Annotated in this window: 53 protein-coding genes and 3 tRNA genes (1 of these 56 running past the window's edge); 44 read left to right on the top strand and 12 right to left on the bottom strand. The window is 70.1% G+C overall.

Annotated elements, in window-relative coordinates:
* The 17 genes from mreC to ACFYY8_RS40840 form a co-directional block, all read left to right on the top strand.
* On the top strand, window positions 1–719 hold the 3' portion of the coding sequence (gene mreC / locus ACFYY8_RS40920) for a rod shape-determining protein MreC (RefSeq protein WP_390050480.1). Its footprint begins 205 nt before the window's first position; only the last 719 of its 924 coding nucleotides appear in the window; its start codon lies off the left edge, out of view; it ends in the stop codon at window positions 717–719.
* Entirely contained in the window at window positions 709–1,236 is a 528-nt protein-coding gene (mreD, locus tag ACFYY8_RS40915) for a rod shape-determining protein MreD (protein WP_390050479.1), read from the top strand. Before mreC ends, mreD begins: the two co-directional genes overlap by 11 nt.
* A 52-nt stretch (window positions 1,237–1,288) precedes the next feature.
* Entirely contained in the window at window positions 1,289–3,367 is a 2,079-nt protein-coding gene (mrdA, locus tag ACFYY8_RS40910) for a penicillin-binding protein 2 (protein ID WP_390050478.1), read from the top strand.
* Complete coding sequence (gene rodA, locus ACFYY8_RS40905) at window positions 3,364–4,527, top strand: rod shape-determining protein RodA (protein WP_390050477.1); 1,164 nt, start codon at window positions 3,364–3,366, stop codon at window positions 4,525–4,527. Before mrdA ends, rodA begins: the two co-directional genes overlap by 4 nt.
* 114 nt (window positions 4,528–4,641) lie before the next feature.
* Window positions 4,642–4,866: a hypothetical protein gene (locus ACFYY8_RS40900; protein ID WP_184715420.1), complete on the top strand. Its 225-nt coding sequence runs from the start codon at window positions 4,642–4,644 to the stop codon at window positions 4,864–4,866.
* A 103-nt stretch (window positions 4,867–4,969) separates the two neighbouring features.
* A complete protein-coding gene (locus ACFYY8_RS40895; protein WP_390050476.1) occupies window positions 4,970–6,397 on the top strand; it encodes a hypothetical protein in 1,428 nt (475 codons plus the stop codon).
* On the top strand, window positions 6,394–7,290 hold the full coding sequence (locus tag ACFYY8_RS40890; RefSeq protein ID WP_390050475.1) for a phosphotransferase family protein: 897 nt from the start codon (window positions 6,394–6,396) through the stop codon (window positions 7,288–7,290). The genes ACFYY8_RS40895 and ACFYY8_RS40890 overlap by 4 nt, the downstream gene beginning before the upstream one ends.
* 17 nt (window positions 7,291–7,307) lie before the next feature.
* Window positions 7,308–9,218: a TIGR03960 family B12-binding radical SAM protein gene (locus ACFYY8_RS40885; protein WP_390050474.1), complete on the top strand. Its 1,911-nt coding sequence runs from the start codon at window positions 7,308–7,310 to the stop codon at window positions 9,216–9,218.
* 69 nt (window positions 9,219–9,287) lie between these two features.
* A complete protein-coding gene (locus tag ACFYY8_RS40880) occupies window positions 9,288–10,112 on the top strand; it encodes a TIGR03936 family radical SAM-associated protein (protein ID WP_390050483.1) in 825 nt (274 codons plus the stop codon).
* Between the two features lie 97 nt (window positions 10,113–10,209).
* The gene (locus ACFYY8_RS40875) at window positions 10,210–12,933 is read left to right on the top strand and encodes an Rne/Rng family ribonuclease (protein WP_390050473.1); all 2,724 of its coding nucleotides are present in this window, start codon (window positions 10,210–10,212) and stop codon (window positions 12,931–12,933) included.
* Between the two features lie 221 nt (window positions 12,934–13,154).
* Window positions 13,155–13,457, top strand: a complete 303-nt coding sequence (rplU, locus tag ACFYY8_RS40870; protein ID WP_352016351.1) for a 50S ribosomal protein L21 — start codon at window positions 13,155–13,157, stop codon at window positions 13,455–13,457.
* Between the two features lie 19 nt (window positions 13,458–13,476).
* A complete protein-coding gene (gene rpmA / locus ACFYY8_RS40865; protein ID WP_390050472.1) occupies window positions 13,477–13,734 on the top strand; it encodes a 50S ribosomal protein L27 in 258 nt (85 codons plus the stop codon).
* Between the two features lie 104 nt (window positions 13,735–13,838).
* Complete coding sequence (gene obgE / locus ACFYY8_RS40860) at window positions 13,839–15,191, top strand: GTPase ObgE (RefSeq protein ID WP_390050471.1); 1,353 nt, start codon at window positions 13,839–13,841, stop codon at window positions 15,189–15,191.
* 58 nt (window positions 15,192–15,249) lie between these two features.
* The gene (gene proB / locus ACFYY8_RS40855) at window positions 15,250–16,374 is read left to right on the top strand and encodes a glutamate 5-kinase (RefSeq protein ID WP_390050470.1); all 1,125 of its coding nucleotides are present in this window, start codon (window positions 15,250–15,252) and stop codon (window positions 16,372–16,374) included.
* A 17-nt stretch (window positions 16,375–16,391) separates the two neighbouring features.
* The gene (locus tag ACFYY8_RS40850; protein WP_390050469.1) at window positions 16,392–17,684 is read left to right on the top strand and encodes a glutamate-5-semialdehyde dehydrogenase; all 1,293 of its coding nucleotides are present in this window, start codon (window positions 16,392–16,394) and stop codon (window positions 17,682–17,684) included.
* A gap of 49 nt (window positions 17,685–17,733) precedes the next feature.
* The gene (locus ACFYY8_RS40845; RefSeq protein ID WP_390050468.1) at window positions 17,734–17,907 is read left to right on the top strand and encodes a hypothetical protein; all 174 of its coding nucleotides are present in this window, start codon (window positions 17,734–17,736) and stop codon (window positions 17,905–17,907) included.
* Between the two features lie 166 nt (window positions 17,908–18,073).
* A complete protein-coding gene (locus tag ACFYY8_RS40840; RefSeq protein ID WP_390050467.1) occupies window positions 18,074–19,654 on the top strand; it encodes a serine/threonine-protein kinase in 1,581 nt (526 codons plus the stop codon).
* A gap of 92 nt (window positions 19,655–19,746) precedes the next feature.
* Here the strand turns inward: ACFYY8_RS40840 and ACFYY8_RS40835 are convergent, their stop codons facing one another.
* Window positions 19,747–20,772, bottom strand: coding sequence for a M48 family metallopeptidase (locus ACFYY8_RS40835; protein ID WP_184715434.1), 1,026 nt, complete (start codon window positions 20,770–20,772; stop codon window positions 19,747–19,749).
* A gap of 74 nt (window positions 20,773–20,846) precedes the next feature.
* Here ACFYY8_RS40835 and nadD point away from each other — a divergent pair, with 74 nt between their 5' ends.
* From nadD to ACFYY8_RS40810, 5 genes are all read left to right on the top strand, one after another.
* Window positions 20,847–21,515 (top strand): nicotinate-nucleotide adenylyltransferase, encoded by a 669-nt coding sequence (gene nadD, locus ACFYY8_RS40830; protein WP_352016344.1) that lies wholly within the window; start codon window positions 20,847–20,849, stop codon window positions 21,513–21,515.
* A gap of 90 nt (window positions 21,516–21,605) precedes the next feature.
* Window positions 21,606–22,013, top strand: coding sequence for a ribosome silencing factor (gene rsfS, locus ACFYY8_RS40825; RefSeq protein WP_390050466.1), 408 nt, complete (start codon window positions 21,606–21,608; stop codon window positions 22,011–22,013).
* Complete coding sequence (locus ACFYY8_RS40820) at window positions 22,010–22,642, top strand: histidine phosphatase family protein (protein WP_390050465.1); 633 nt, start codon at window positions 22,010–22,012, stop codon at window positions 22,640–22,642. Before rsfS ends, ACFYY8_RS40820 begins: the two co-directional genes overlap by 4 nt.
* Before the next feature lie 121 nt (window positions 22,643–22,763).
* Window positions 22,764–22,836 (top strand) — tRNA-Ala (locus tag ACFYY8_RS40815).
* Window positions 22,837–22,968: 132 nt separating this feature from the next.
* A complete protein-coding gene (locus tag ACFYY8_RS40810; RefSeq protein ID WP_390050464.1) occupies window positions 22,969–26,151 on the top strand; it encodes a BTAD domain-containing putative transcriptional regulator in 3,183 nt (1,060 codons plus the stop codon).
* Between the two features lie 9 nt (window positions 26,152–26,160).
* Here ACFYY8_RS40810 and ACFYY8_RS40805 read toward each other — a convergent pair whose 3' ends face one another.
* Together ACFYY8_RS40805 and ACFYY8_RS40800 are read right to left on the bottom strand one after the other, a co-directional pair.
* Window positions 26,161–27,519, bottom strand: a complete 1,359-nt coding sequence (locus ACFYY8_RS40805; RefSeq protein ID WP_390050463.1) for a sensor histidine kinase — start codon at window positions 27,517–27,519, stop codon at window positions 26,161–26,163.
* Window positions 27,516–28,193: a response regulator transcription factor gene (locus ACFYY8_RS40800; RefSeq protein ID WP_352016339.1), complete on the bottom strand. Its 678-nt coding sequence runs from the start codon at window positions 28,191–28,193 to the stop codon at window positions 27,516–27,518. The genes ACFYY8_RS40805 and ACFYY8_RS40800 overlap by 4 nt, the downstream gene beginning before the upstream one ends.
* A gap of 50 nt (window positions 28,194–28,243) precedes the next feature.
* Between ACFYY8_RS40800 and ACFYY8_RS40795 the strand changes: the two genes are divergently transcribed.
* Complete coding sequence (locus ACFYY8_RS40795) at window positions 28,244–28,963, top strand: hypothetical protein (RefSeq protein ID WP_390050462.1); 720 nt, start codon at window positions 28,244–28,246, stop codon at window positions 28,961–28,963.
* Between the two features lie 7 nt (window positions 28,964–28,970).
* Here ACFYY8_RS40795 and ACFYY8_RS40790 read toward each other — a convergent pair whose 3' ends face one another.
* Window positions 28,971–29,468, bottom strand: a complete 498-nt coding sequence (locus ACFYY8_RS40790) for a DUF523 domain-containing protein (protein WP_390050461.1) — start codon at window positions 29,466–29,468, stop codon at window positions 28,971–28,973.
* Window positions 29,469–29,555: 87 nt separating this feature from the next.
* Here ACFYY8_RS40790 and ACFYY8_RS40785 point away from each other — a divergent pair, with 87 nt between their 5' ends.
* The 7 genes from ACFYY8_RS40785 to ACFYY8_RS40755 all read left to right on the top strand — a co-directional run bounded on the left by ACFYY8_RS40785 (window position 29,556) and on the right by ACFYY8_RS40755 (window position 35,088).
* Window positions 29,556–29,918, top strand: coding sequence for a hypothetical protein (locus tag ACFYY8_RS40785; protein WP_390050460.1), 363 nt, complete (start codon window positions 29,556–29,558; stop codon window positions 29,916–29,918).
* Window positions 29,915–30,295 carry a hypothetical protein gene (locus ACFYY8_RS40780; protein ID WP_390050459.1) on the top strand — a complete coding sequence of 127 codons (381 nt, stop codon included), beginning with the start codon at window positions 29,915–29,917 and terminating at the stop codon, window positions 30,293–30,295. The genes ACFYY8_RS40785 and ACFYY8_RS40780 overlap by 4 nt, the downstream gene beginning before the upstream one ends.
* Window positions 30,296–30,355: 60 nt before the next feature.
* Complete coding sequence (locus ACFYY8_RS40775; RefSeq protein WP_390050458.1) at window positions 30,356–31,039, top strand: SRPBCC family protein; 684 nt, start codon at window positions 30,356–30,358, stop codon at window positions 31,037–31,039.
* A gap of 201 nt (window positions 31,040–31,240) precedes the next feature.
* The gene (locus ACFYY8_RS40770) at window positions 31,241–32,473 is read left to right on the top strand and encodes a CynX/NimT family MFS transporter (RefSeq protein ID WP_390050457.1); all 1,233 of its coding nucleotides are present in this window, start codon (window positions 31,241–31,243) and stop codon (window positions 32,471–32,473) included.
* 107 nt (window positions 32,474–32,580) lie between these two features.
* A complete protein-coding gene (locus ACFYY8_RS40765; RefSeq protein ID WP_390050456.1) occupies window positions 32,581–33,420 on the top strand; it encodes a metal-dependent hydrolase in 840 nt (279 codons plus the stop codon).
* Between the two features lie 143 nt (window positions 33,421–33,563).
* On the top strand, window positions 33,564–34,994 hold the full coding sequence (locus ACFYY8_RS40760; protein WP_390050455.1) for an MFS transporter: 1,431 nt from the start codon (window positions 33,564–33,566) through the stop codon (window positions 34,992–34,994).
* Window positions 34,995–35,015: 21 nt separating this feature from the next.
* A tRNA-Ala gene (locus tag ACFYY8_RS40755) sits at window positions 35,016–35,088 on the top strand.
* Window positions 35,089–35,452: 364 nt separating this feature from the next.
* On the opposite strand, the gene ACFYY8_RS40750 is transcribed toward ACFYY8_RS40755, so the two are convergent.
* Window positions 35,453–35,995: a hypothetical protein gene (locus ACFYY8_RS40750; RefSeq protein WP_390050454.1), complete on the bottom strand. Its 543-nt coding sequence runs from the start codon at window positions 35,993–35,995 to the stop codon at window positions 35,453–35,455.
* Window positions 35,996–36,058: 63 nt separating this feature from the next.
* Between ACFYY8_RS40750 and ACFYY8_RS40745 the strand changes: the two genes are divergently transcribed.
* From ACFYY8_RS40745 to ACFYY8_RS40725, 5 genes are all read left to right on the top strand, one after another.
* Entirely contained in the window at window positions 36,059–36,949 is an 891-nt protein-coding gene (locus ACFYY8_RS40745) for a hypothetical protein (protein ID WP_390050453.1), read from the top strand.
* Between the two features lie 66 nt (window positions 36,950–37,015).
* Entirely contained in the window at window positions 37,016–37,285 is a 270-nt protein-coding gene (locus tag ACFYY8_RS40740; protein ID WP_352016322.1) for a metal-sensitive transcriptional regulator, read from the top strand.
* Window positions 37,286–37,411: 126 nt separating this feature from the next.
* Complete coding sequence (locus ACFYY8_RS40735; protein ID WP_390050452.1) at window positions 37,412–38,749, top strand: rhodanese-like domain-containing protein; 1,338 nt, start codon at window positions 37,412–37,414, stop codon at window positions 38,747–38,749.
* On the top strand, window positions 38,746–39,315 hold the full coding sequence (locus ACFYY8_RS40730; protein WP_390050451.1) for a rhodanese-like domain-containing protein: 570 nt from the start codon (window positions 38,746–38,748) through the stop codon (window positions 39,313–39,315). The genes ACFYY8_RS40735 and ACFYY8_RS40730 overlap by 4 nt, the downstream gene beginning before the upstream one ends.
* Entirely contained in the window at window positions 39,312–40,082 is a 771-nt protein-coding gene (locus tag ACFYY8_RS40725) for a sulfite exporter TauE/SafE family protein (RefSeq protein ID WP_390050450.1), read from the top strand. The genes ACFYY8_RS40730 and ACFYY8_RS40725 overlap by 4 nt, the downstream gene beginning before the upstream one ends.
* An 84-nt stretch (window positions 40,083–40,166) precedes the next feature.
* On the opposite strand, the gene ACFYY8_RS40720 is transcribed toward ACFYY8_RS40725, so the two are convergent.
* The 4 genes from ACFYY8_RS40720 to ACFYY8_RS40705 all read right to left on the bottom strand — a co-directional run bounded on the left by ACFYY8_RS40720 (window position 40,167) and on the right by ACFYY8_RS40705 (window position 44,960).
* Window positions 40,167–40,985, bottom strand: a complete 819-nt coding sequence (locus tag ACFYY8_RS40720) for a MerR family transcriptional regulator (RefSeq protein WP_390050449.1) — start codon at window positions 40,983–40,985, stop codon at window positions 40,167–40,169.
* 46 nt (window positions 40,986–41,031) lie between these two features.
* Window positions 41,032–41,631 carry a hypothetical protein gene (locus ACFYY8_RS40715; RefSeq protein ID WP_352016317.1) on the bottom strand — a complete coding sequence of 200 codons (600 nt, stop codon included), beginning with the start codon at window positions 41,629–41,631 and terminating at the stop codon, window positions 41,032–41,034.
* An 87-nt stretch (window positions 41,632–41,718) separates the two neighbouring features.
* Window positions 41,719–43,107 carry a selenium-binding protein SBP56-related protein gene (locus tag ACFYY8_RS40710; protein WP_362918435.1) on the bottom strand — a complete coding sequence of 463 codons (1,389 nt, stop codon included), beginning with the start codon at window positions 43,105–43,107 and terminating at the stop codon, window positions 41,719–41,721.
* A gap of 83 nt (window positions 43,108–43,190) precedes the next feature.
* Entirely contained in the window at window positions 43,191–44,960 is a 1,770-nt protein-coding gene (locus ACFYY8_RS40705) for an asparagine synthase-related protein (protein WP_390050448.1), read from the bottom strand.
* A gap of 257 nt (window positions 44,961–45,217) precedes the next feature.
* On the opposite strand from ACFYY8_RS40705, the gene ACFYY8_RS40700 reads away from it, so the two are divergent.
* From ACFYY8_RS40700 to ACFYY8_RS40670, 7 genes are all read left to right on the top strand, one after another.
* The gene (locus ACFYY8_RS40700) at window positions 45,218–46,690 is read left to right on the top strand and encodes a von Willebrand factor type A domain-containing protein (RefSeq protein ID WP_390050447.1); all 1,473 of its coding nucleotides are present in this window, start codon (window positions 45,218–45,220) and stop codon (window positions 46,688–46,690) included.
* 118 nt (window positions 46,691–46,808) lie between these two features.
* Window positions 46,809–46,881: transfer RNA gene (locus ACFYY8_RS40695), tRNA-Ala, on the top strand.
* A 357-nt stretch (window positions 46,882–47,238) separates the two neighbouring features.
* A complete protein-coding gene (locus tag ACFYY8_RS40690; RefSeq protein ID WP_390050446.1) occupies window positions 47,239–47,571 on the top strand; it encodes an SCP2 sterol-binding domain-containing protein in 333 nt (110 codons plus the stop codon).
* Window positions 47,572–47,575: 4 nt separating this feature from the next.
* Window positions 47,576–48,781, top strand: coding sequence for an acyl-CoA dehydrogenase family protein (locus ACFYY8_RS40685; RefSeq protein WP_390050445.1), 1,206 nt, complete (start codon window positions 47,576–47,578; stop codon window positions 48,779–48,781).
* A gap of 25 nt (window positions 48,782–48,806) precedes the next feature.
* A complete protein-coding gene (locus ACFYY8_RS40680; RefSeq protein ID WP_390050444.1) occupies window positions 48,807–49,622 on the top strand; it encodes a hypothetical protein in 816 nt (271 codons plus the stop codon).
* Window positions 49,615–50,577, top strand: coding sequence for a HesA/MoeB/ThiF family protein (locus ACFYY8_RS40675; RefSeq protein WP_390050443.1), 963 nt, complete (start codon window positions 49,615–49,617; stop codon window positions 50,575–50,577). Before ACFYY8_RS40680 ends, ACFYY8_RS40675 begins: the two co-directional genes overlap by 8 nt.
* Before the next feature lie 2 nt (window positions 50,578–50,579).
* Window positions 50,580–51,620: a hypothetical protein gene (locus ACFYY8_RS40670; RefSeq protein ID WP_390050442.1), complete on the top strand. Its 1,041-nt coding sequence runs from the start codon at window positions 50,580–50,582 to the stop codon at window positions 51,618–51,620.
* A 214-nt stretch (window positions 51,621–51,834) separates the two neighbouring features.
* Here ACFYY8_RS40670 and ACFYY8_RS40665 read toward each other — a convergent pair whose 3' ends face one another.
* Window positions 51,835–52,311, bottom strand: coding sequence for a MarR family winged helix-turn-helix transcriptional regulator (locus ACFYY8_RS40665; RefSeq protein ID WP_390050441.1), 477 nt, complete (start codon window positions 52,309–52,311; stop codon window positions 51,835–51,837).
* A 155-nt stretch (window positions 52,312–52,466) separates the two neighbouring features.
* Between ACFYY8_RS40665 and ACFYY8_RS40660 the strand changes: the two genes are divergently transcribed.
* Window positions 52,467–53,942 (top strand): MFS transporter, encoded by a 1,476-nt coding sequence (locus ACFYY8_RS40660; protein ID WP_390050440.1) that lies wholly within the window; start codon window positions 52,467–52,469, stop codon window positions 53,940–53,942.
* 4 nt (window positions 53,943–53,946) lie between these two features.
* The gene (locus ACFYY8_RS40655; protein WP_390050439.1) at window positions 53,947–54,366 is read left to right on the top strand and encodes a TIGR03667 family PPOX class F420-dependent oxidoreductase; all 420 of its coding nucleotides are present in this window, start codon (window positions 53,947–53,949) and stop codon (window positions 54,364–54,366) included.
* Between the two features lie 129 nt (window positions 54,367–54,495).
* Here ACFYY8_RS40655 and ACFYY8_RS40650 read toward each other — a convergent pair whose 3' ends face one another.
* Complete coding sequence (locus ACFYY8_RS40650) at window positions 54,496–54,816, bottom strand: winged helix-turn-helix transcriptional regulator (protein WP_390050438.1); 321 nt, start codon at window positions 54,814–54,816, stop codon at window positions 54,496–54,498.
* Window positions 54,817–56,145: 1,329 nt separating this feature from the next.
* Window positions 56,146–56,628: a hypothetical protein gene (locus ACFYY8_RS40645; RefSeq protein WP_390050437.1), complete on the bottom strand. Its 483-nt coding sequence runs from the start codon at window positions 56,626–56,628 to the stop codon at window positions 56,146–56,148.
* Between the last annotated feature and the right edge of the window lie 227 nt (window positions 56,629–56,855).

Here is a 56,855-nt window from a genome sequence, read left to right as displayed (position 1 = left end):
CGCCGGACGCGCAGCACCGCATCGACGTGCTACGCGCGGAGAACCAGCGGCTCAGACGGGATCTGACGGCCCAGGCGCTGGATCGTGGGCACTCACAGGAGCTGAGCCGTCTGCTCGGTGTCGCGGGGGCCGCCGGATACCGGCTGGTGCCCGCCCAGGTGATCGCGCGGCGTGGCACGCCCGGTTTCGAGGAGGCCGTACAGCTCGACGTGGGCAGTGCCGACGGGGTGCGCTCCGAGATGACCGTGCTCAACGGCGACGGCCTGGTCGGCAGGGTGGTGCAGGTGGGCACCTCGACCTCGACGGTGGTGCTGCTCAGTGACCCGGCCTCCGCGGCGGGGGCGCGCCTTGAAGGGAGCAACGAGATCGGGCTGGTGCACGGGATCGGGCAGAACGGTCGTCTGCTCCGTTTCCGTCTGCTCGACTCCTCGGCGCAGATCGTGCCGGGACGCCGCATCGTGAGTTTCGGCTCCCAGCGGGGCGCGCCGTACGTGGCGGGGGTGCCGATCGGGGTGGTCGAGCGTGTGGAGGCGACTCCGGGGGAGCTGACCAGGGTGGCCTACGCGCGGCCGTACGCCGATCTGACGGCGCTGGACGTGGTCGGGGTGGTGGTGCAGGCGCCCCAGCGTGCCCCGCGGGACACCGTGCTGCCGGCTGTGCCACGGGGAAAGGCGCCGCGTGGGGGCGAGTCGCGGGAGGAGGCGGAGGGTGAGCCGTGACCTGGGGGCCGTCGCGGTGCTCCTGCTGGCCCTTGTCGTCCAGGTGACGTTCGTGAACCGGATTCCGCTGCCCGGCGGGGCCACGCCCGACCTGGTGCTGCTCACCGTCGTGGGGTACGCCCTGGTCCGTGGCGCGACCGCGGGGGCGGTGATGGGGTTCGGCGCAGGGTTCGCCGGTGACGTGCTGCCGCCCGCCGCCCATGTGCTCGGGCAGTACGCGCTTGTGCTGTGCCTGATCGGGTTCGCCGCGGGCAGGGCGGGGGAGAGCCGTCCCGACGCGAGGCTGCCGGTCGCGCTGGCCTGCGCCGCGGCGGGGCCGCCCGCCGTCGCGGTGGTCAGCGTGCTGCTCGGGGCGCCCGGCGCGGGCAGGGACGTGCTGGCCTCTCCGCTGCCCTGGGCGATCGGCTACAACCTGCTGGCGGCGCCTCCGACGGTGTGGTTGGTGATGAGGATGGTCAAGGGGCCGCGCGAGCGGGAGTTGCGGCCGGTCACGCATCTGGTTCGGGGACGTAGATGAGCGGACGGCGAGGCTGGGGCGGGGCGCCGGTCCCGGTCCGCGGGAGGCGGGCATGATCAGGACACGGACCAGGCTGGTCGTGATCCAGATCCTGGTGGCCTCGATGCTGGCGTTGCTCGCCGTACGGCTGTGGCAGGTGCAGGTGGTGCGCGGGGCCGAGTTCGTCGAGGCGGCGACCGAGACACGGACCCGTGACGTGGTCGTGCCCGCGGTGCGTGGGCAGATCCTCGACTCGGCGGGGCGTCCGCTGGTACGCAACCGGACCAGGCTCGTGGTCTCCGTCGACCGTACGAGCCTCAACCGGATGGAGGGCAACGGCAGGGAGGTGCTGCAGCGTCTGGCGGCGGTGCTCGACCGTAAGCCGTCGGAGCTGCGCATGCGGATCAGGGCGTGCGGGCCGGGGGTCACCAGGCCGTGCTGGCCGGGCTCGCCGTACCAGCCGATTCCGATCGACGACGATGTCACGACGCGTGAGGCGCTGCAGATCCTGGAGCGGCAGGAGGAGTTCCCCGGGGTGACCGCCGAGGTGCAGGCGGTCAGGGAGTATCCCGGGAACTCGGCGGGGGCGCAGGTGCTCGGTTACCTGCAGCCGATCACACAGGAGGAGCTGGAGAGGCGCGATGGGTTCAAGGCGGTCTTCTCCGGGGTCGACCTGATGGGCCGTGACGGTCTTGAGGCCGTCTACGACAAGGAGCTTCGAGGGGTTCCCGGGTTGAGACGGGTGCAGGTCGACCGGCTCGGCAAGGTGATCGGGGTGGAGCGGCAGGTGCAGCCGACCCCGGGTGACACGCTCATCACCAGCATCGACGCCAGGGTGCAGGCGGTGACGGAGAAGGCGCTGGCGGGGGCGATGAAGTCGGCGCCGTCCGCGGACGGAGCGGCGGGGGTCGTGCTCGACGTGCGGACCGGCAGGGTGGTCGCGCTGGCCAGTGCGCCGACCTACAACCCGGCGGTGTGGACGGGGGGCATCTCGGAGCCCGAGTACCAGCGCCTGCTCTCCGGCAAGGCGGGCAGGCCACTGGTGTCCAGGGCGATCAAGGGGGAGTTCGCGCCGGGCTCGACGTTCAAGATCTCCTCGGTCTCCGCGATGCTCAGGGACGGTTATCCGCTGCACGGGCACTATGACTGCCCGGGGTCCTTCATGGTCGGCAGCAGGCCGTTCAACAACTTCCACGGCATCGGGATGGGCACCCTGACCCTGCACACGGCGCTGGTGAAGTCCTGCGACACGATCTTCTACCGGGCGGCGTACGAGCAGTGGCTGCGTGACGGGGGGCTGCGGCCCAGGGGCAAGACGAAGGAACCGATGGCGGTGATGGCGCGGGCCTTCGGATTCGGCAGGCCGACGGGGATCGACCTGCCGGGGGAGTCGGCGGGGCGCATCCCCGACCGCGAGTGGAAGAAGCAACTGTGGGACGCGACCAAGACGGAGAACTGCAGGCGGGCCAAGAGCGGATATCCGGAGGTCGCCAGGTCCAGTCCGTCGCGGGCGGCCTTCCTCAAACAGCTGGCGTACGAGAACTGCCTGGAGGGCTACCAGTGGCGGCCCGGAGACGCGGCCAACTTCTCCATCGGGCAGGGTGACGTGCTGGTGACTCCGTTGCAGCTCGCCGCGGCCTACGCGGCGCTCGTCGGTGACGGCAAGCTGCGCAGTCCCCGTATCGGCTGGGCGCTGGTACGCCCGGACGGCACCATGGTCAAGGAGATCAAGGTCCCGGTCGTCGGCAAACTGCCGCTCTCCCAGACCGAGCGGTCCTACATCAGGGGGGCGCTCAGCGAGGTCGCCTCGGACGGTACGGCCGCCGGCGCCTTCGGCGGGTTCCCCATGGACAAGGTCAGGGTCGGCGGCAAGACAGGAACCGCCGAGGTGTACGGCAAGAACGACACCTCCTGGTTCGCCTCGTTCGCCCCGGCGCAGAAACCGCGTTTCGTGATCGTCGTGATGGTCTCCCAGGGAGGGATGGGCGGTCAGACCGCGGCTCCGGCCGCGCGGAAGATCTACGAGGGCATCTACGGCATCGCGCCGCAGGACGGTCAGGACAAGGGGAAGCCGGTGCGCGCGGCGCTGCCCGACCACCGGCCCGCGACCAGGTTGCCGATGATCGAGCGGGACGGGACCGTGGCCCGATGAACCGCACGATGGCCGTGCCGGCCGGTGGTTCCCTCACACGCAGGGCGGTCGCGGCCTCTTCCGCGGTGCGCAGGATGGACGGGGTGCTGCTGGTCGCGGTCGCCGCGCTGACGGTGATCGGGACGTTGCTGGTCTGGTCGTCGACCAGGACCTGGGCGCCCGGCTCGACCGGCCTCGTCAAGAAGCACATTCTCAACGTGGCCATCGGGATCGCGCTGACCAGCGTGGCGGTGATGGTCAACCACAGGTCGCTGCGGGTCTACGCGCCGCTGGTCTACGTCATGAGCCTGGTCGGCCTGGTGCTGGTGATCACGCCGCTCGGCTCGACGGTGAACGGCGCCCACTCGTGGATCATGCTGGGGGGCGGGTTCGCCTTCCAGCCCTCGGAGTTCGCCAAGCTCGGGCTGGTGCTGATGCTCGCCATGCTGCTGGCCAGGCCGGTCAGGGGCACCGACAGGCCCCGCACGCTGGACATCGGGCTCTCGCTCGGGGTCGCGGGGTTCACCATGGGGCTGGTGATGCTCCAGCCCGATCTGGGCACCACCATGGTCCTCGGCGTGATCACGGCCGGGGCGCTGGTGGTCGGGGGCGTCAGGAAGCGGTGGATTCTCGGGCTGGCGTTGCTCGTGGTCTGCGGGGTGGCGGCCGTCTGGTTGTTCGACGTGCTCGAGCCGTACCAGATCGCACGGTTCACCGCTTTTCTGAACCCCGCGAGTGATCCGCGGGGGGTCGGCTACAACAGCACCCAGTCGCTCATCGCGATCGGGTCGGGGGGGCTCTTCGGCAAGGGGCTGTTCGAGGGGGGTCAGACGACGGGGCGGTTCGTGCCGGAACAGCACACCGACTTCATCTTCACCGTCGCCGGGGAGGAGTTCGGCTTCCTCGGGTCGGTCGCCGTGGTGGCGTTGATCGGGGTGATCCTGCTGCGCGGCATGAGGATCGCGCGGTTGTGCGACGACCGGTTCGGGACGCTGGTGGCGGGGGTGATCGTCTGCTGGCTCGCCTTCCAGGCCTTCGTCAACATCGGAATGACGATTGGAATCATGCCGATTACAGGTCTTCCGCTGCCGTTTGTCTCGTATGGTGGTACTGCGACCTTCGCCAATATGATCGCCATAGGCCTGCTCCAGGCCATCCACATTCGCGAGCAACCATTCTGAATCGGCGAACATGAGAGCCGTCCGCATGTTCGCGCCCCTGGATTCTCACTGGATTTCCGTGCGTCAAGCGAACATTCTGGGAACGATGACGGAACTCGCGATGACGGAGGGGCCGTGACATCGGAGCTCGCCGAGCGGCAACGGGCACTGGAACTGCTACGTACCGCGTTCCCCGATTATCGGATCGTGTTCAGCAAGGGTCGCTGGGCCGCTGTTTCGGCCGGGAACCCACCTGCGGTATGGTTCGCCGAAACTCCGAGCAGCCTGTGCGGGCAGCTGTTCCAGGCTCAGCTGCGCAACGGTGGGACGGTGGTTCCCTTCGGCGGTAACGGTTCATGAGGGAGAAACTCCCCTTAACCGGCGAAATGCTCTCAGGTCCACCCGATGTCGATCAGACCACTAGCGTGGGGGCGACCCCATCGGGAAAGGGCCGAAAAAGCCTATGACCCAGAGTTCGAGGGGCGGAGACCGTGCCGCCCTCGCCTGCGCCACTATCATCCGCAACCGTACGCTCGCCGCTCTGCCGGGACCGCCGTCCGCGGCCGTCATCCAGCAGATGGTCGAGGAGATCCACAGTTGCTGCCCGCAGCAGAGCCTGTTCAAATGCCGCAGGCTCGCCCACGGGTGGACCGTCGAGGAGGCCATAGAGCACTTCCACGCCCTGTGCGACAGGGAGGGCATCAAGCGACGAGGCCTGACCGAGCGTTCGTGGCGGGAGTGGGAGGCGGGCGCGCGGCCCGACCGGGACTACACCGATCTGCTGTGCAGGCTCTTCGAGACCGGCCCCGTCCAGCTCGGCTTCGCCAACGACTACACACCTGAGGGGCTTCGGGCCGTGCCGTCGGCGCCGCCCGCCTTCGACATGATCACGGTCGCGGCCGACGAGGCCGGTGCGCACGCGGAGGAGGCGGAGGCGAGCGAGTTGGGCGCGGGTGCGCTGGAACGGCTGCGGACACAGGTCATCTGGGTCGGCAAGCGCTACGTCGCCGAGGCGCCGCTGCCGCTGTTCGTCGAGATGCGTGAGTTGCAGGAGCGCACCAGGAAGGCGCTGGACAAGCGCATCCACCCCGGGCAGGCCAGGGAGCTGTACTTCCTCACCGGCGCGCTGTGCGGGCTGATGGCCAACGTCAGCATGGACATGGACCGCCGTATCCCCGCCGACACCCTCGCCCGGGCCGCGTGGACCTACGGCAAGGTGGCCGGGCACATCGCGCTCATGGGCTGGGCGCGGGGCATGCAGTCCTCCGTCGCGCTGTGGGACAGACGCTACGGCGACGCCGCCAGATACGCCGAGGAGGGCCTGAGCTACCTGCGCGCGGGGTCGGGCGCGGCCCGTCTGCACATGCTGTGCGCCCGCTCCTACGCCATGCTCGGCCGCAGGAGGGAGGCCGCCGACCAGCTGCGCCAGGCCGAGGACGCCAGGGCGGCGGGCTCCGACGAGCTGCACGACGAGATCGGCGGGGAGTTCGCCTTCCGCCCGGCCAAGGAGCGCTACTACGCGGCGGTCACCCACCTGCACCTCGACGAGCCCGCCTCGGCCATCGAGGCGGCCCGCGAGTCGCTGGCGCTGTACGCCGCGGGGGAGCCGGAGAACCGCTCCTACGGGTGTGAGTCCATGGCCAGCGCGCACCTGACGGTCGCCCACATCATGGAGGGCGACGCCGCAGGGGCCGAACAGGCGATGGAGCCGATTCTCGCGCTCGCGCCGGACAGACGCATCGGCAGCCTGGGCGCGACCCTCAGCACGGGTCGTGAGCTGCTGGCATCCCGGCCCGGCGGACAGCAGTTGGCCAGGCAGATCGAGAGTTTCTGCGCGGTGGGTCTGCCCCAGCGGGCCCGCCACGCCATTTCAGACAGGAGCGGACGATGACGATTGCCGCGGAGGGCTCGCTCCTCACCAGGGCAGCCATGGCACTCAACGAGGCATGCCGGAAGGCCGATCTGGACGCGGACGGGGTCACGCTGCTGCGTGACTTCGCCAACACCGTCTACCACCTGCCAGCCGAGCGCGTCGTCGTACGGCTGGCGCAGGCGAACACCCCCGGGAAGTTCGACCGCCTGGTGACCTCGGTGAAGGTCACGCGCTGGCTGGTCGAACAGGGCTTCCCCACGATCAGGCCGCTTGAGATCAAGCAGCCGATCGTCGCCGAGGGGTTCCTGGCCACCTTCTGGCACCACGAGGAGCACATCGGCCCCCCGCCGGACCCGGCTCAGCTCGGACCGCTGCTGCGGCGGCTGCACGACCTTCCGCCGGTGCCGTTCGAACTGCCGACCCACGACCCGTTCGGCACCGTGCGCAGGTCGATCCTGGCCGGTCTCGCCCTCGGGGAGGCCGACCGCGCCTGGCTCCTGGAACGTTGCGAGGCGCTGGCCGAGACCTACTACGAGCGGCTTGAGTTCGCGCTGCCGTACGGGCTGGTGCACGGGGACGCCCATCGGGGGAACATGATCCGCACCCGTGAGGGGTTCCTGCTGTGCGACTGGGACGGGGTGTGCGCCGGGCCGAGGGAGATCGACCTGATTCCCACGCTCGCGGGCGTGCGCTTCGGGCTGACCGAGCGCCAGCGGAGCAATTTCAGCCAGGCCTACGGCTACGACGCGACCAGGTGGGAGGGGTATCCGGTGCTGCGCGACATGCGCGAGCTGCAGACCCTCACCGCCGTGCTGCGCAACGCGCACCGCGACGAGACCGCCTTCGCCGAGCTTCGGCACCGCCTTGACTCGCTGAGGGCGGGCGACGATCGCCAGTGGCACCCTTTCTAGGCGGATAGTCTTGGCCTATGCCTGTCGAGTCGTTGTTTCCCCGCCTGGAAGCGCTCCTGCCCAGGGTGCAGAAGCCGATCCAGTACGTCGGAGGTGAGCTCAACTCGACCGTCAAAAGCTGGGACGAGGCGACGGTCCGCTGGGCTCTGATGTATCCGGACGCCTACGAGGTGGGCCTGCCCAACCAAGGCGTGCAGATCCTCTACGAGATCCTCAACGAGATGCCGGAGACCCTGGCCGAGCGGACCTACGCGGTCTGGCCCGACCTGGAGGCGCTCATGCGGGCCGAGGGGGTGCCCCAGTTCACCGTCGACGCGCACCGCCCCGTGCGGGCGTTCGACGTGTTCGGGATCTCCTTCTCCACCGAGCTCGGTTACACCAACATGCTCACCGCGCTCGACCTCGCCGGCATCCCGCTCGACGCCGCTGACCGGGGCGAGGACGACCCGATCGTCCTCGCCGGAGGTCACGCGGCCTTCAACCCCGAGCCGATCGCCGACTTCATCGACGCCGCGGTGCTCGGGGACGGTGAGCAGGTCGCCATCGCGATCACCGAGGTGATCCGCGAGTGGAAGGCCGAGGGCTCGCCCGGCGGACGCGACGAACTGCTCATGCGCCTGGCCGAGTCCGGCGGGGTCTACGTGCCCCGCTTCTACGACGTCGAATACCACCCCGACGGCAGGATCCAGCGGGTGGCGCCGAACCGCTCGGGCGTGCCCTGGCGCATCCACAAGCACACGGTCATGGACCTCGACGAGTGGCCCTATCCGAAGAAGCCGCTGGTCCCCCTGGCCGAGACCGTGCACGAGCGGTTCAGCGTCGAGATCTTCCGCGGCTGCACGCGTGGCTGCCGCTTCTGCCAGGCAGGGATGATCACCCGCCCGGTCAGGGAGCGTTCGATCACCACGATCGGCGACATGGTCGAGGCCGGGATCAAGGCCTCCGGCTTCAACGAGGTCGGCCTGCTCTCACTGTCGTCGGCCGACCACTCCGAGATCGGCGAGGTCGCCAAGGGGCTGGCCGACCGCTACGAGGGCACCAACACCTCGCTGTCGCTGCCCTCGACCCGGGTCGACGCCTTCAACATCGACCTGGCCAACGAGTTCTCCCGCAACGGCCGCCGTTCCGGCCTGACGTTCGCCCCCGAGGGCGGCTCAGAGCGGATGCGCAAGGTGATCAACAAGATGGTCACCGAGGAAGACCTGATCAGGACCGTCACCACGGCCTACAGCCAGGGCTGGCGGCAGGTGAAGCTCTACTTCATGTGCGGTCTGCCGACCGAGGAGGACGTCGACGTCCTGGGCATCGCCGACCTGGCCAGGAAGGTCATCAAGGCCGGTCGCGAGGCCACCGGGTCGCGTGACGTGCGCTGCACGGTCTCCATCGGCGGGTTCGTGCCCAAGCCGCACACCCCCTTCCAGTGGGCGGCCCAGGCCTCCCACGAGGTGGTCGACCACAGGCTCAAGGCGCTGAAGGACACCCTGCGCGGCGACAAGGAGTACGGCCGCGCCATCGGCATGCGCTACCACGACGGCAAACCCTCGATCGTCGAGGGGCTGCTGTCCAGGGGTGACCGCAGGGTCGGTGAGGTCATCCGTGCGGTGTGGCAGGACGGCGGACGGTTCGACGGCTGGAGCGAGCACTTCTCCTACCAGCGCTGGATGGACGCCGCCGCCAAGGTCGGCATCGACGTCGACTGGTACACCACGCGGGAGCGCGAGGAGAACGAGGTGCTCCCCTGGGACCACCTCGACGCGGGCCTCGACCGCGAATGGCTCTGGCAGGACTGGCAGGACGCAGTCAACGACGTCGAGGTCGAGGACTGCCGCTGGAGCCCGTGTTACGACTGCGGCGTGTGCCCGACCATGGGCACCGAGATCCAGATCGGGCCCACGGGGAAGAAGCTGCTGCCACTGACGGTTGTCTGATATAGGCCGTGCGTGAGCACGGCCCGCTGACAAAGGCGACCATCACGACTTGGGAAGGACGAAACCACTCTGAAACCCGTTCCCGATGGGCCGGCGCCCGCGCCGGTCGCGCAGCGTCTACGCGTCCGATACGCCAAGCGCGGCCGTCTGCGCTTCACCAGTCACCGTGACATCTCCCGGGCGGTGGAACGTGCCGTTCGCCGCGCCGACGTGCCGGTGGCGTTCAGCGCGGGCTTCTCACCCCACCCCAGGATCTCCTACGTGGGCGCCGCCGCGCCGACCGGAGTCGCGAGCGAGGCCGAATACCTTGAGATCGCCGTGACCCGGCGATGCGACCCCGACCGGTTGCGCGCCGCCCTGGACGACTCGCTCCCGCCGGGCCTCGACGTGCTGGCGGTCGTCGAGGCGGCCGGGGAGAACCTGTCCGACCGGCTCGAATGCTCCGCGTGGGAGGTACGGCTGCCGCAGGCGGATCCCGCCCTCGCGGCCGTCGCGGTCGAGCAGTTCAAGGCCGCCGAGCGCGTCGAGGTCGAGCGCCTGACGAAGAAGGGGCTGCGCCGCTTCGACGCCCGGGAGGCGGTGCTGGGTCTCGAGACCCGTGAGGCAACTGAGGGAACTGAGACAACAGCAGGTCAGGGGTCCAGTCAGCCATGTGTCATACTTCGCATGGTTGTACGGCACGCTACTCCTGCCGTTCGACCCGACGACGTTCTTACCGGACTGCGTCTTGTGGCTGGCTTCGCGCCGCCGGTGCCCCCCGAGGTGACCAGGCTGGCGCAGGGACCGCTCGACGTGATGACCGGTGAGCCCGCCGACCCCTTCGGCCTGGACCGCGACACCACGCGCGGCGGCGAAACGGAACCGGTGGGCGGGCACGTCGGCGGCGACCTATAGGACTTGGCGCCGGACCCGCGGGCCCGGCGTACAGCGAGAGACGAGAGCTCCCGCGCGGCGCGGAGACGCGCCCGGGAGCTGACGGGAGAACGCCCGCATGCTCGACAACGAGCCCGGAACCGGGGCCACAGGCCCTGGCGGGGACACAGAGGAACAGCCGAAGCAGGCACCGCGCAGGCGGGCCGCGAGCAGGCCGGCGGGCCCTCCGCCGGAGGAGCCGGAGACCACCCCGCCGGTGGTCGTGGTCACCAGACCCGAACCGGAGCCCGAGCCCGCCGGGGAGCCGGTCGCCACGGCGGCGCCCGAGGTGACAGCGCCTGAGGTGACGGCGCCCGAGCCGGCTCAGGAGGAGGCGCCCAAGCGCGCCACCAGACGAAGGACGACCGCGGCGACGGGTACGACCACGCGGCGGAGCCGTACGAAGAAGACGGCCGAGGAGACGGCGGAGCCGGTCGCCGCGGCTGAGGAGAGCGCCGAGGAACCGGCGCAGGAGGCCCCCGCGCCCGCCAGGCGCAGCCGTACGCGGAAGAAGGCCGTCCAGGAGGAGACGCTCCCCGAGCTGGCCGCCGAGGCGGTTCCGGCCGAGGAGGTCGTTCCGGTCCAGGAGGTCCCGGAGGGGCTTCTGGTCGCGATGCCCGCCGACGAGCCGCTGGACGATGAGCCCGCGGGCGAGGATGTCGCCGAGGAGCGCCCCGGCCTGTTCGCCGATCCGTTCGGCCTGACCGCGCAGGAACGCTTCGAGGTCCCCACCGTCACCTTCCAGGCGCCCGCCGCGGTGTTCCAGCCGCTGTTCCAGGCGCCCGATCCCTATCGCGCGGAACCGCCCGCCCGCCCCGCCGCGCCGCAGCCGCCCGAGCCGCCGCAGCCTGAGCCCGAGGCCGTCGAGGACGAGGCGGAGGGCGCAGAGGAGCCCGAGGACGACGACTCGGATGGGGACGAGTTCGAGGGCAGCCGCCGCCGTCGCCGCCGCAGGGGCGGTCGTGGCCGGGGCAAGACGCGTGAGCTCGACGAGGCCGACGAGGACGACTCCGAACAGCGGCAGCCGCAGGAGGAGGAGCCCTCCGCCGAGAGCGCCCAGGAGGAGGAGCAGGACGGCGGCGGCACCTCCCGCCGTCGCCGCCGTCGCCGCCGCAGGGGCGCCGACGACGCGGGTGAGATCAACGACGACCCGCCGAACACGGTCGTGCGCATCCGCGCGCCCAGGGCCGGTCGCAGCACCTCCGCCGACGAGGTGCAGAGCGTGCGCGGCTCGACCCGCCTGGAGGCCAAGAAGCAGCGCCGCAGGGAGGGCAGGGAGCTCGGCAGGCGGCGTCCGCCGATCATCACCGAGTCGGAGTTCCTGGCCCGCAGGGAGTCGGTCGAACGCGTCATGGTCGTGCGCCGCACCGGTGGCCGCACCCAGATCGCGGTCCTCGAGGACGGTGTGCTGGTCGAGCACTACGTCAACCGTGAGGCGAGCCAGTCCTACGTGGGCAACGTCTACCTCGGCAAGGTGCAGAACGTCCTGCCCAGCATGGAGGCGGCCTTCGTCGACATCGGCAAGGGCCGTAACGCGGTGCTCTACGCCGGTGAGGTCAACTTCGACACCGTGGGCCTGGAGGGCCAGCCGAAGCGGATCGAGGTGGCGCTGAAGTCGGGCCAGTCGGTGCTGGTGCAGGTCACCAAGGACCCCATCGGGCACAAGGGCGCGCGGCTCACCTCCCAGATCAGCCTTCCCGGCCGTTACCTGGTCTACGTGCCCGACGGCTCGATGACCGGTATCAGCCGCAAGCTCCCCGACAAGGAGCGCACCCGGCTCAAGGGCATCCTGAAGAAGGTGATGCCGGAGAACGCGGGCGTCATCGTCCGCACCGCCGCCGAGGGGGCCTCCGAGGAGGAACTCGGCCGCGACGTGGCCAGGCTGTCGGCCCAGTGGGAGAACATCCAGCGCAAGGCCAAGTCGGCCAGCGCGCCCGAGCTGCTGTCGTCCGAGCCCGACCTGACGGTCCGGGTGGTCCGCGACGTGTTCAACGAGGACTTCACCTCGCTGGTCGTCGCGGGCGACGACGTGTGGGAGACGGTCGACGAGTACGTCCGCTACGTGGCGCCGCACCTGGCCGACCGGCTCGTCAGGTGGCAGGAGCAGGGCGACGTCTTCGCGGCCTACCGGATCGACGAGCAGATCGCCAAGGCGATGGAGCGCAAGGTCTGGCTGCCCAGCGGCGGCTCGCTGGTGATCGACAGGACCGAGGCCATGACGGTCGTCGACGTCAACACCGGCAAGTTCACCGGCCAGGGCGGCAACCTTGAGGAGACCGTCACCCGCAACAACCTGGAGGCGGCCGAGGAGATCGTCCGCCAGCTCAGGCTTCGGGACATCGGCGGCATCATCGTCATCGACTTCATCGACATGGTGCTGGAGAACAACCGGGACCTGGTGCTGCGGCGCCTGCTCGAGTGCCTGGCCCGTGACCGGACCAAGCACCAGGTGGCGGAGGTCACCTCGCTCGGCCTGGTCCAGATGACCCGTAAGCGGGTCGGGCAGGGGCTGCTCGAGGCCTTCTCGACCGTCTGTGAGTGCTGCAACGGCCGCGGCCTGCACGTCTCCACCGAGCCGGTGGAGAGCAAGCCCGAGCCGCGCGGCACCCAGGGCAAGATGGCCGTGGAGAAGGCCGTCGCGGAGAAGCTCGTCAAGGACGGCCACGCCGTCGCGGCCAGCGAGGTGTCCGGCCGTGATACGGTGACCGATGCGCTTGATGACGTCCGAGGTGAGGACGCGCAAGCCGTACAGGCTTCGGGCCGGGGGCGGCGACGCTCCCGTAAGGCCAAGACGGCCGACTAGACCCGTTCCACAGGATTTCCACGAGGGACGGGCCTGGCCCGGCCTACCGACGTTCCGCCCGGTTCGACCAGGAGACCGGTAATCCGGTACCCTGGTGAACCGGTGCGCTCATGGCGCGCCCTGTTCGCGCGCCTACCTGGTTCGTCGGTCACAATCAATGCCCACGGCCGGATGCGGGGCGCAGCATCCAGCGAGCAAACAGTCAGAAGAAGGGTTCCGCGGTGTACGCGATCGTTCGTTGCGGCGGCAGGCAGCAGAAGGTCTCCGTCGGTGACGTCCTTGAGGTGGACAAGGTCGCCGGCGAGGTCGGTTCCACGGTTTCGCTGCCGACGGTGCTCGTCGTCAACGATGGCGATGTGACCACCGAGGCGGGCAAGTTCACCGTCGCCGCCGAGATCCTCGGCGAGACCAAGGGTCCGAAGATCCGGATTCTCAAGTACAAGAACAAGTCCGGCTACAAGAAGCGCCAGGGTCACCGCCAGCGTTACACGCAGGTGAAGATCACCGGCATCAACCAGGCCTGAGTTTCGGGAGTTTTGCGAGATGGCACACAAGAAGGGCGCGTCGTCCACTCGGAACGGCCGTGACTCCAACGCCCAGCGGCTCGGTGTGAAGCGCTTCGGCGGTCAGCTGGTCAACGCCGGTGAGATCATCGTTCGCCAGCGTGGCACCCACTTCCACCCCGGCGACAACGTCGGCCGTGGCGGCGACGACACGCTGTTCGCGCTGGCCGCGGGTCACGTGAAGTTCGGCGTCAAGCGCGGGCGCCGCGCAGTGAGCATCATCCCGGTCGCGGAGTAGATCCGCACCGACAGACGTCAACGGCAGGGGTGGATCGCATAGGCGGTCCACCCCTGTTCGCGTTTTAAAACGGGTATTTCCGCATATGGGGGTAGGGAGCAGGCATGCCGGACTTTGTGGACCAAGTGGTCCTGCACATCAAGGCCGGTGACGGGGGACATGGCTGCGCCTCTGTCCATCGGGAGAAGTTCAAGCCGCTCGGCGGCCCCGACGGAGGCAACGGAGGTCGCGGCGGCGACGTGATCCTTGAGGTCGACGCCAACACCGCGACGCTGCTGGACTACCACCGCCGCCCGCACCGCAAGGCGGCCAACGGCAAGCAGGGCCAGGGGTCCAACCGTGACGGGGCGAACGGCGACGACGTCGTGCTGCCCGTCCCCGACGGCACCGTCGTCAGGAACGCGTCGACCGGCGAGGTCCTGGTCGACATGATCGGCGCCGGCACCCGCTACGTGATCGCAGAGGGCGGCCACGGCGGGCTCGGCAACGCCGCCCTGGCCTCGACCAAGCGCAAGGCCCCCGGTTTCGCGCTGCTCGGCGAGGCCGGTGACGAGCTCGACGTGATGCTGGAGATGAAGAGCGTCGCCGACGTCGCCCTCGTCGGCTTCCCCAGCGCGGGCAAGTCCTCGCTCATCGCCGCCCTCTCCGCGGCCCGCCCCAAGATCGCCGACTACCCGTTCACCACGCTGATCCCCAACCTCGGCGTGGTCACCGCGGGCGACACGATCTTCACCGTCGCCGACGTGCCCGGCCTGATCCCGGGGGCGTCCGAGGGCAAGGGGCTGGGGCACGAGTTCCTGCGGCACGTCGAACGCTGCAACACCCTCGTGCACGTGATCGACTGCGCGACCATGGAACCGGACCGCGACCCGATCAGCGACTACGAGGCGATCGAGGCGGAGCTGAGGGCGTACGGCAAGCTGGAGGACCGGCCGCGTCTGGCCGTGCTCAACAAGGCCGACGTCCCCGACGCCCGCGAGCTGGCCGACATCGTCAGGCCGATGCTCGAGGAGCGGGGCATGCGGGTCTTCACGATCTCCGCGGCCACCCACGAGGGCCTCAAGGAGCTGACCTACGCGATGGGCGAGATGGTCGACGCCGCCCGGAAGGCCGCGCCGGTGGTCGAGCCGACCCGTCTGGTCATCAAGCCCAAGCAGCTCGGCGACACGGGTTTCGCGGTGCGCCGGGTCGACGACAACACCTTCCAGGTCACCGGGGCGAAGCCGGAGCGGTGGATCCGCCAGACCGACTTCACCAACGACGAGGCCGTCGGTTACCTGGCCGACCGTCTCGAACGGCTCGGGGTCGAGGAGGAGCTCACCAAGGCGGGCGCGAAGGCGGGCGCCGAGGTGATCATCGGCTCCATGGAGAACGGCTACATCTTCGACTGGCAGCCGACCCTCAACGCCGAGGCCGTGCACCAGGGGCCGCGCGGCTCGGACAACAGGCTCGGATAGCCTGCTGTCCAGCGGTGATCTCCGCGGCCCCTCCGATTCCGGGAAAGGTGAGCGTTTCGTGGACTCTGTGCGCGATCGAATCCGTACGGCCTCGCGCCTTGTCGTGAAGGTGGGTTCGTCGTCGCTCACGACCCCGCAGGGGACGATCGACGTCGACCGGGTCGACGCCCTGGTCGACGTGCTCGCCGCGCGCCGTACGGCGGGGACGCAGGTCGTGCTGGTCTCCTCCGGGGCGATCGCGGCGGGTCTCGGCCCGCTCGGCCTCTCGGCCAGGCCGCGTGACCTGGCCACCCAGCAGGCCGCGGCCTCGGTCGGCCAGGGGGTGCTGGTCGCCCGCTACACCTCCTCCTTCGCCCGATACGGCCTGAGGGTCGGCCAGGTGCTGCTGACCGCCGACGACATGATGCGCCGCGCGCACCACGTCAACGCCCAGCGCACGCTGAGCAGGCTGCTCGAGCTCGGCATCGTCCCGGTGGTCAACGAGAACGACACCGTGGCCACCGACGAGATCCGCTTCGGCGACAACGACCGGCTCGCCGCCCTGGTCGCCCACCTGACGCGCGCCGAAGCCCTGGTGCTGCTGTCCGACGTGGACGCGCTCTACGACGGCGACCCGCGCCGTCCCGGTGCCAGCAGGTTGCGGGAGGTGCGCGGCCCGCAGGACCTGGTCGGGGTCGAGCTGGGCAAGGGCGGCGCCGTCGGCACCGGTGGGATGGTCACCAAGGTGCAGGCCGCCAGGATCGCCACCGGTGCGGGCGTGCCGGTGGTGCTGACCGCGGCCGCGCACGCCGCGCAGGCTCTCGCGGGCGTCGACATCGGCACCTGCTTCCACCCCGACGGCCGTCATCCGGGCACCCGCCTGCTCTGGCTGGCACACGCGACCACCGGGCGGGGCAGGCTCCACCTGGACTCGGGCGCGGTGGACGCCGTGGTCGGGCGCCGCAAGTCGCTGCTGCCCGCCGGGGTCACCGCCGTCGAGGGAGACTTCGCCGCGGGCGACCCGGTCGATCTGTGTGGGCCGCTCGGCGGGGTGGTCGCCAGAGGGCTGGTCAACTTCGACGCCGTCGAGATCCCGGACCTGCTCGGCCGTTCGACGCGTGAACTGGGCGTCAGCCTGGGTCCGGAATATGAACGCGAGCTCATCCACCGTGACGACATCGTCATACTGGAGTCCCACCACTAGTTCTTTTGGAGCGCGACATGTCCGAGGACTTCCTGAAGGTAGCCCTGGCGGCTAAGGAGGCCGCCGCCGAGCTGGCCCCGCTGCCGCGGGCCCCGAAGGACGTCGCGCTCCGCGCGATCGCCGACGCCCTGGTCGCCAGGTCGGCCGAGATCGTCGCCGCGAACGCGCTCGACGTCGAGCGGGCGGAACAGAACGGCGTCCAGACCTACATGATCGACCGGCTCAGGCTCGACGAGGGACGGGTCGCCGCCATCGCGGACGCCGTACGTCAGGTAGCCGACCTGCCCGACCCGGTCGGTGAGGTGATCCGGGGCGGCACACTGCCCAACGGTCTCGAACTGCGCCAGCTCAGGGTGCCGCTCGGCGTGATCGGCATCATCTACGAGGGCCGTCCCAACGTGACCGTGGACGCCGCCGCGCTCTGCCTGAAGAGCGGCAACGCGACCCTGCTGCGCGGCTCGTCGAGCGCCTACGCGTCGAACACGGTCCTGGTGAGGATCATGCAGGAGGCGCTGGAGGGCACCGAGGTCCCGGCCGGGGCCGTACAGCTGGTGCCCGGACAGTCCAGGGAGTCGGCCAAGGAGCTCATGCGGGCCCGTGGCCTGGTCGACGTGCTGATCCCGCGCGGCGGGGCCTCACTGATCAACTCGGTGGTCGAGGAGTCGACGGTCCCGGTCATCGAGACCGGTGTCGGCAACTGCCACGTCTACGTGGACGCCGAGGCCGACCTCGACCTCGCCCTGGAGATCCTGGTCAACGCCAAGGCGCAGCGGCCCTCGGTGTGCAACGCCGCCGAGACGTTCCTGGTGCACGCCGACGTCGCGGACGCCTTCGTGCCGCGCGCGCTGGCCGCGCTGGCGGCCGAGGGGGTCACGGTGCACGGCGACGCCAGGATCGCCGCCCACGGTGACGGCGTGGTGCCCGCGGGGGAGGAGGACTTCCTGGCCGAGTATCTCTCGCTGGACATCGCGGCGGCCGTCGTCGACTCCCTGGAGGAGGCGGTCGCGCACATCAGGAAGTACGGCTCGGGCCACACCGACGCCATCGTCACCCGCTCCGTCACGGCCTCCCGGCGATTCGTCGCCCTGGTCGACTCGGCCGCGGTCGCGGTCAACGCCTCGACCAGGTTCACCGACGGGGGAGAGTTCGGGTTCGGCGCCGAGATCGGCATCTCCACCCAGAAGCTGCACGCGCGCGGGCCCATGGGCCTGCCGGAGCTGACCTCCACCAAGTGGATCTACACCGGTGAGGGGCATCTGCGCACCGGTGCGGGCACGGTCATCGCCTCTTCGGGCGCTACGAACGGTTAGGGTGTGTCGCTCCGGGTGATCGGGGCCCAGGATGGTTTGACTGGGCCCCATGGAGACCGTGATCGCGTTCCTGTTCGTCGTCGTCGTGCTGGTGTGTCTCGACCGCCTGATGCTGTGGCTTGAGGGCAGGGGGCATGTGCGCTGGCGCCGTAGTGGAAGGCGGGACCTGTCGGCCGAGCCGACGGCGGAGCTGGACAGTCTCCTGGAGGAGTCCCGCCCCTGAATCGGCATGGATCTTTCCCCTCGTACGGCGCGCCTCCGGAAAATCGTCATATTCGCCCGCTATGGTGAGGACTCCTATGGCTGGAGAGCAGGGAAGCACGGGCGAACGTGCGACCCGGTAGGCACAGCGGTCCCCCCAGGGCCATGTGGCCGACGCAGGAGGTCACGTGGGTCGTCTCGGGCGCGTCGGCTCCTACACGCTGGTTGAGCGCTTAGGCCGGGGCGGCATGGGTGAGGTCTACCACGCGACCAACAAGCGTGGTGAGAGCGTCGCCCTCAAGATGCTCCACGACGCCGTCGACGCCGACGCGGAGTCGCGAATACGCCTCGAACGCGAGGTGCGCGCGCTGCGCCGGGTCGAGAGCCCCTACGTCGCGCGGGTCCTCGACGCCGACCTCGCCTGTGAGCGCCCCTACCTCGTCATGGAGTACATCGAGGGCGACACCCTCCTCGACCGTGTACGGCGCGGCGGCCCGCTCGGGGGGACGGCGCTGATCAATCTGGCCCACGGCCTGGCCACCGCCCTGTCGATCACCCACGCGGCCGGGATCGTCCACCGTGACCTCAAGCCCGCCAACGTCCTGATCAACGTGGAGAACGACCCGGTCCTGATCGACTTCGGCATCGCCCAGGTGCTGGACGCCACCCGGCTCACCCTGACCGGAACCTTCCTGGGCACCCCCAGTTACGCCGCTCCCGAGGTGTTCGCCGACGAGCCCGTCGGTGAACCCGCGGACGTGCACGCCTGGGCGGCGACCGTCGCCTTCGCGGCGACGGGGCGCCCCACCTTCGGCAGGGGGCCCGCGGAGGCGCAGATGTACGCCATCCTCAACGGCCAGGCCGATCTGGCCGGTGTCCCGGCGGCGCTGCTCCCGCTGGTACGGGCGGCCCTGCACCGGGAGGCGGCCAAGCGCCCGACCGCGGCCCTTCTCACCGCCCGTCTGAGCCGGCTGGCCAGGGCCGCGGGAGCGGAGCAGAGGCCGCGCGGCGCGGCGCGGCAGGTTCCGGTGGCCGCCGCGGCGGGTGCGGCGCGCAGAGCGGAGGCGCGCCCGCGCGGGGCGGGCACCAGAACGGAGGAGCCGCCGCGGCCCGGACGGCCCGTCCAGGGGCACGAGGGGGTCACGCGTCAGCCCGTGACCGGTGAGCCGTCCGGGGACAGGCCCGCCCGGCGGATGGTCAGGAGGCCGCGGGCGGGCGGCTCCGCAGAGGACTCCGTGCCCGGCAGGCCGTCCCAGAAGGGGAGCGCGGCGCTGGGGCTGCTGCTGGCCGTACTGGCCGTGCCGTGTGTCGTGGCGACCGTGATCTGGCCGGTGGCCACCTTCGCCGTGACGGGGGCCTGCGCCGCGCTGGTCCGTTCGGTCTGGGCCGGGCACCGGCTGGCGCGCGGACGCAGGACGGCCAGGTCACGGGGTGTCCTGCGGGCCGCGTCCTTCCCGCCGGTCTTCGCGATCTCGCTGCTGACCGTGCTCGCCTGGCCGGGGCTTCCCGCCGCCGCGGCGGCCTGGGTGACCCTGTGGCTGGCCTGCGGGGGTTCGCCGCCGCCTGAGTGGTGGTTGCAGCCTGCCCCGGTGATCCTCGCGGGCGTCGTGTTCGGCGTCCTCTGCGGCATGATCGTCAACCGAGAGGTGGAGCGGGTCGGCGCGAGGTTCCCCGAGCTCCACAAGGAGGGGCTGCGCATGCTCGCGTTGCTGGGCGGGTTCGTCGCCCTGTGCGCGGCCGCGGTGCGCGCGCTCGCGTTCCTGATCTAGTCTCCGGAGCGCCTCACGGGATCTCCGGAAGGGGTGGCCTTCGGAAAAGGCCCGGAAGGCGGCCTTCCAGACCTTTTCAGGGAGCCACGCCCTCAGTTGCCGTCGCGGCGGGCGAAGCGGTTGAAGATGCGCTCACCCGCGTTGACCGCACCCTCGGCGACGTCGCGCAGGACGCCGATGAAGGGGTCCTGCGACTGGGACCAGGACTCGCGGTAGGAGCGGGCGGCGGCCCTGACCTCCTCGGAGATCTTGGCGTTCGCGTCGTCGGCCCGGCGGGGGTAGTCGCCGGAGAGGATGGTCTCGTACTCGCCACTGCGGCGCCACTTGTCCAGCTCGGCCACCCGGGAGACGGCGAACGGGTGGGTCGTGCCGAGCAGGTTGAGGACCTTGAGCAGGCCGTCACGGACGTCACCGGCCGTGTCGTACTCGCGGGCCTGGTCGAGGAAGGCCTCGATGTTCATCTCGTGCAGGCGGGAGCCGCCGGCGAGCTTCATCAGCGCGCGCAGCGCGGCCTCCGGATCCTGGCCGCAGAGCAGGCCGCCGCGGTCGGCCGACAGCTCCGACTTGCGGTGCCACTCCTCAAGGCCGGCGACGATCGCGCGCAGCCCGATGTAGCCGAGGGGGATCCAGGCGACACGGGTGGCCAGACGGGTCAGGATGTCCAGCATGGTGCGGTAGACCGCGTGGCCGGACAGGATGTGCGCGGTCTCGTGGCCGACGACGAAACGCAGTTCCTCGTCGTCCATGAGGTCGAGCAGACCGGTGGTGACGACGATGAACGGGTCGTCGAACCCGATCGCCATGGCCTGCACCTGCGGGCTCTGCTGGACGTACACCTCGGGAATGCGGTGCAGGTCCAGGGTGTAGGCCGCGTCACGGCCCATGTCGTGCAGCGTGCGGAACTGGGTCTCGCCGGTGCGCACCGCGGAGGCGAGGTAGATCAGGCGCAGGCGGCGCTCACTGATCAGGCCGGACATCTGCTTGAGAACCGTGTCGAACCCGCTGAGCGAGCGCAGGGCTACCAGCGCGGATCGGTCGGCGGGATGTTCGTAGGCACGTGAGCTTACGCCGGGAAGCTGCACGCGATTGCGATCCGGGGTGGTGGTCATGTCCGGCATGCTACGTCGGGCCCGCCGGGCATGCGCGGGGGGTGATTAAAAGCCAGGTACGGCTTACGCGTATGGTCCGTTTCATGATGAAAGCGGCCAACGGCACGGGGAAGAGACGCCTGGGAGTCATGGGCGGCACCTTCGACCCCATCCATCACGGGCACCTCGTCGCCGCCAGTGAGGTCGCGCATCACTTCCACCTCGACGAGGTGATCTTCGTGCCGACGGGGCGGCCGTGGCAGAAGGCCGACAGGACCGTCTCGGCCGCGGAGGACCGCTATCTGATGACGGTCATCGCGACCGCCTCGAACCCGAGTTTCTCGGTGAGCCGGGTGGACATCGACCGCCCCGGGCCCACCTACACCATCGACACCCTCAGGGAGATCGCCGCGGCCGGGGGAGCCGACGTCGAGCTGTACTTCATCACCGGGGCCGACGCGCTGTCGCAGATCCTGGGCTGGCACGACGCCGACGAGCTCTTCACCATCGCGCACTTCGTCGGGGCCACCCGGCCCGGTCACATCCTGCGCGACCCCGGGCTGCCCGAGGGCAAGGTCAGCCTGCTGGAGATCCCGGCACTGGCCATCTCGTCGTCGGAGTGCAGGGAACGTGTCTCTTCCGGACAACCCATCTGGTACCTGGTCCCTGACGGTATTGTGCAGTACATCAATAAACGCGGCCTTTACCGCCATGTGCGCTCTTCGCCGGACCATCAATCCGTTTGCGACGTGGAATCGGGTGGCACACGATAGGCGTTGTACCCGAAGGCGGCTCTTCGACAGGCGTTCGATCGGGCACCCTGATAGGTGACAGCGCCGACTACTGGAGGACTAACCGAAACCGTGACCGCAACCGACAGATCCGTCCAGCTCATCAGGATCGCCGCCGAGGCCGCGGCCGACAAGCTGGCCGACGACATCCTCGCCTATGACGTGAGCGACCAGCTCGTCATCACCGACGCCTTCCTGCTCTGCTCCGCCACCAATGACCGCCAGGTCCGCTCCATCGTCGACGAGATCGAGGAGCGGCTGCGCGTCGAGGCCCACGCCAAGCCCGTCCGCCGTGAGGGAGAGCGTGAGGGCCGCTGGGTTCTCCTCGACTACGTCGACATCGTCGTGCACGTCCAGCACGAGGAGGACCGCACCTTCTACGCCCTGGAGCGGCTGTGGAAGGACTGTCCCGCCATCGGCCTGCCCGACAGTGTCGCGCAGGCCGCCGCTCAGCGTGCCCGCCCGGCGGTAACTGAGTGAGCCGCCGTGTCGTCTGCCTGAGACACGGCCAGACGCTGTGGAACGTCGAACACCGCTTCCAGGGCCACAGCGACATCCCGCTCGACGAGACCGGCATCGCCCAGGCGGCGAGGGCCGCCTCGCTGCTCGCCGCGCTCCGCCCCACCGTGATCGTTTCCTCCGACCTCCAGCGGGCCTACGACACCGCCTCCGCGCTCGGCCGTCTCACCGGTCTGAGCGTGTCGGTCGACAAGGACCTGAGGGAGCGGGGCGGCGGCGAATGGGAGGGACTCACCCGCGAGGAGATCTCCGCCGGGTGGCCCGAGCAGTACGCCGCCTGGGAGGCCCCCGGTGGTGAGGAGGTCGCCGACGTCGCCGCGCGCGTCTCGACCTCCATCCGCAGATGGGCCGAACGGCTCGACGAGGACGGTCTGCTGGTCGTCGCCTCCCACGGAGCGGCGATCCGGCTCGGCATCGCCCACCTGCTCGGCCTGCCGGAGGATCTCTGGTCCGCCCTCGGCGGCCTGGGCAACTGCTCCTGGTCGGTGCTTGAGGAGGGGCGCAGGGGCTGGCGCCTGATGGAGCACAACGCCGGAACCCTCCCCGAGCCCGTCCAGAGCGACGACAGCCCCGAGGTGACGCAGAGCTGACCCCTCGTACGGCTCACGCCCGGTGAAGGGCGAGAGCCGTACGGTCGTCGATTAGGTGAACCCCAGGGTGTCCTTGTATGCTTCCCAAGCGCCGCAACGAGAGCACTCGGAGCGGTGACCAGGGGCTATGGCGCAGCTGGTAGCGCGCCTCCATGGCATGGAGGAGGTCTGGGGTTCGAATCCCCATAGCTCCACAGGACCGGCGAGATCCCGCCCGATCACCTGATCGGGCGGGATCTCGTGTTTTCGGCGGTTCTTCGGCAGTGGGCAGGCAGGCCTGAGACGCCCTGATCCATGGGCGGGGCCGGCGCACGATAATCGATGACATGTGGTTCGGCTTGCTCGGCGCGACGGAGATCAGGGACGCCGAGGGCGGCCCGGTCCCCGTCGGCGGGCCCAGGACGCGCGCGCTGCTGGCGCTGCTGGCGCTCGACGCGGGCCGGGTGGTGACCGTCGAGCGGCTGATCGACGGCCTCTACGGTCAGGAGACGCGCGGCAACGCCGCCAACGCGCTGCAGGCTCAGGTCTCCCGGCTCAGGCGACTGCTCGGGCACGCCGGGACGGTCGAGTTCACCCCCGCCGGTTACCGGCTCGCGGTGAGCCCGCAGGAGGTGGACGTTCACCGGTTCGAGGCACTGGCCGTCCGGGGACGGCGAGCCCTGGAGGAGGGGGACGCCCCGCGCGCGGCCGGTCTCCTGCACGAGGCGCTGGCCCTGTGGCGGGGACCCGCGCTGTCCGACGTGGACGGTGCCCCGTTCGCGCGCGGGCAGGCCGTACGGCTTGAGGAGCTGCGGCTCTCGGCCGTGGAGGAGCGGGTCGAGGCGGAGCTCGCCATGGGCGGGCACCGGGCGCTGGTGGCCGAGCTGACCGGCCTGGTGGCCGCGCATCCGTTGCGGGAGCGGCTGCGGGGGCAGCTGATGCGGGCCCTGTACGGCGGTGGCAGGCAGGCCGAGGCCCTGGCCGTCTACGAGGAGGCCAGACGACTCCTCGCCGAGGAACTCGGCGCCGATCCGTCGGCGGAACTGGCCGCCACGCACCTGGCCGTGCTGAGGGCGGACCTCTCCCCTCTCTCCGGGCCGGTGGTGCCCGTCACTCCGGAGAGGCACGCGCTCACGGCCCAGCTCACCAGCTTCGTGGGCAGAGGGCGGGAGCTTGAGCGGGTCGGCGCACTGCTCGATCGGGCGCGCCTGGTCACCGTCACCGGGCCGGGAGGGGCGGGCAAGACCCGGCTGGCGGTCGAGGTGGCGACCCGGCACCCGGGGGAGGTCCGGTTCGTCGACCTCGCGCCGTTGAGCAGGGACGCGGAGGTGCCCCAGGCGGTCTTCGACACCCTCGGGCTGCGCGAGGCGTGGCTCACCCCCGGGCTCGGCAGACCGGGAGGCGACGCGGTCGAGCGGATGGTCGCGGCGCTCGCCGAACGGAGCGTCCTGCTGATCTTCGACAACTGCGAGCACCTCGTCGAGGCCGTCGCGGCGCTCGCCGGACGGCTGCTCGGCGCCTGTCCCCGGCTGCGGGTCCTCGCCACGAGCAGGGAGGCTCTCGGCATCACCGGCGAGAGCCTGTGCCCGATCCCCGCGCTCGCCGTGCCGCCGAGGGGAACCCCGGCGCGGGAGATGCCCGGTTATCCGGCCGTCGAACTGTTCACCGACCGGGCCGCCGCCGTGCTGCCCGGGTTCACCGTCGGGGAGGACAACGCCGAGGCCGTGGGACGGATCTGCCGGGCACTCGACGGCCAGCCTCTGGCGATCGAGCTGGCCGCGGCCAGGCTGCGCTCCCTGCCGGTCGGCGAGGTCGCCGCCAGGCTGGACGACCTGTTCGGACTGCTGTCGCGCGGCAGCCGTACCGCGCAGCCGAGGCACCGCACGCTCAGGGCGGTGGTCGAGTGGAGCTGGGACCTGCTGGGGGAGGACGAGCGGGCGCTGGCCGGGCGGCTGACCGTCTTCGCCGGGGGCGCGACGCTTGAGGCGATCCGCGTGGTGTGCGGGCTGCCGGACGGCGGCACGGTCGAGGCGCTCACGGGCCTGGTGGACAAGTCTCTTGTGGAGGTCTCGGGAACCCGCTACCGCATGCTCAACACGATCAGGGCGTTCTGCGCGGAACGGCTCGCCGAGGCGGGGGAGACCCGGCGGACGCGGCGCGCGCACGCGGAGTACTTCCTCGGCCTGGCGGTACGGGTCGAGCCACGCCTGATCACCGCCGAGCAACTGGAGTGCCTGGCCGCGCTGGACGCCGAGCGCGACAACCTGCACGCCGCGCTCCGCCACGCCACCGAGGCGGGGGAGGAGGAGCGGGGGACGGCGCTGCGGCTGCTGGCGCGCCTGACGACCTACTGGTGGCTGCGGGGACTGCGCAGCCAGGGGGCGGCGCGGGCCGAGGAACTCCTGCGCGGGATCGGCCCGCGTCCCCCGGAGGGGCTGGAGGAGGAGTACACCGTGGGGGTCCTGAGCATCGCCTCCGGTGGGCCGCGCGGTGAGTTCGACGCCCACCTGGGCAACGCCGTCGCGGCGATGCTGGCCGGGGGCCGTCCGCCCAGGCAGCCCTTCATGACCATGCTGCTCGGCATGGCCATGGGCATCCCGGAGGCGCGCACCGCGAACCTGGACGACCGGTGGTACGGGCTGGTCGGCACCGACCCGTGGAGCCGGGCCCTCAACCGCCTCGGCGAGGGGCTCGTGGCGTCCTACACCGGGCGGCTCGGCGAGGCGGAGGACGGCCTGGCCGCCGCGCTGGCCGGTTTCCGTGCGGTCGGGGAGCGGTGGGGGACGTCGGTCGCGCTGTCCGAGCTCGCCAAACTGGCCTCCTGGCGGGGCGAGGCCGAACGGGCGGGGGCGTTGTGCGACGAGGCGCTGCGGGCGGCCCGTGAACTCGGAGCCGACGAGGACGTCGCCGGGACCCTGTGCCAGCGGGCCGGTGTGCGCCTGCAGACGGGAGACCTCCGGGGGGCGGCGGAGGACGCGGAACGGGCCGCCGCGCTGGCGCGCCGTACGGGGGCCGCCGAGGTGCTCGCCCTCACCCGCCACGTGCTGAGCGCCGTCGCCAGGGCACGGGGTGAGACGGCACGGGCCAGGAGCCTGGCCGAGGAGGCGCTCGCCGGGTGCCCCTCCGGGTGGTTCGGCGGCGAGGAGACCCGGGCCGTGATCATGATCGGTCTCGGGCTGACCGCCGAGGCGGAGGGCGTCGCGGGGGAGGCGCTGGCGTGGTACCACCGGGCGCTGACCTCCGCGGCGGGCCTGCACAACGTGACGATGACGGCCCTGGTCATCGAGCTGATGTCCGGGGTCGCGCTGCTTGAGGGTGACCCGGCCAGGGCCGCCCTGCTGCTGGGCGCCGGTACGGCGGTGCGTGGAATCGCGTCGGCCGGTGACGTGGACGTGGTCCGGCTCGCCGGGGCCGCCAGACGTGCGCTCGGCGACCGGGCCTATGAGGAGGCGTACGGCCGGGGCGCCCGTATGACACGCGAGGAGGCGTTGGCGGTGACCGGGGCCGGTGTTCCCGGAGATCCCGCCTGACGGCGCGGGTCAGTCCTGGAGGTCCTGCGTGGCGTCCTTCCTGCGCGGCCAGCGTCTGGCCTGGGGACGCCGGGCCGTACGGAAGAGGGGCTCGTACTGGTCGGTGCGCAGCCACAGCTGCACATGGGCGCCGCCGAGGACCGAGGAGTCGATCCGCAGCGCGCCGCCCGAGCCCTCGGCGAGCCTGCGGGCGATGTCCAGGCCGAGGCCGGTCGAGCCCGCGCCGCTGGCCCCGCGCCGCAGCGCCGCCTCGGGGTCGGCGATCCCGGGGCCCGCGTCGGCGATCAGGATGCCGACCGCGTCCGGTCCCTGGTGCAGCGTCACCGTGAACGCGGTGCCCTGGGGGGTGTGCCGGAAGACGTTGCCGAGCAGCGCGTCGACGACCGCGCTGAGCTCGGTCGCCGCGACCGGGATCCTGACCGGCTCCGTGGCGCCGATCAGTTGCCAGGGCCGTTGCTGGTCGTCGGCCAGCGCCGACCAGAAAGTCAGTCGCTCACGCAGCACGTGGGCCGCGTCGCAGTGGACGAGGGCGGGGGCCCGTGAGGGCTGCCTGGCGGCCGCGATGATCTCGTCGACCTCGGCTTCGAGACGGCCCAGGGCCCGGCGGCTCTGCTCGGCCTCCGGGCCCAGGTGGTCCAGGCTGAGACGTAACGCGGTCAGCGGCGTGCGAAGCCGGTGCGAGAGGTCGGCCGCCATCTCCCGTTCCGCGGCGAGCAACTGGATCACCCGGTCGGCCATGGCGTTGAACGCCTCGCCGACCGCGACCAGCTCCGTGGGCCCCTCAGGGGCGATCCTGACGGTGAGGTCACCGGCTCCCAGGGAGGTCGCCGCGTTGCCGAGACGCTGGGAGGCGCGCACCAGCCGGGCACCCAGCCGGTCGGCGACGAGCACGGAGCCCGCCATCAGCACCAGCGCCACCCCGGTCAACACCGCCCACGAGACGGCGACCCCCCTGGTGAGTTCCTGGACGGGTACGAAGATCTCGATGACCGCGGTCCTGCCGTTCTCCAGGGTGACGGGGCGAAGCAGCAGGAAGTCGTCGCCCAGCTCATCCGAGGTCGCGGCTCGGGTCAGCCGGACCGCCGTGGCGACGGTCAGCGCCGAGGCCTTGGGGGTACCGATCTTCCTTCCGTCGGGCAGGTGGAGCGCGATGCGCTCCGGCTGGCCCGTGCTGGCGACCGCGCGGGCCAGCCGGGCCGGGGTGGTGGTGATGGCCAGTACCGGGACCAGCGCCGACGCCTGCCGTTCCGCCTCGGCGATCGCCCGGTCGTGCGCGATGTCCCTGACGATGATCCCGAACGGGACCAGGAAGGCCAGGGCGATCATCGAGGCGCCGGCGAGGGCGAGCAGGGCCAGGGTACGTCTCACGACGGTGTGATCAGCATGACGCCGACGCCGCGCACGGTGTGCAGATAGCGGGGGGCGGAGGCGCTCTCACCGAGTTTGCGCCGCAGCCACGACAGGTGGACGTCGATGGTCTGGTCGTCGCCGTAGGACTGCTGCCACACCTCGGTGAGCAACTCCTTGCGCGGGACGACCCGGTCGGCGCGGGCCGCGAGGTAGGCGAGCAGGTCGAACTCCCGCCGGGTCAGCGAGAGAGGCTCCCCGCCCAGGGAGGCCTCACGCCGGTTGAGATCGACCGAGAGCGCGCCGACGCGCAGCACCGGTGGCGGCCCCGCGGCCCGGGCCCTGCGCAGTACCGCGTCGAGCCGGGCGTTGAGGTGGTCACCGGAGAACGGCTTGACCAGGTAGTCGTCCGCGCCCGCCTCCAGCAGGCGGACGATCTCCGCCTCGTCGTCCCTGGCCGTGGCCACGATGACCGGAACGCTGGAGACGCTGCGGACCATCTTCAGCGCCTCCGACCCGTCCAGGTCGGGCAGGCCGAGATCGAGGATCACCGCGTCGGGGGGATTCTGGGTGATCTCCCGCAACGCGTCGAGCGCACGTCCCGCGCTGCGCACGGCGTGTTGGCGCCTGCCCAGTTCCTGGATCATCGCGGAGCGCACGTACTCGTCGTCTTCTACCACGAGAACCGTCGCCATACGACGTAACCGTAGTGAACAAAGAAGCACATGAGGTAATAATTCACCGCATGAGGCAAACCTGGGGATTCGTTGTGGTCTGGTGTGCTGCCACGGTCCTGGCTGCCGGGATCACCTGGCTTGGTGTCCGTGACGTGCTGACCAGCCAGGTCTTCGACGACGCGAGGGTCGAGTCCCTGGACGCGGAGCTGTCCCGGATAGGGGCCGTCGCGATTCCCTCGAAGCCGCCGACCGGCACGGCCGGCGTGACGGGCCCGCCGAGCTCCTCTCCCCAGGGCAGGCACACCCCGGGGACCTACGTCTCCCCCCTGGGCCGCCGCGGCACCTCCCAGCCGCGGGCCACCGGTCTGCCGAGGGGGGACAGGAAGGGGTCGGTCGGATCCAGGCGGATCTCCGGTCACGAGCGCCAGCCGGACGACTCCCCGTCCAAGCCGTCCGCGACCGGAACCCCGACCAAGCCCCCGGCCAAGGCGCCGACCAAGGCGCCCACCGCCACGCCCGAGCCGGAGAAGGCCTCCGCCACTCCCAGTCCCACCCCTCATCTCGCGGCCGAGGGCGGGACCAAGACGGTGAGTTCCAAGAACGGCTCCGTCGCCTTCAGCATCGAGGGGGGCGTGTGCCGTGTGGTCTCCGCCAACCCCAACCCGGGCTACGAGGCCAAGGTGACCCAGGCCGAGGGATGGATCAGGGTGGACCTGGTCCAGGGGGATCACGGTTCGGCGATCTACTGCGTCGGAGGGGAGAGCCGCACCGACGTGTGGGAGTACTGAGAACGCCTCAGGATCGCGACAACTCGCGCAGCCGTACTGCGGCGGCGGGAATCCTGTCCTCGCCGAACACCGAGACGCCGTGCTGTTCGAGCAGGGCGGTGGTGACTCCGGCACCGGGTAGCCGCCCGCCGCCGAAGGAGCCGTCGTGGATGGTCAGGCTTCCGCAGGAGGGGCTTCCCTCCTTCAGGATCGCCACCCGCGCGCCGCAGGAGAGCGCGGCGGCGAGCGCCGCCCGCGCCCCGGTGAGGAAGGCCTGGGTGACGTCGGTGCCGTCGGCCGTGAGCACCCGGGCCGCTCCGGCGAGCACGGCCGCGCCGCCCGCCCCGCCCTCGATCTCGGCGGGAGGACGCGGCACGGGCAGGCCGCCCTCGACCTCGGGGCAGAACGGCACCAGCCGTCCCTCGGCCCGCCAGGCGGCCAGCAGCGCGTCACCGCTGGTCTTCGCGGCCCCGTCGTAGCGGACCCGCCGTCCCATGAGACAGGCGCTGACCAGGATCGTCTCCACGTGTCCAGCGTATGCGGAAGCGGAGGGGAGGGCGGCGGCACCGGGCAGTAACCTACTGCCCATGCCTCCTGCCACGGTGATGTCCCGATGATCGGCCCGCTCGCGACCGCCCTGATCATCCTGGCCCTGGTCATCGTGCTGTCCGCCATCGTGGCCGCGGGCCGGAACAGGCCGATGGGCACCGTGCTGCTCGTCATGCTCGCGCTGCTCGAACTCGGCCTGCTCGTCCAGGCGGGCTTCGCGGTCGCCGGGGTGATCGGGGGCAGGGGACCGGCGGAGACGGCGACCTTGATCGGCTACCTCGCGGGGACGCTGGTGATCCCGCCCGGGGCGGTCTTCCTCGGCCTCGCCGAGCGTTCGCGCTGGGGGTCGGCGGTGGTCGCGGTCGGCGCCTTCGCGGTCTGCGTCATGGTGGGACGGCTGCTGCAGCTCTGGCAGGGGACGGCATGAGCGAACCGATGATCGGCTCGGGGCCGGGACGCGCGCTGGTCGCGGTCTACGGCGTCTTCGCGCTGGCCGCGGGAGCGCGTGCCGCGGTGCAGATCGCGACCCGTTTCGGCGAGGCGCCGCTGGCCTACTCCCTGTCGGCGGTCGCCGCGCTGGTCTACCTCGTGCTGGCCGTGGCGCTGGCCAGGGGAAATCGGGGCCTCGCCCTGGTCGCCTGCGGCGTCGAGCTGGCGGGCGTGCTGGTCGTCGGCACGCTGAGCCTGGCCGACCCCGAGGCCTTCCCGCACGCGACGGTCTGGTCGGGCTACGGCAGCGGTTACGTGTTCATCCCTCTCGTGCTGCCGCTCGTAGGCCTTTACTGGCTTTTGCGGCGTAAGTAGTTATGTCCGCGGATCGTCGGGCAGGTCGGCCTACCGAACCCACGAGAGGGAGGCAGACCTGTGAGCACGATCGAACAGTCCGTCGATGTGAACGTCCCGATCAGGACGGCCTACAACCAGTGGACCCAGTTCGAGACCTTTCCCGAGTTCATGGAAGGCGTCGAATCGGTCAGGCAGCTGAGTGACACCCGTACGGCCTGGGCCGTGGAGATCGCGGGCGTCCACCGTGAGTTCGAGGCCGAGATCACCGAGCAGCACCCGGACGAGCGGGTGGCGTGGAAGTCCCTGGACGGCCCGCACCAGGCGGGGGTGGTGACCTTCCACCACCTGTCCCCGGAGACCGCCCGTGTCACGCTCCAGATGGAGTACGAGCCGGAGGGCTTCGTCGAGACCGCGGGTGACTGGCTGCAGCTCGTCCGGCTCCGGGTCCGGGGCGACCTGGAACGCTTCAAGACGTTCATCGAGTCGCGCGGCGGGGAGAGCGGCTCCTGGCGTGGTGAGGTCCCCGCGCCGCACGACCGTCCGGCCGGTTACGGCGCCGGCGGTGGTGTGACCGTCACCGACAGGTCGGAGGACGGTGCGAGGGACGGCGGTTACGGATACGACGATCCGGTTCCGCCGCGCACGGTCGGCAGGGAGTATCCGCCGTCCTCTCCGCTCGCCCCTCCCGGTGGCGGCCCGCTGCCCGGAGCGGGCAGGCGACCGGGCGAGGAGCCGCCCGCCACGCCGGGTCCGCGCGTCTGAGCTGGTCATCGCCCTGAACTGACGGGGAAGGAAGCCGGATCACGCCCTGTAAAGGAGGGCGTGATCCGGCTTTCACAGTGTCAGGGCTTTGGGCGGGGCGCGCATTGCCAGGAACAAACCGAGTTTTGGGTCCTGTTACAGTTGGAGTCAGCCAATCATCCTACGATTGGGTGAATCGATTGAAGGAGGACTGAACCCCGCATGAGCGTGCTAACCCATCAGACTCGGGGCCGCACCGGTGGAACGACGGGATCTCTCGCCTGGTTGCTCGTGCTGGGAATCGTCCTCGCCGCACTGAACCTGCGCACCGCGGTCACCAGTGTGGGACCGGTGCTCGACCGCATCTCCTCCGGCCTCGGCATGTCGGGCGTCGGAGTCGGGCTCCTCACCACACTACCCGTTCTCATCTTCGCCTCGGTCGGCGCCGTGACACCGGCCCTGGCCAGGAAGATCGGCGAACACCGGCTGCTGCTGACCGCCCTGGTCGCCCTGGGCTCCGGACTGCTCATCCGCGCGATGGTCGGCTCGGCCGAGGTCTTCCTGTTCAGCAGCGCGCTGGCGCTGTCCGGCGGCGCCGTGGGCAACGTGCTCATCCCCACCCTGATCAAGCGCCACTTCCCCGGCAGGGCCGGGACCATGACCACCGTCTACACCACCGCCCTCGCGGCCGGCACGATGCTCGCGGCCGCCGCGACCGTCCCGATCGAACGGGCCACCGACGGCAACTGGCACGTTGCCCTCGGGGTGTGGGCGGCGCTGGCCGCTGTCGCCGCCATTCCGTGGCTTGCGCTGTCGCGCAGTGAGCCGGAGCGGGACACGGGCAGCAACGATCTCGGTCCCCGGAGCCTGGTCAGGAGCAAGCTCGCCTGGGCCGTCGCCGCCTACTTCGGCACGCAGAGCATGGTCGCCTACATCATGTTCGGCTTCCTGCCGAAGATGCTCATAGACGGTGGCTACACCCCCGGCCAGGCCGGGCTGACGCTGGGCGTCTTCACCGCGATCGGCATCCCGGTCTCCATGGTGGTGCCGTGGATCGCCTCGAAGTTCGCCGACCAGCGGCCCGTCGTGGCGGCCTTCGTGGTCTTCTACACGATCGGCTTCCTCGGCCTGTGGCTGGCTCCCGCCAACCTGGCCTGGCTGTTCGCCGTACTGGTCGGGATCGGGATGGGATCGTTCCCGCTGGCGTTGACCATGCTGGCCCTGCGCACCCGGACCCCCGAGGCGACCGCCGCGCTGTCCGCCTTCGGGCAGAGCGCCGGATACCTCATCGCGGGTGCGGGTCCCCTGGTCGTCGGTGTGATGCACGAGGCCAGCGGAGGCTGGACGCTGTCGTTCCTGCTGCTGTTCGCGGTCGTCGGCCTGCAGCTGGCCACCGGCTGGTACGCCGGCCGGGCGCGCTATCTGGAGGACGAGAAGGCCGTCCCCTCCCTCTGAACCCTCTTCTCTCCGCCGTACGGCCCGTGCCTCCCCAAGGGGCGGCGCGGGCCGTTCTCGTGTGGCTGAGATGATGAGGGAACCAACAGGGGCAGAAGGGGGAAACGGTGATTGAGGGATCAACGTTTGTCGGCTACCCGGCAGGGGAGACCCGGGGCCGCTCCACCGTCGCCGCGCGGGTTCCCGTGGGGGAGGAGTACGGGACGATCGTGGTCCAGACGCCCTTCCATCCGCTCGACCACACCTGGCCCGACCAGCCCGCGGACCGGGGGACCATCGCCGGGATCGCGGTGACCGACTGCGTGACCGGGGCGGTGGCCGACGGCGAGCAGCGCGTCCACCTCGGCGAGGACATCCCGGTACGGCGCGGCGCCTCCGGCTGGAGCTGGCTGGTCGTCCACGTCACGCGGGAGCCGGTACCCGACGGGGAGGTCGAACTCGTCGTCGACGCCGAACACCGTCACGCGCTCTCCACGGGACACACCGCCTGTCATCTCGCCGCGCTCGCGCTCAACACGGCACTGGCCGGCCGGTGGCGTAAGGGGATCCCCGCGGACGGCCTGGGCAACCCCGACTTCGACCAGACGGCCATCGCCTCCTCGCGGATCCTGCCCGGGGGCAGCCTCGACGTCTACCGCCTTGGCAAGTCACTGCGCCGCAAGGGCTTCGTCACGGAAGGACTGGAGGAGAGCCTCCCGGAGATCACCGGAAAGGTCTGCGACACGCTGAAGGAGTGGGTCGCGGCCGACGCCGTGGTCCGGATCGAGAGCCCGGGGCGTGAGCTGACCGCGCGCCGTACCTGGCGGTGCGGCCTGCCCGAGGGGGAGGCGGCCATTCCGTGCGGTGGCACCCACCTGCCGAGCACCTCCCGGCTCGGCACCGTCACCGTGGCCCTCGAACTGTCCCAGGACGGCACCGAACTCACCATGCGCACCACCGTGGGCTGAGACGGCGCTCGCCATGGGGGGCCATGGACATGGCGCCCGAGACGTATCACGCTACCCGTGACGCGACATGACCCAGTAGATGACGTTTTCTGACGAGCATTTACCATCTCATTGCCGCAAGCTGGTGAGAAAAGAGGGGGAGCATGGCAGGAGTGGCCGTCGCCGAGCCCGGTGTCGCGATCCGGAGCAGACAGCTCTGGCTCACCCTGCTCGCCCTCTCCATCGCGGGAATGGTCGTCTCCGTCCAGCAGACCGTGGTCATTCCGCTGCTGCCGAGGATGATGGTCGGCTTCGGCGTCTCGGTCGACGAGGTCGCCTGGGTCTTCACCGCCTCGCTGCTCGTCGGCGCGGTCGCCACGCCACTGCTGTCCCGCCTGGGGGACATGTACGGCAAGAAGCGGATGATCCTGTTCACCGTCGGCCTGCTCGTCCTGGGCTCCGTGATCTGCGCCGTCTCGCTCACGCTACCGGTGCTGATCGTGGGCCGTGCCCTGCAGGGAGCCTCCGCCGCGCTGATCCCCCTGGCCATCGGCATGATCAGAGACAGCTTCCCTGCCCAGAAGGTGATGACCGCGATCGGCGTGGTCAGCGCGACCATGGGCATCGGCGGCAACCTCGGCATGCTCGTCACCGGTGTCATCGCCGACCGGACGCCCAGCCACCACCCGGTCTTCTGGATCACCGCCGGACTCGGCGTGGTCGCGATCGTCCTCATCGCCCTGAGCGCCCACGACAGCGGGGTCCGCGCCGGGGGCCGCCTTGACCTCGTCGGCGCGCTGCTGCTGTCGATCTGGCTGGTCTGCCTGCTGCTCGCGGTGTCCAAGGGAAACGACTGGGGATGGGGATCCCCCCAGGTGGTCGCCCTGTTCGCGGCCGCCGCGGTCGTCTGCGCGGTGTGGGTGTTCAGCCAGCTCAGGCTCAGGGCGCCGATGGTCCGTCTCGACCTGCTCGTCGGCCGCCGGTCGCTGCCGGCCAACCTGGCCGCGCTGCTGCTCGGCTTCGCGATGTTCGGCTCCTTCACGCTGGTCTCCAGCTTCGTCCAGACCCCCTCCTCGGCCGGGTACGGCTTCGGCGGATCGGTCCTCGACGTCGGCCTCTACGCCCTGCCGAGCACCGTCACCATGCTGGTGTCGTCCTTCATGGCGGGACGGATCTCCGGACGCCTCGGCCCGGCCCGTTCCCTGGCCGTCGGCGCGGCCATCACGGCGGCGGCCTTCGGCTGGTTCGCGATCTTCAACGCCTCGGTCTCCGACCTGGTCGTCGCCAACACGCTGCAGGGACTCGGGTTCGGAGTCGCCTACGCGGCCCTCGGGGCGCTGGCCGTACAGCATGTGCCGATGGACCAGAGCGGCATCGCCAGCGGGGTCAACTCCCTGGTCCGCTCCATCGGGGGCAGCGCCTCGGGGGCGGTGACGGCCGCGCTGCTGACCTCGATCACCGTGGCGGGCACGACCGTCCCCGCCCGCGGTGCCTACGTGCTGTCCTTCACGATCGTCGCGGTGAGCGCCGTCGCCTCCGTCCTGGTCGCCCTCGTCGCCGCCGCGATGGCACGAGGGGTCCCGGAAGTCGGCTAAGATTTCTTCTGCACCACACAAGGGGCTATGGCGCAGCTGGTAGCGCGCCTCCATGGCATGGAGGAGGTCTGGGGTTCGAATCCCCATAGCTCCACAGCGAAGTGGTCGACGAAGATCCCGCCCGATCGGGCGGGATCTTCGTTTTTCCGGACGGGGAGGCCGTTGGAGGGCGTTTCGCGGTCCGGTGGGTGGTGACGGTCCGCCTCCGATCATGGCCGCGGGAGTCGCCCGGCTCTTCCGCGGACGGCCACGCCGAGAATCCGGTCACCGGAGTACAGGCCGACCTGACGTGAGTCGTGACTCTCGCCAGCGTCGCCGAACACGATCAGCGAGTTCTGCGGGACGGTCTCCCGGCCGTCCGACGCGGCACGTGCCGAAACCGGGATCCGGTAGGTCCTGGTCAGGCCGTGTTCAGTCTCGGCCCAGGGCGGTTCGAAGGGACTGACAGGGACTCGGGGTCACCCGCTGATCGGTTCGTAGGCGTCTCCCCACTCGTTGAGCAGGACGAAGCCGGGCGATGTCACCGTCTCCATGAGGAGGGCCAGCGCGTCCGTCGTCGACGGGAGGCGCAGCCCGAGCAGGCCGGTCAGCGAGGTACGGCACGCGTCGAGGTCGATGTCGTGGTCGGCGTACTCCTCCTCCAGCTCCGGAACCACCGACGACATCGCTTCGAGCCCGCCGGAGACGCGCCAGACACAGTCCCTCCAGTACGGGACCCGCACGATCAGCTGGATCGCGGAGGTCAGGTCGCCGCCGATCAGCCCGGCCTGCCCCTCGGAGTCGGCGTACAACACGGGCCGCCGCCCGGCCGCGTCCCCGCAGAGGAAGTACGTCCCGCCCGCGCCGTCACCGGCGACCGCATCAAGGGCCTCTCCGGACTCCAGCGTCACCTTCTCGACGTGGTCGGTGCGGGAGACGTCGAAGTCGAACGGCCAGGTCAGCAGTTCGGCGGCGGCCGGAGTGCGGTGGATGAGGCCGAGCAGGGGGTCGGGGTGCGTCATGGGGAGCACCGTAACAGTCGTTCGCTGGGCGAACCGGTCATTCCGGTCGCGCGTCTACTGATCATGAGATTGCTCCCGATCGCGCTGCTCGTCGTGCTGGTGACGGCCTGCGGTCCCGGACGCGCGCCGGTCACCGCCGACGAGTTCGCCGCCCGCGCCCGCGAGGTCGTCGACCACTGGCGGGGCTCGGCGGAGCGGGAGGCCTGGGTCTCGGGGTTCGTCCCACTGCGGAACCTGACCCTGGAGCCGGACTGGAGGCACACGCCTCGCTGGGTCGGACGGAGCGTGATCAACAGCGCCTGGAGGCTGGAGACCGAACTCCCGCTCGGGACGCCCGCCCCGGCGAGGTTGCGCTGGGCCGACGGAGGCTCGCTGGACGTGCCGGTCCTGACGGCGGAGGCCGCCTACGCGGGACTGAGCAGGCCCAAGTCCTTCGCCGACGAGAAGTGCCCCGCCGAGGGCTGCCGTCCGTTGAGCGTGGTCGCGGTGGCGCGGGGCGAGGCCGCGGTGCCCAGCGGCAGGGGAGAGGTACGGGTTCCGACGTGGGACTTCACCGTGCGGGGCGTGCCGAAGCCGTTCCGGCGGGTGGCGGTCGACCCGGCCGCGATGGGCGGGCCGCCCCAGCCGCTGGACGACGGGATCCAGGAGGTGGCCACCTACGAGCCGAACACGCCGACCGAGCTCCGGCTGAGCTACCTGTACGGCGACTGCGACACGACGTACGGCTCGCGTGTCCACGAGACACCCGAGGCGGTGGTCGTGGACGTCGACGTCCGGGGCGACGACGACGTGAAGGTCTGCTCCGCGGTCGGCAGGACCGGCCGGATCGGCGTCACGCTGCGCGAGCCCCTGGGGCGCCGGGTGGTGCTGGACTCCGGCAGCGGGGTGCCCCTGCTGCCGGAGAGCGATGTCCGCCTGGCCGAGTTCCGGAACTACGATCCACGCCGTTCCTAGCGGGCGTTTCGGCCGCTGACATGCGCTGATTTGCCGAAACGGACACTCGTTCATACCCTGGGGGGTATGGAGCTGACAGAATCGATGGTGGGCGACGCCGTGACGCGGCTGCGCCGTGCCCATGGGCAACTCGCGGGTGTGATCTCGATGATCGAGGCCGGGGAGGACTGCGTGAAGGTCCTGACCCAGCTCGCGGCCGTGTCCAAGGCGCTCGACCGGGCGGGGTTCAAGATCGTGGCCAGCGGCCTGAAATGCTGCCAGGACGCCCAGGCTCGCGGCGAGGAGGCTCCGATGAGGGTCGAGGAGTTGGAGAAGCTCTTCCTGGCCCTGGCCTGAACCGAAGGGCGGCGAGCGGCGGGGGTCCCCGCTCGCCGTGTGTCCCGCATATACCCCCGGGGGTACTCTTCCCCCGCTCATGTCTCATCGATACCCCCCGGGGTATTCACCAATGGAAGGACCACGATGGAGGTCATCTCGTTCCGCACGCCGGGTCTCGGCGACCAGAGCCACCTGCTCGTCCACGAGGGGCGCGGTGTCCTGGTCGATCCACAACGCGACATTGGCCGCTTCCTGGACGCGGCCGCCGAACGCGACGTCGAGCTGCGCTTCGTGCTGGAGACCCACCTGCACAACGACTACGTCTCGGGAGGCGGACAGGCGGCGCTGCGCACCGGCGCCGAGTTGGTGCTCCCGGCCGCCGCGGCGGCGGCGTATCCGCACACCCCGGCCTTCCATCTGGAGGACATCACCGGTGGGGGCGGCCTGACCATCCGCCCGATGCACACGCCCGGCCACACGCCGGAGCACACCGGCTACCTGGTGCTGATCGACGGCGAACCCGTCGCGGTCTTCTCCGGCGGCAGCCTGCTGGTCTCCTCCGCGGGGCGGCCGGACCTGCTCGGACCCGAGCGTGCCCGCACCCTGGCCAGGCTGCAGTACGGCTCGCTGCACCGGCTGGCCGCGCTGCCCGGCGAGGTGGGCCTGTTCCCGACGCACGGCGAGGGATCCTTCTGCAGCGTGTCCGGCGTCGGCCGTCACACCTCCACGATCGCCGACGAGCAACGGGACAACCCGCTGCTCGCGCTGCCCGACGCCGAGACCTTCGCCGACGAACTGCTGGCCGCGCCGATGCCCATCCCGGCCTTCTACGCCCACATGGGACCGGCCAACCTTCTCGGGGCGCCCGCCATGCCGGCCCTGCGCCCGCCGGAGACCTCGGTCGAGGAGATCCCCGAAGACGCGCATGTCGTGGACGTCCGCCCGCGTGCCGTACAGGCGGCGGGGTTCCTGCCGGGATCGATCGGCATCGCGCCCGGCGACGACTTCGGCAGCTGGGCGGGCTGGCTGGTGCCGTACGGAGAACCGATCGTGCTGGTGGCGGAACCCGGTCAGGACGTCACCGAGGCCCTCACCCAGCTGGCCAGGATCGGCGTCGACGACGTGCGCGGCGTCGTCCGCGACCTCGGCGGGCACGCGAGCGCGGGCTTCGAGCTGCTCGGCCTGACCGACTTCCTCGAAAGGATGCCCGGAGCCCGGGTGCTGGACGTGCGCATGCCCGGTGAGCGGCGGGCCGACCCGCTGCCCGGCGCCGTCGAGCGATTCCTGCCGGACCTGCTCACCCAGGGCGTCCCCGAACAGCTGAGGGGCGAGCGGCAGGTGCTGGTCGTCTGCGGCTCGGGCCGCCGGGCCTCGATCGCCGCCACCGTCCTCACCCGCCACGGCCTGCACCCGGTCGTGCTCGGCGACGCGGGCGCCTCGCAGGTGGCCGCGGCCCTGGCCGGGAAGGGGGACGCACGGTGAACACCGTCGACGTGGCCACCGTCCGGGCGCTGACCGCGGCCCGGGAGACTGACGGCGCCGTGCTGCTGCTGGACGTGCGAACCCCCGCCGAGTTCGAGAGCGCGCACATCGACGGGTCCGTCAACGTGCCCCTCGACCGGCTGGAGGCGTATCTGCCGCAACTGGCCGGCGCGATGAACGGCCGGAGTGTGCTCGTCTGCCAGTCCGGCGGACGCGCCAGGACGGCCCAGGACAAGCTCGCCGCCGCCGGGCTGCACGGGACGGTCGTCATGACCGGCGGGCTGAACGCCTGGATCACCTCGGGGGCGCCCGTCAACCGGGGACGGAGCCGCTGGAGCCTGGAGAGACAGGTCCGCCTGGTCGCGGGGCTGCTGGTCCTCGGCTCCGTCACGCTGAGCCTCTGGTGGGCGCCGGCCCTGTTCGTCACGGCGTTCGTCGGCGCCGGGCTCGGTTACGCGGGAGCCAGTGACAACTGCATGATGGGCATGCTGCTGGCCCGTCTGCCGTACAACAGGGCCGGTGCCGGCGATCCCGCCGTCGCGCTCGAGCGGGCCTGCCGGCGATGACTCTCACCGTGGCCCTGGTGCTGACCGGCGCGGTGGTCGTGGGCGTCAGCCTGGGGCTGCTCGGCGCGGGCGGCTCGGTGCTGGCCGTGCCGGTGCTGGTCTACGGCGCGGGCCAGCCGGTGGCGGTGGCCGTCCCGACCTCGCTGGCGGTTGTGGCGGTCTCCAGCGTGGGGGCGCTCGTCCCACGCCTGCGCCGGGGACAGGTCCGCTGGAGTGTCGCGGCGGTGTTCGCCGCCGGAGGCGTGCCTGCCGCCCTCATCGGGGCGGTGCTCGGCCGTGGGCTGCCCGGCGAACTGCTGCTGCCCGCGTTCGCGGTCATCATGGTCGTGGTCGCCGTGCGGATGCTGCGTGAAGCGGAGTCGACCGGCGGGGCCTGCCGCACCACGGCGGGGCGGGTCAACCGCCGCCGGTGCCTGCCGAGGGCGCTGGCCGCGGGAGCCGGTGTCGGGGCGCTGACCGGGGTGTTCGGCGTCGGAGGGGGGTTCGCCGTCGTCCCCGCCCTGACCCTGCTGCTCGGCCTGACCGCGACCGACGCGGTGGGGACCTCGCTGGTCGTCGTCGCGGTCAACTCGGTGGCGGGGTTCGCCGGGCACGCGGGCGCGCGGCTGGACTACGGCCTGGTGCTGCTCTTCGCCGGTGGGGCGGTGCTCACCTCGCTGGTCGCCGGGCGCCTGGCCACGCGACTGCCCGCCGACCGGATCCGGCGCTGGTTCGCCTGGACCGTCCTGGCGCTGGCGCCGCTGGTCGCCGCGGGCGCGTGGATCTAGGACCGGGATCGGCGTCACCGTGGAGAAGGGGATCCGTCCAGATGAGCGACGGATCCCCTTCTTCTTGGACGAACCGGGCCAGGACTACCCGGCCGTCACGGCGAGCTGGATCTCGGTCACCCATTCCTCGTGGTCGGCCGGGCACTCAAGGCTGATCTCCCTGGCCAGGCCCAGACTGCGGTAGCCGTGCTCCTCGACCCAGTGGGCCAGGATCTGGTAGGTCGAGTCGACGTGGTCCATCGACCCCCGGTGGACGATGGTCGCGGCCGTCCCGATCTCGGGCAGGTCCACAATCTCGAAGTCGTGCCCGGGGGACGGCTGGGCCGTCACCTCGACTCCGGCGTGCACGACCACCGAGCCGTCCTGGGTGGGTTCGTAGTGGGCGATGCCGTACCCGGACGGTGCGACCCCCGCCCTTTCGAGGCGCTGGAACAACTCCTCGTACAGGGGCTTGATGACGGGGCCGATCTCCTCACTGTCGTAGCTCGCCGCGACGGCGCTGACCTCCGCCAGCCGCACCGGCGGGACACGCTTGACGACGACCTCTTCGACGGCCATGTGGCCCTCCCTCTCCATCGTCCGGAGCCTCGCCTCGATCCGCAGCAGCCGCGCGGTGTCCGCGGCGATCCGCTCCTCAAGCTCCGCGCGGCGCAGCCGTACCATGCCGTGGAGTTCGGCCACGGTCACCTTCTCGTCGAGGATCGAGCTCACCTGCTGCAGGGTGAGGCCCAGATCCTTCAACGCGATGACGCGGTTGAGGCGCGAGAGCTGCCCCGCGTGGTAGAAGCGGTAGCCGCTGGCCGGATCGACGTGGGCGGGCCGCAGCAGCCCGAGCGCGTCGTAGTGGCGCAGCATGCGTACCGAAACGCGGCCGAGCTGGGCGAAGTCTCCGATGCTGAACATGATGGTTCCAGGTGTACGGGCTCACACGGTGTCAGGGTCAAACGTGTCAGGTGAGGGCGGCGAAGGCCCCGGCGCCGACGAGGGCCACGGCCCAGGCGAGGTCGAGGTTGAACCACGCCTTGCGCAGCACCGCCACCCCCAGTTTCTCGTAGACCAGCAGGGCGACGGCCGTGACCGTCGTCAGCATCGCCAGGGTGTGGACCGCCGTGGCCAGCAGGCTCTGCGAGGCCAGTACGGCGGCGCCGTGGCCACCGCGCAGGGTGACCGGGAGCACCATCAGGCCCGCCCCGTGCGCGGTGGCCATCAGGAACGACCATCCGGCGAGCTGCCACCGGTTCACCCGCATGCCGACCCAGCGGGGGTGGCGCCGCCGTACGATCCGCCAGATTCCGAACCCGCACACCACGGCCGCGACGCCGTAGGAGACGGCCCTGGGAGGCACGGCCAGCCGCGCGAGGGACACCAGCGCGAGCGTGACCAGCACCGAGCCCGCGTGGCCGAGCACGATGGGCGGCAGAGCGCGCAGCACCGCGGAGCGCGAGCGTTCCTGCAGGCCGAGGGCGACGGCGAACAGCCAGCCCATGGCCGGGTTCAGGCCGTGGAAGGCGCCGAGACCGGCCAGGACCAGCACGGACGTCAGGTCCATCTCGCGCGCTCCGTCCTGTTCTTCGGGGCGGGGCCCGCAAGAGCGTTCATGGAGGAGGCCGACTCCTTTCTGCGGTCGTCGCGGGGATCAGGAGGGGAAGCAGTAGGAGTCGGAGGAGGAGTCGCCTCCCTGCAGCCTGATCTGGTGGGCCCGGCGGCCGTCGGCGGCGAAGTCGACGAAGAAGCCCTCGTCGAGGGAGAGCGAGCCGTCGTCGCCGATGTCCACCTTGGCGATCCAGCTGGAGATGCCGTCGGGGTAGAAGACGTCGTCCCAGGAGCGGTAGAGCGAGTTGGAGAAGTAGACCCGCCGCCCGTCCCTGCTGGCCTCGACCATCTGCGGGCCGCCGTTCAGCGCCCGTCCCTGGCGCGCCGGGTGCGGGGTCCTGCCGACGATGCCGCCGAGGCGCACAGAACCGGTCTCGCGGGGGGAGAACGGGTCGGAGACGTCGTAGGCCTTCAGCTCGCCCGTGCCCCAGCAGGAGACCAGCAGGATGCGGTCGTCGAGGGTCAGCGAGATGTCGGTCACCAGCGGCGGAACCGCTCCGAACTGCTTGAGCGGCTCGGGCAGCAACTCGGGGTCGGCGGGCTCGGCGGGGATGGTGATGACCTTCTCCGCCTTCCAGACCCCGTTGTCCTGGTACCACGTGAAGATGCCGGCCGACAGGTCCTCGACGCTGATGACCGTGTTGACGAACCCGTGGGTCTTGGACGGGTCGTGCGCGGGACGCAGTTCGAGGGCCATCTGGTGCTGGTCCCCGAGGTCGATCTCCTGCAGGTGCCTGCGCTTGGTCAGGTCCCAGACGTGCAGCTTGTGGCCGTACTTCCTGCCGACCAGCAGGTCGAGCGAGGGGCCCGCCTCGATCTGGTTGGGGGTGCCCCACTCGCTGGTGATCATCGTGTCGTGGCCGAGGTGCCACCAGAAGTCGTAGTGCAGCTCCTGCGGGCCCCGGTCGACCTCCCAGCGGCCCTTGGGCTCGAAGGTGTCGTGGTCGAGGGTGAAGACGCCGCCGGGCGCGTCGCCGTCCACGTTGCCGAGCGCGCTGACGTAGATCGCGTCGGTGCCGCAGTGGACGGTGTGCGGGCGGCTGTAGCCGGTCTTCTCGAAGACGGTCTCCGGCTCGATCGTCTTGACGAGCCTGGGCCGCCGGGGGTCGTCCTTGACGTCGAACACGTAGATCCTGCTGGAGCGCAGCCCCGGCAGGACCAGGTAGCGCCGTTCGACGTGCGGGTGCGGGGCGTACGGGCACAGGGCGGCGCTGCAGACGTTCCACCCGAAGTGGTGGAGCTCGTCGCCCGCGTGGGGCATGTCGCCGACGCTGACGATCGACCCGTCCGACAGGTCGATCGTGGCGAGCCCGTCGGGACGGCCCTGCCCTTCGGCGTCCAGCAGGGCGACGTAGGCGAGCTCCTCCCGCGGCGCCTGCATGGCGTCACGGGCCGACGGATAGAAGGTGGGATCGGGCTGAATGAGTGCCACGGGAACTCCTAGGCAGAGATTAATATCCCACTAATGTTGTAGGAAAACTCTCCGCTGTCTAGGGGTGATTTTACGTAGCCGGGTCAGGAGGGGACCTGGACGTGGATCTCGTGGAGTCCCTCGGGGGCCTTGCCCGGATACGCGCCCGACAGCATCGTGGCCACCGTGTAGAGATGCCAGACCTGGGCGGGCTTGGTGACCACGGGCGCGGCGAACAGCTTGCGGACCTCGTCGGGGGAGACGATCGGGACCAGCAGGTCGAGGTGCTCCAGGACGTGGTCGCGCAGCACGCCGCTCAGCGCCTCACCCGGGCTGGTGCGCCAGCTCCAGCCGCCCCCGGTCTTCGGTGCCGTCAGGAATCCCGGCTTACGCTGCCAGGGGTAGTAGCGCCTGCCGGCGGTGAAGCGCCACGGCTTGCCCTCGATGGGGATGTGGCGAAGTTTCGGGGCGAAGGTCGTGATGAGCTCGTGGACGACCTCCTCCGACAGCCGCCACGCCTGGTCGAGCCCGAGGGCCGCGCGCACCACCCGGTTGTCGAGGAAGGGCCAGACCGGGTCGCCCCGGCGCTGTGACCCGGCCCTTGAACCGGCCTGCCAGCGGCCGATCCGGTAGAAGACGTACATCTGGTCGAGGGCCTCGACCCCCTCGCGCTCCTGCCAGGGGCGGGCCAGCTCGCGGGCGTGGTCGTTGGCCTCGGCGCTGAACAGGGCCTTGTCCCGCATGAAGGTGGTGTCGATCCGGCGCCGCAGCGCCTTGGGGCTCAGGTCGTTCTGGAGCAGCAGGAAGCTGCCCGCGCGCAACACCTCCCCGCTCTGCCCCGACATGGTCGGTCTGGCGTTGTACGGCAGGTAGCCGACGATCGACTCGTAGGCCGAGGTCATCCCCTCGCAGGTCCGCAGTGTCTCGTAGGTCCTGGCGAGCGGATGCTCGACCAGGACGGCGTCCCTGCGTTCGGTGCGCGCCGGGGGGATGACCGTGTGCTCGACGCCGAGCGCCCCGGCGATCCGTCCGGCGAGGATCACGTCGGGGTGGCTGTCGAGGCCGTTCGTGGTCGCGCGCAGCGGAATCCCCGCCGCGTGCAGCACCGCGGCGGCCAGCCTGCTGTCCCGGCCGCCGGTGAGGGCGAGGTTGACCGGCTCGCCCGCCGCGCGCAGCGGCTCGACCGAGGTCAGCAGGGCGTCGGCCAGCCCTCCGATGAGGGCCCTGCGCCGCCTGGCCGAGGACGGCGCGGCGACGGCGACCGGCAGCGGAGCCTCGGTGACCGTACGGCTGCCGCCCCTGACGGTGACGGTCGAGGAGGGCGGCAGCGCGCTGACCCCCCGGTAGGGCGTCTCGTCGGACAGGAAGTAGCCCTGCCGGATCATCGACTGCAGGGCGAGCACGTCCCACTCGATCCGCTCGCCGAAGGCGGCCAGGCTGACCAGCAGAGCCCTGCTGCCGATCACGTGCGCGTCCGGGGCCTCGGCGTAGTAGACCGGGCAGACCCGGTGGATCGCGGTCGCGGCGGCCAGTTCGGTACCGGTCGCGCGGAAGACGGAGAAGCAGCCGCCGACCGCCTCGGCGCTCAGTTCGGGGGCGCCCGCGAGCCGGTCGACGTCGCCGGGCACGGCCAGGTTGCCGTTGACCCCGGTCACCCGGTCGTGGCCGGTGGCCAGCAGCGGGGGCGTCCGGGAGTCGTCGGGCTCGTTGGTCCAGGCGAACAGGCTGACGCCGGGCCTGTGCCACTCGCGGGATCTGATGACCTCGGCCGGGACGGGGAAGGCGGTCTCGATCGAGGCGCGCACGGTGTGCAGCATCGCCTCGGGGATTCCGGCTTCGGGACGCTTGGCCGCCAGTCCGAGATACACGCGCATGATCCCGAATCCTATGTCCCCTTTTTTCCACATGAAGCTGGATTAATGAGGAAAACATGTGGTCACTTGAGGCGTCCGAGCAGGGATGGGCCGATCACGCGCCGGGCACGGTTTGCGCTCGCTTGGGTCAAGCACCAGGCCCAGGTCGTGAGGGGGTCGTCGTACGGGATGGCGCGCGAATCCCGCGAGTCTCCGTGAAGCCATGTAAATCCAGATAAATCACGGCGAATCCCTTGTGAATCCCTGTGGAGGCGAACATGAAACCACGCACGCTCGCCATCGTCCTGGCCGTGCTGGCCCTGTGGGTCACGGCCGCCTGCGGGAGCTCGGCGGACAGGTCGGCCAGCACCCAGCCCAGGGGCGACGCGAACGCCCAGGCACCCCAGGAACGTGAGAACGACACCGGCACGTCCAAGGACATGAACGACACCACCGTCGACCAGATCTCCACCTTCGCCCTCGACGTGGACACCGCCTCCTACGACTACGCCAGACGCGCCATCGGGGAGGGCAGACTCCCGGAGCGGGACAGGGTGAGACCGGAGGAGTTCGTCAACTCCTTCCGCCAGGACTACCGGGAACCCGAGGACGACGGTTTCTCCGTACAGCTGGACGGCGCACGGATGCCCGGCAACGGCACGGCGCTGCTCAGGGTCGGTCTGCGCACCCGTCAGGCGCAGTCACAGGAGCGACGCCCGGCGAACCTGACCTTCGTGGTCGACGTCTCCGGCTCGATGGGCGAACCCGGCAGACTCGACCTGGTCCGTGAGGCGCTGCACCGGCTCATCGGCCAGCTCGGGCCCGGGGACAAGGTCTCCATCGTCGCCTTCAGCGACCAGGCCCAGGTCGTGCTGTCCATGACCCCCGCGACCGAACGGCGGGAGCTGGACGCGGCCGTCGAGCGGCTGGCCGTACAGGCCTCGACGAACCTGGAGGCGGGGCTGACCACCGGGTATCAGGAGGCGGCGAAGGCCTTCAGGCCGGTGGCGACCAACCGGCTCATCCTGCTCTCCGACGGCCTGGCCAACAACGGCGACACCAGCTGGCAGGGCATCCTGGACCGGGTCGAGGAGTACGCGGGCAAGCAGATCACCCTGCTGTGCGTGGGCGTCGGCCGTGACTACGGGGACCAGCTGATGGAGCAGCTCGCCGACAACGGGGACGGCGCCGCCGTCTACGTCAGCTCGGTCGACGACGCGCGCAAGGTGTTCGTCGAGCAACTCGCCACCACCCTCGACCTGCGGGCTCGCGACGCCAAGGCGCAGGTCGTGTTCAACCCCGCCACGGTCGAGTCCTACAACCTGATCGGCTACGAGAACAGGCGGATCGCGGCCGAGGACTTCCGCGACGACAGCAAGGACGGCGGCGAGGTCGGCCCCGGCCACACGGTGACGGCCCTGTACGAGGTACGGCTGCGCCAGGGCGCCTCCGGCCAGCTCGCCACCGCGACCGTGCGCTGGCAGGACCCCGACACCCGCGCCCCGGGCGAGACCAGCGGCTCCATCGGGCGGGCCGACCTGGTCTCCTCTCCGTGGGAGAGGTCGTCGCCGCGGTTCCAGGTGGACGTGGTCGCCGCGGCCTTCGCCGAGTATCTCCGCACAGGAAGGCCTGTCGCCGGGGTCGGGACGGAGGAGCTGGCCGGACACGCCGGTCGTCTGGCGACCTCGACGGAGGACCCCGCGGTGTCCGAGCTGGCGACCCTGATCACCCGCGCCCTGTCGCTCGGCTGACCGGACGGCCGCCGGGGCGCGCCTGTCCCGGCGGCCTCGACGGTCACCTCGCCGGTTACGGAGTAGGGTGCGATGTCCTATACACTGGCGTGGTGCCGCCGAGCGGTACAAAACGCAAGGGGCTATGGCGCAGCTGGTAGCGCGCCTCCATGGCATGGAGGAGGTCTGGGGTTCGAATCCCCATAGCTCCACAGCGACAGCGTGTTGACGAGATCCCGTCCGATCGGTCCGATCGGGCGGGATCTCGTCGTTTTCCGGCCCGGATGGCCTGCCCACGCCTCCACGCCACCACCCCGCGGACCCCGTTTCGGTGAAGGGGTTGTTTCCAGAATCCCCCGCGCGGAGCGAAAGCCGTCCCGGCTCCCGGTGTTTCCCAGGAGGGGTGGTGTCGCGTCACACCCCTTGTGTGAGCCGGTACGGATACCGGTTTGAATGTGATTATTTCTGACATGTATTACTGATGATGGATCTGAGAAGCGCGCGGGCGGACCAATGATTCACCACCTCGCTTGTCCGCGGGGTGTTCACCGACCCTAGAAGGAGCCTCTGTGCAGGTCGAGCAGATTCGCCGGACCATCGGGCGAGTATCCGAGGAATCGGCCGCGGCCGACGCTTACATCGCCGTTGGCGTCGTCACACGATTTGTCATCGACAACTCCCTGGAAGTCGTGCTCGGTCGGGACGGGACCGTACAGACGACGGAAAAAAGTACCCCGGACCTCACGATTCGCCTTTCGAGCCGGGACGTGACGGCACTCGTCGAAGGAGACCTGTCCGTCACCCGGATGATCACTTCGGGACGTGTGACGGCAAAGGGACCGATTTTTCAGACGATCGCCGTTCTCCGTTCGCTCGGCAGCCTGAAGCCCGAAGGGAAGTGAAGTGATGAACGCCGTTTCTCGCCCCGACCTGTACGCCATCGAGGGACTCGACTCCACGCACCACAAAGCGGTGGTCGCGCTCGGTGAGTTCGCACGCGACCGGGTGGCGCCGACCGCGCGCCGCCGCGACAGCGCGGCCATCGGCACGGTGGACTGGGACCTCGTCGAGGAGGCCCGGCAGCTTGGCGGCCTGCGCATGGGAATCCCGGAGGACCTCGGCGGTCTCGGTCTCGGAAACCTCGCCCTCGGCTACGTCATGGAGGAACTCGCCGCCGCGGACCCGGGCTTCGCCCTCATCCTCGGCGCGACCGGTCTTTTCCACCTTCCCCTGCTCCTGAGCGGAGACAGGCGGCTCACCGAGAGCTATCTGGCACCCTTCACCGGCGACACCGTCATCCTCGGCTGCAACGCCGTCGCGGAAGAGCTCAACGGAATGGACGTGGTACGGCGCGAGCACGCCGAGTACGCCGTCGACATCACCACGGCCAGGCAGGACGGTGACCACTACGTCATCCGGGGCCGGAAGAAGTTCATCACCAACGCCCCGGTCGCCCGGTTCGCGACCGTGATGGCGAACATCGAGGGCAACCCGGGTTCGACCGGGCTGACGTGCTTCGTCATCGACCTGGAGTGGGACGGCGTCGTCCGCGGCGAGACGCACGACAAGGTCGGCTACCGTGCCGCCCCCGCGGGAGAACTCATCTTCAACGACGTTCGCGTCCCCGCGGAGAACGTCATAGGAGACCCCCTCGGCGGATGGGACCTGAACGTGACCCAGGGGAACCTCTGCCGGATCACCTGCGCCGCGATCTCGACGGGAATCGCACGGCACTCCCTTGAGCACGGGCTCCAGTGGTCCACCGAACGCCGTCAGACCGGAAAGGTCCTCTACGAGCACCAGATGTCGGCCAGGAAGCTGGCCGACATGGCGGCCAGGGTCGCCTCGTCCCGGGCGTTGTGGATCGAGGCGGCGAAGAAGGCCGACGTCACCCTCCCGGTCCCCGAGTTGGAGCCCGCGCTGGCCAAGCTCGTCGCCGACGAGGCCGCCGTCTTCAACTCCAACATGGCGATGTCGCTGCTCGGCGCCCGTTCGTTCCAGCGGACGAACGACATGGAGCGCATTCTCCGCGACTCGTTCGGCCCGCGCATCTACGAGGGGTCGCCCGAGGCGCTCGCGCTGACGATCACGGACCTGATCACCCGGCAGTGACATGACTCGACACGCGCTGGACGATATGGCGGAGGCGTCGTCACGGTTCTCGTTCGCCAGGCTGGACACGAACCTGATCGCGCCACCCGTGTACATGTCAGCTGGAATCGACGGCAGCCTCACCATCGTGGCGCGAGGCGACCACATTCCACTCCGGTACCGGCGGGCCATGCACGCTTTCAGGTTCGCCCAGTACTGGAAGCTCGGATTTCTCGACAGGAACCTGGTCGGCATCGACGAATACGCGGCTGAGGTCGCGGGCGCCCCGCCAGGCCGGGAATATCACACGATGGTCCTGGACCGGGCCTCCGGATACGCCGCCGCCTATGTCTACATGACGCTTCCCGACCCGGCCGCCTCCGGTGTTCCCTTCACATTGGAGAAGGAGTACGACGTCACCGTGGGTGAAACGGTGGCCAAGGGGATGGGCCGGGACCGGACATGGGAGGCGAAACGGCTGGTGCGCCGTATCGGAATTCCATGGTCGGACCTGGCGAGAAACGCCCCCTGGTGGGCCCTCCTCGGACTCTCCTTCCTCACCGTGCGCCTTTGGGAGAACGGAGAACTCGAGAGCTTCGTGGCCGACGGTGCCAGGGAGGGGAGCCCGCAGATGTTTGAACACCTCGGATTCGCCGTGGATTGTTCCGAAGAACGGCCGAGATCGGAGAACGCGAGCGGTCCGTACGGGCCGATGTGGAGACAGGAGAGAATTCCCGTCGCTTATTCCTGCATGACTTACCGTGATCACGAGAGTCATCTGCGCAGAGTCGAGACGCTCCTGAAGGGCAATCGGGGAATGTCGGTGCGGAAACAACTGAGCGCATGGAGGCAGGATGATTGACATCGAATCGGTTGACGAGGCGAGGAACCTGAAGGCGGACGACTACTACCGGCACCTGATCCGCCGTAACCAGGGCCTGGTCAGCTCGGAGGCGCAGGATCGCATCGGGGCGGCCCTGGTTCTCGTGGCCGGTTGCGGCTCCGTGGGGGGAGCGGCGATCCAGCCTCTGGCCCGGATCGGTTTCAGGGACTTCCGGCTCGCGGACTCGGGAAACTACGAGCTGAACAACCTCAACCGCCAGGCCGCCTTCATAGACGACCTCGGCAGGAACAAGGCCGAGGCCGGGGCGGACGCGATCCGCCGCATCAATCCGCACAGCGGCGTGGCGGTGTACAGCGAGGGCGTCACGGTGGAGAACGCCCGTGACCTCGTCCGGGGGGTGGACGTCATCGTCGACGGCGTCGACGTGACGACGAGGTCGGGGCTGACCGCGAAGATGGCGCTGCACGAGGCCGCCCTGGAGGCGAGGAAGCCGCTCATCACCGGCTGGGACCTCGCCGGCGTGATGTGCGCCCAGTATTTCGATTACCGCCATGTCCGCCGGATCTTCGACGGCGCCATAGAGACCGCGGAACTGCCCACCCTCGCCATCTGGGAGGCCGTTTTCCGGATCGCGCCGATGCGGCACATGCCCGGTCTGATGCTGCTCGAACTGGCGGCCAACATCACCGATCCCGACTACAGCGTGCCCCAACTGCCCGAGGCCGCCTGGCAGTTCGGTTCGCTCGCCTGTCACATGGCCGTCCGCGCCGTCAGCGGGAGGAAGGTCCCGCGCAACGTCCCGGTGGACGTGCACCGGCTGACCAGCACGCTGCCGGAACGACTGTGGCAGAGCGCGGTGCTACCGCTCGGCTACCTGCGGCTTCTTCGGACGCTGGGCCTGCCGCGCATCCTCGACTCCCTCATCCCCGCTCATTCGGTGCTGCGAATAACCACCCCAGGAAGGGCCGCCTGACAATGGCAGAGCGAACCGCCTCCGCCGGCGGCGTACGGGAGATCTCCTACGCCGAGTTCGAGGACACCGTCACGATCACGGCGGACGAGGCGGCGACACTCCGTGAGACGTGCCTGGCCGCGGCCGGCCGGTTCTCACACGACGATCTGCACGACGATGAGTTCATCCACACGGCAGAGGGCCTGGCACGGCACTTCCCGGACCGGCTGCGCCGGAAGATCTGGGCCTTCCGTGACCTCGGTTCGGTCGACGGGGTGCTGGCCGTCGAAGGCCTGCCCGTCGAGGCCGACGAGCCCACGCCGAAGGGGCCGGCCGACGAGCCCGGCTGGAGGGACATCCCCGTGGCGACACTTGTCCAATTGTCGATCATGACGATGCTCGGGGCGCCGATCAGCTACGCGGAGGAGAAGTCGGGCAAGCTCATTCAGGACGTCTATCCGAGGGCCGGTTACGAGGAAAGGCAGGAGAACGCCGGATCGGTCCTGCTCGAACTGCACACCGAGGACGGTTTCCTGAGAACCCCTCCGGACTATCTGTCGCTGCTGTGCATACGGGCCGACCACGACAGCCGGGCTGCGACGGTCGCGTGCGGCGTCCGCAGAGTCCTGAACGAGCTCTCGGCGGAGGACCTTGAGATCCTCCGCCAGCCTCGCTTCAAGATCTTCTTCAGCAGCTCGTTCACGGGCGGCGGACAGGAACGCTGGACCGGGCCCATCCCGGTGCTCACCGGGCCGGAGGACGACCCCGACCTGTGCGTCGACCTGCACGGCATGGCCGCGGTGGACGACAGGGCCGGGCTCACGCTGGATCGGCTCAGGTCGTGCCTTGAGGGCAACCTCATCGGCGCGGTGCTCCGGCGCGGCTCGCTCCTGATCATCGACAACAACGCCGCCGTCCACGGCAGGACCGGGTTCGTCCCCCGGTACGACGGAACCGACCGCTGGCTGCGCCGCTGTTTCGTCACCAAGGACCTGCGCCGCGTCAGGACCGACATCATCCGCGGCCGTGTGCTGAGGAGCCGCGGGCGTTCGCCGGCGGGGTGACGACGGCGGAACCGTATTCGCCCGGCCGTGCCGGAAGCCGCCGGCCTCGCGAGTCTCGCGACCAGGCGCTCCGGCACGGCCGGAACGGTCCCCCCGAGACGGCCGTTCCGTGAGACGGCCGGGGCGGCCTCTTGGAGGGCGGGGCCACGGGGACGGGCGCCCGCGGGCTCCCACCGGGCCCGCGCTGCGCCAGGCGCCGGTGGGGGGCGCCGGTCTAGGCTTCCCCCGCCTGCCCCTGTTCGGTCTGGACGGTGGCAGGGGAGGAGAGGGTCTGCCACAGCGCGGAGAGCCGCTCGGCCGTCAGATGCCGCGCCGGGGCGTCCTCCTCGCTCAGGATGCCGAGGAGCGTGCTCGCCGAGGCCTGCAGGGCGCGCCTGCCCTTGCGGGTGATGGCCAGCTGGTAGGCCCGCCCGTCGGAGGCGGTGCGGTAACGGTCCACCATCCCACGCTCCTCAAGCTGGCCGATGAGCCGGGAGACACGCGGCTGGGACCTGTCGATGTGCTTGCAGATCTCCGTCAACGGCGTCTTGCCCCGGCGGGAGGCCAGGAGATACAGCACTTCATAACCGCTTATGCACAGGGAGTGACGCAGGCTCAGCTCCGACTCGATGCGCGCGTTCAGTTGCTCGATCGGCCTGATGGTCGTCTTCCACTGACTGAGCGCCTCGAACGCCCGATCCTGCTCGTCCATGACGGTCTCCTTACTACGCGCGTACCGCCTGCGCCCAAGTCAATGGTATCTCCGAACCCACTTGGCAAACGTCGCTCCGCAAGTAATATGCTTCGGCATAGAGTTACATTACAAGGCATGCAACTGACCGGCAGACCCGATGGACGGGGAGTCCGATGACGGTAGAACCTCAGGAGAACGCACCGGCCGAGCTGGACGCCGCGGCTCCCGCGGAGGACCGGCCATGGAGCACGCTGGCGGTCGTCGGCATCGCCCAGATGCTCGTCATGCTCGACTCCACCGTGGTGAACGTGGCGTTGCCGTCGATCGGTGACTCCATCCACGCGAGCGCGCAGGCGTTGCAGTGGGCGATCAGCGGATACGTCATCACCTACGGATCGCTTCTGCTCTTCGGCGGGCGCCTCGCCGACGTCCGGGGACGGCGCACCATGTTCCTGCTCGGCCTGGCGATCTTCGCCCTCGCCTCTCTCGGGGCGGGACTGGCCGCGAACGGCGCGATGCTCGTCGCCTCGCGGGTGATCCAGGGAACGGGCACGGCGGTGTTGTCCGCGGCCGCGCTGTCGATCATCATCGCGACGTACCGGTCCAGCCGTCAGATGAACATCGCCCTGACGGTGTGGAGCGGGCTCGGCGTCGTCGGCGCCACCATCGGCGTCATCGCGGGCGGGGCCATCGTGGAGTACGCGTCGTGGCGGTGGGTGTTCCTCATCAACCTGCCGATCGGGGTGGTGCTCTCCCTGGCCGCGCTGCGGTCCGTCGCCCCGATGAGGAGAGAGCTCGACGCCCCCCGCTCGCCGCTGCGCCTTCCCACCGCCATCGCGGTGACCATGTCGCTGTGCCTCGTCTCCTATGCCTTCATCGACATGCAGGACGGGGTCGGCCGCCTGGGGCCGTGGGCCTTCCTTGTGCTCGGCGTCGTCATCCTCGCCGCCGTCGTCCGCTACGAACGTCACACGGACGACCCGCTCCTGCCGCTTTTCCTCCTGCGAATCAGGACGTACGCACTTGCATGCGCGGGCATGGTGATGGCCGCGACGCTGTTGCTGGGATCTCTCTATCTGGGAAGCAACTATTTCCAGCGGGCCGCCGGCCTGACCCCGCTGGAGACCGGGCTCGCCCTGCTGCCCCTTTGCCTCGGCTCGCTCGTCGCCGCTTTCGGCATCCCGAAACTCGCCCAGAAAATCGGGATGCCGAAGATCTACCTGTCCGGTGTGCTGGTGCAGCTGATCAGCATCGTCGTACTCGCGGTCGTCACGTGGGGCACCAGCCAGACGGTCCCCACCGTCGTGGTGATCGCCATGCTGGGGATCTACGGACTCGGCCTGCCGACCATGTTCGTCCCCCTCTACACCTTCGGGGCGGCCGAGATCCCCGAACGGCACAGCGGAACCGGGTCGGGACTGCTCAACACGTTCAACGAGAGCGGTGCGGGACTGGGCCTGGCGATCGTCGCCCCCATCGCGGCCTACATCGCCACCCGGCAGCGGTCCACGGGAACCGCCCAGAGCGTCGCGGAGGCCCACGGTATCGCGGCGGCCTGGATCGCCCTCTGCGTGTGCTCACTCGTCGCGGCCCTCATCGCCATCATGATCGTCCGCGCGTTCCGCGCCACTCACACAGCAGGGCGGTGACCCCATGACGGACTTCCAGCAGCGTGTCGAGCAGCGGCTGAGGACTGAGACCTTCGCCTGGCTGACCACGGTCGGCCGGGACGGAACCCCCCAGCCGAACCTCGTGTGGTTCGTCTGGGAACCGGCGGACGACGACCAGGGAACGATCCTGATCTACAACCGGGCCGACGCGGCGCGGCTCGGCCACATCCGGCGTAACCCGCGTGTGTCGCTGAACTTCAACTCCGCCTCCGACGGCGGGGACATCGTCGTTGTCACCGGAGAGGCGGAGATCCTCACCGATCACCCGGCCGCCGCCGACTTCCCGCCCTACGCCGAGAAATACCGCGACGGCATCACGCGGATCAGCGGTGACCCCGAGAGGTTCAGCGCGGAGTACCCGGTTCCGCTACGCGTCCGCGTCACCAGGGTGCGCGGGTTCTGAGCCGGTCGCCCGGTCTGCGGGTCGTGCCCTCACCGGGGACCGTGGTGGATGTTCCGGCCGTCGCCCGCGCACCGCAGGCCGGGCGACGGCCGGAACATCCGAAATGTCGTCCGCGAGCCTCGGGAGAGGTCACTCGCGCGTGTCGCTCACCCATTTCCACAGTGGATACAGGAGGTTCGCGAGGCTCCGGCCTGACTCCGTCAGGCCATAGCGCACACCGGGCGGACGTGTGTGGAGGATCTCGCGGTTTATCAACCCCTCCTCCTCGAGCGTTTTCAGGGTCATGGTCAGCGTCTTGGTGTTGGGACACCGTATCTCGCGTTGCATCTCAGCGAACCGTAAATTTCCTGGAAACAGCGTGATCAGTACACCGACCGCCCACTTCTTCGCGAGGATCGTGAACAGCCTGTGCACATACTCCCACTCTTCGGTGGTGACTTCCGGTACCATAGACACACTTCCCCCATAAATGCGCGAACTCTTGCTTCCTGCTTCAAGTGGTGTTCGACGGGGCGGGGAGCTGGGCTTACTGTTCAACAGGCCCGGAAGAAATACACGAGGACGCCGGGTCCGTGGAGTACCTGTCGAGCCAGGCGTTGATGACCGAGCGAATCAACGTCATTGCTTTAAGTGGCATTCTTCAGGGCGGCAGACAGAAGTAGCGCATCAAAATTACTAACGTATGGTTACTGAAAATGTCAAGCCTTGCGCCGGCCGTCTGATGGGGTCATGCTCGGCCGTGGCGCGTGATGCGCCGAAATCCTTATCCGTGCCCCTGCGGTGTCTCGTGGAAGTGCCCCGGTCTCCCTGTGGATCGGTTTTGGGGGCCACGGAAAACGCGTTTTCCGCGGTGACCGGATTGGCATAGCGGAGGGCCCTTAACGTCGGTCAAACGGCTATAATGCCGATTTGCCGTATATGAAACTCAATGTCGGGTGTATGGTGCCCGGCATCGGTGTGTCGACCGGATATTCCCTGCTACGGCCCCATCGGGCGTACCTGGAGGGAAGCTCACGTTATCCTCGCCCGTGGGTGACGGTTACGCCTTCCGGAACTCGGGGGACTTTCTCCGGAGAAGGAACACGATCGGTGAGGAACCGGTGCTTTCCGGACGGCTTTCCGCGGATGTGCCGACCGGGACCGACGTAAAAGAGACCGGTCTCTTTCAATGACCGGGCGTACCTCGGGCACACGATCTCCACCGCGTGCGCGGAACGACTTCGCGGAGAACGATCCCCTGGAATTCCCGCCGCCTCCGACGGTCCGTGACCGGTACCGGAACACGCTGGAAAACCCGCCCGGAGGCCGGGCGCACACGCCTCCGTGGAACCGCCACACGCTTCCCCCGCTCGATGCGGAAACGGAACGTCCGGCCGTTCCCGCGCGGGCCGGAATCTCGTACGGCAGAGGAGACGGGATAGGACCCCTCCCGTGAGACGCCTGTTTCTGAATATCGTCGCCGGCGACTTCGCCGAAATCCTCCGTGGTTCTCCACCCGAAGCCGGATCGCCGCGCGTCCTGCTCCCTCCGCGGGGCCGGGCCGGTCGCCGTCAATGTTTTCCCGGCGCACGGCGGGCCGGCGAAAAAGGACGGTGCCCGGCAGGCCGTGACGCATCCCCATGGTTACCCGGATATTCCAACGGACCTGGTCCGCGGCAATCGGGAACGAGAAGTGAATGACGTTCACGACGGCCGAGCCCGCTGTCCCGGGCCCCGGCTCGCTGTGGGCCGTGCGGGCGGCACCCAGGCATGGCTGCCGCCGACGGACCACGGGGGTGGTCAGCCGTTCGGGAAGAGTGTGTGAAGGAGCGTGTGGCCCGGCATGGCCCGGGCCGGGAGCACGCCCACGGCGAACATCTCCGGGGTGTCGAACACGGGTTCCCCGCCGGGGCGGCGCGCGTAGGGAACCCGGCCGTAGTCCACGCCGTCGTCCTCGTGGAAGCTCATCCAGGTGATCGTCTCCTGTTCGCCCTCGCGGAGCGGGTGGTTGGACACGGCCCGGCTGTAGACGGTGCCGGGGGTGGTGACCCAGACCAGGGGGACGGCGAGGACCCATCGTGTCGCGCGGATCTCCCGCGCCCTGGCGGCCGCCCGCGTCTCGAACGAGACGGCCGACCGTGGGTCGCGGAGATAGTCGTAGTCGCTGAGCACGAGCCGCCGCTCGCCTTCGAGGGCCGCGACCGCCGGGCAGTGGCGGGCGGCGATGCTCCGTTGGAGACGCTCGACCACCTCGAAGAGCAGCGCGGCCGTCTCGTCGTTCATCGTGTCCTCCGGAACTCACGGTACGGACCGGTACGCCGGGCCCGCGCCGGAGAGGAGGCGCGGGCCGCGTGCGCGAGTCGTCAGATCTCCTCGACGCTGCTCGGCTCGCGCCGGGACAGGTCGATGCCGAGTTCTTCGGCGGCGCGGAAGACGTCCTCGTCGGTGTCGCGCATCTCGATGGACATGCCGTCGCTGGAGAGCACCTCGACGTTCAGGCACAGCGACTG

Origin of the sequence: Streptosporangium sp. NPDC001559 (genome assembly GCF_042893955.1) — a bacterium.
In the GTDB taxonomy this organism is placed as follows: domain Bacteria; phylum Actinomycetota; class Actinomycetes; order Streptosporangiales; family Streptosporangiaceae; genus Streptosporangium.
Note: the sequence above shows the minus strand (reverse complement) of the source record. Positions and strands in the feature narration are given on the sequence as shown.

Coding starts and splice junctions, on each gene's coding strand:
- mrdA (WP_390050478.1), top strand. CDS start 1,289: ATGATCAGGACACGGACCAGGCTGGTCGTGATCCAGATCCTGGTGGCC.
- rodA (WP_390050477.1), top strand. CDS start 3,364: ATGAACCGCACGATGGCCGTGCCGGCCGGTGGTTCCCTCACACGCAGG.
- ACFYY8_RS40895 (WP_390050476.1), top strand. CDS start 4,970: ATGACCCAGAGTTCGAGGGGCGGAGACCGTGCCGCCCTCGCCTGCGCC.
- ACFYY8_RS40890 (WP_390050475.1), top strand. CDS start 6,394: ATGACGATTGCCGCGGAGGGCTCGCTCCTCACCAGGGCAGCCATGGCA.
- ACFYY8_RS40885 (WP_390050474.1), top strand. CDS start 7,308: ATGCCTGTCGAGTCGTTGTTTCCCCGCCTGGAAGCGCTCCTGCCCAGG.
- ACFYY8_RS40875 (WP_390050473.1), top strand. CDS start 10,210: ATGCTCGACAACGAGCCCGGAACCGGGGCCACAGGCCCTGGCGGGGAC.
- rpmA (WP_390050472.1), top strand. CDS start 13,477: ATGGCACACAAGAAGGGCGCGTCGTCCACTCGGAACGGCCGTGACTCC.
- obgE (WP_390050471.1), top strand. CDS start 13,839: ATGCCGGACTTTGTGGACCAAGTGGTCCTGCACATCAAGGCCGGTGAC.
- ACFYY8_RS40850 (WP_390050469.1), top strand. CDS start 16,392: ATGTCCGAGGACTTCCTGAAGGTAGCCCTGGCGGCTAAGGAGGCCGCC.
- ACFYY8_RS40845 (WP_390050468.1), top strand. CDS start 17,734: ATGGAGACCGTGATCGCGTTCCTGTTCGTCGTCGTCGTGCTGGTGTGT.
- ACFYY8_RS40835 (WP_184715434.1), bottom strand. CDS start 20,772: ATGCCGGACATGACCACCACCCCGGATCGCAATCGCGTGCAGCTTCCC.
- nadD (WP_352016344.1), top strand. CDS start 20,847: ATGATGAAAGCGGCCAACGGCACGGGGAAGAGACGCCTGGGAGTCATG.
- ACFYY8_RS40810 (WP_390050464.1), top strand. CDS start 22,969: ATGTGGTTCGGCTTGCTCGGCGCGACGGAGATCAGGGACGCCGAGGGC.
- ACFYY8_RS40800 (WP_352016339.1), bottom strand. CDS start 28,193: ATGGCGACGGTTCTCGTGGTAGAAGACGACGAGTACGTGCGCTCCGCG.
- ACFYY8_RS40795 (WP_390050462.1), top strand. CDS start 28,244: ATGAGGCAAACCTGGGGATTCGTTGTGGTCTGGTGTGCTGCCACGGTC.
- ACFYY8_RS40785 (WP_390050460.1), top strand. CDS start 29,556: ATGATCGGCCCGCTCGCGACCGCCCTGATCATCCTGGCCCTGGTCATC.
- ACFYY8_RS40780 (WP_390050459.1), top strand. CDS start 29,915: ATGAGCGAACCGATGATCGGCTCGGGGCCGGGACGCGCGCTGGTCGCG.
- ACFYY8_RS40770 (WP_390050457.1), top strand. CDS start 31,241: ATGAGCGTGCTAACCCATCAGACTCGGGGCCGCACCGGTGGAACGACG.
- ACFYY8_RS40760 (WP_390050455.1), top strand. CDS start 33,564: ATGGCAGGAGTGGCCGTCGCCGAGCCCGGTGTCGCGATCCGGAGCAGA.
- ACFYY8_RS40750 (WP_390050454.1), bottom strand. CDS start 35,995: ATGACGCACCCCGACCCCCTGCTCGGCCTCATCCACCGCACTCCGGCC.
- ACFYY8_RS40745 (WP_390050453.1), top strand. CDS start 36,059: ATGAGATTGCTCCCGATCGCGCTGCTCGTCGTGCTGGTGACGGCCTGC.
- ACFYY8_RS40740 (WP_352016322.1), top strand. CDS start 37,016: ATGGAGCTGACAGAATCGATGGTGGGCGACGCCGTGACGCGGCTGCGC.
- ACFYY8_RS40735 (WP_390050452.1), top strand. CDS start 37,412: ATGGAGGTCATCTCGTTCCGCACGCCGGGTCTCGGCGACCAGAGCCAC.
- ACFYY8_RS40725 (WP_390050450.1), top strand. CDS start 39,312: ATGACTCTCACCGTGGCCCTGGTGCTGACCGGCGCGGTGGTCGTGGGC.
- ACFYY8_RS40720 (WP_390050449.1), bottom strand. CDS start 40,985: ATGTTCAGCATCGGAGACTTCGCCCAGCTCGGCCGCGTTTCGGTACGC.
- ACFYY8_RS40715 (WP_352016317.1), bottom strand. CDS start 41,631: ATGGACCTGACGTCCGTGCTGGTCCTGGCCGGTCTCGGCGCCTTCCAC.
- ACFYY8_RS40705 (WP_390050448.1), bottom strand. CDS start 44,960: ATGCGCGTGTATCTCGGACTGGCGGCCAAGCGTCCCGAAGCCGGAATC.
- ACFYY8_RS40700 (WP_390050447.1), top strand. CDS start 45,218: ATGAAACCACGCACGCTCGCCATCGTCCTGGCCGTGCTGGCCCTGTGG.
- ACFYY8_RS40685 (WP_390050445.1), top strand. CDS start 47,576: ATGAACGCCGTTTCTCGCCCCGACCTGTACGCCATCGAGGGACTCGAC.
- ACFYY8_RS40680 (WP_390050444.1), top strand. CDS start 48,807: ATGGCGGAGGCGTCGTCACGGTTCTCGTTCGCCAGGCTGGACACGAAC.
- ACFYY8_RS40675 (WP_390050443.1), top strand. CDS start 49,615: ATGATTGACATCGAATCGGTTGACGAGGCGAGGAACCTGAAGGCGGAC.
- ACFYY8_RS40670 (WP_390050442.1), top strand. CDS start 50,580: ATGGCAGAGCGAACCGCCTCCGCCGGCGGCGTACGGGAGATCTCCTAC.
- ACFYY8_RS40665 (WP_390050441.1), bottom strand. CDS start 52,311: ATGGACGAGCAGGATCGGGCGTTCGAGGCGCTCAGTCAGTGGAAGACG.
- ACFYY8_RS40660 (WP_390050440.1), top strand. CDS start 52,467: ATGACGGTAGAACCTCAGGAGAACGCACCGGCCGAGCTGGACGCCGCG.
- ACFYY8_RS40655 (WP_390050439.1), top strand. CDS start 53,947: ATGACGGACTTCCAGCAGCGTGTCGAGCAGCGGCTGAGGACTGAGACC.
- ACFYY8_RS40650 (WP_390050438.1), bottom strand. CDS start 54,816: ATGGTACCGGAAGTCACCACCGAAGAGTGGGAGTATGTGCACAGGCTG.
- ACFYY8_RS40645 (WP_390050437.1), bottom strand. CDS start 56,628: ATGAACGACGAGACGGCCGCGCTGCTCTTCGAGGTGGTCGAGCGTCTC.